The following is a 54761-nucleotide window of genomic DNA, read 5'->3' on the forward strand; positions in this document are numbered from 1 at the left end:
ATCTTCAAGATCCCGCCGGTAACCGGCGAGTGTGTTTTCAGCGGCTCCGCGTTCGGCGGCCAGCATCTCCAGGAAATTTTCCAGATCGAACCCGGTAGCCATCAGCGGCCGAACCCATCCTTTTTCACACGCACTGTGATTTCCCGCTCCCTCGGCTCCACAAAGGTCGCAAGCGCATAGAGCGTGCCATAGCCGATCGCACCCAAAATTATCAGCGCAAGCAAGAGGCGGGTAATTGTCGGCACAAGGGTCTCCAAATGGGCGAATCACACGCCTGGAATGGTTCCCCAAGCGCGGACGTGTTGCAAGTAAGGAGCTTGCGGGAAATTCTGATGTTTCCGCTCCGTCCCCCGTGCCTTTTTTTACGAATATGCTAAAACGCGGCCATGAAGAAACATGACAACATGCAGATGCCGGAAAAAGGCGCTGATGCGGGGAGTGCTGACGCTGTCGATCTGGAGCATTTGGTCTCGGCCCTCGGGACACGCTCGATCGTTCTTGTCGGCATTATGGGATGCGGTAAATCGACCGTAGGCAAGCGTCTTGCTTCCAGGCTCGGCCTGGAGTTCGTCGATGCGGACAGCGAGATCGAACGGGCGGCCAATATGACGGTTTCCGAGATTTTCGCTGAACATGGCGAGCCCTATTTCCGCAGCGGCGAGGAGCGGGTGATCGCCCGGCTTCTTCAGGAAGGGCCGCAGGTTCTGGCAACCGGTGGCGGTGCCTTCATGAGCGAAACGACCCGGGATGAGATCAACGCGAATGGCTTGTCGATCTGGCTGAAGGTGGATTTCGAGACGGTGATGGCGCGGGTGCGCCGGCGCTCAACCCGGCCGCTGTTACGCAATCCGGATCCAGAAGGCACCATGCGCAAGCTGATGGCCGACCGGGAGCCGGTTTATGCCAAGGCCAAGCTCACCGTGACTTCCAAGGATGTGCCGCATGAGGCCGTCGTGGATGAAATTGTTTTGACCCTTGCGGATCATCTGTTTGGACCCGGTCAATCCAACGTGTCCTGAAGACAGCCCAAAGAAAGTGGAAGTGAGATTTATGGCAAGCTTGGATGCTGCGGAAAACACCGAAAAACCAGCTTCAGAAACCGTTCGGGTCGATCTTGGAACGCGCAGTTATGACATCCGCATCGGCCGGAACGTGCTGGAAAAGGCTGGCGAAGAAATTGCTGCAGTTTTGCCGGGTGCGCGCGTCGCGGTTGTCGTGGACGAAAATGTCGCCAAGTTGCACCTTGGGACTTTTGAAGACAGTCTGGACCGGGCTGGAGTTCACTGCACAGCGATTACGGTTCCGCCAGGAGAGTCGACTAAGTGTTTCCGTGAATTCGAACGTTTGTGCGATGAAATTCTCAATGCACGGCTAGAGCGCAACGACGTGGTGGTTGCGCTTGGCGGCGGTGTGATCGGTGATCTAACCGGTTTTGCAGCGTCCGCCGTGCGCCGGGGCATGGCCTTTATTCAAGTGCCGACCTCGTTGCTGGCGCAGGTGGACAGCTCGGTCGGTGGGAAAACCGGGATCAATTCGCGTCATGGCAAGAACCTGATTGGCGCGTTCTACCAGCCGGCGCTTGTTCTGGCTGATACCGCGATCCTAGATACACTGCCTCCGCGCGATTTCCGGGCCGGCTATGCAGAGGTCGCCAAATACGGATTGCTCGGCGATGCGGCGTTTTTCGCCTGGCTGGAGGAAAACTGGCAGGGCATCTTTGATGGCGGGCCGGAGCGGGATGAGGCGGTTGCCCGATCTTGTCAGGCAAAAGCTGATGTTGTGGCAGCTGACGAATTGGAAGGTGGCCGCCGGGCTCTGCTCAATCTCGGTCATACCTTCGGACATGCGCTGGAAGGAGCTGTGTCCTATGAAACCGAACGCCTGGTTCATGGCGAAGGGGTTTCCATTGGCATGATGCTGGCTCATGAGTTTTCCGAAAAACTCGGACTGATTGGTCCGGAAACTGTTGCGCGTGTCGAAAAGCACCTGACTGATGTGGGTTTGCCAATCAGGATCACCGATATTCCGGGCCAATTGCCGAATGTCGATGTGTTTATGGATCTGATTGCCCAGGACAAGAAGGTGAGTCGGGGGGCGTTGACCCTTATTTTGACCAAAGGCATCGGTGAAGCCTTTGTCGAAAAGGGTGTTGATCCCTATCTGGTGTCAGAGTTCTTGAAGGACAAATTGGACTGATGACCGAAACTGCGCTCTGGCTGGCAATCGCCGCGATCTTTCTACTTCTGTTTTTGTCGGGCTTTTTTTCCGGATCGGAAACGGCTCTGACCGCAGCTTCGCGTGCCCGGGTGCACCAGCTTGAAAAAAGCGGCGATTGGCGCGCGCGCCTTGCAAGCCGGTTGATCGCCTCGCGTGAACGGCTGATTGGCGCGCTTCTGCTCGGCAACAATCTGGTCAACATCCTAGCCTCGGCCTTGGCAACCAGTGTGTTCCTGAGCCTGTTTGGCGAAGCCGGTGTTGCCATCGCCACCTTGGTCATGACAGCCCTTGTGCTTATCTTTGCGGAGGTCCTGCCGAAAACATGGGCGATCTCCAATCCGGAGCGCTTTGCGCTGGCTGTTTCCCCGATCGTGCGGTTTGTCGTTGCCATTTTCAGCCCGGTTGTCGCCGGTGTTGAATGGATTGTCCGGCACTTGCTGAAGTTGGTCGGCGTGAACATCGGAGACGGTGCCCTGATTCTGTCAGCGCATGATGAGCTGCGTGGAGCCGTTGATCTTCAGCACATGGAAGGCGGCCTTGAAAAAGGTGAGCGCGACCGCCTCGGCGGTCTGCTTGATCTTGCCGATCTGGAAGTCTCCGACGTCATGGTTCACCGCACCAATATGGTGGCCCTCAACGCCGACGAAGAGCCGGAAAAACTGGTGGAAGCCGCGCTTGCTTCACCCTATACGCGCTTGCCGTTGTGGCGCGGAGAAAGCGACAACTTTGTCGGGGTTCTTCATGCCAAAGATTTGCTTCGCGCGCTTAATTCTGCGCGTGGCGATTCTTCTAAGATCAATATTCTGGATATTGCGGCGCCGGCCTGGTTCGTACCTGACACCACCAGCCTCCAGGACCAGCTCAATGCGTTCTTGCGCCATAAATCCCACTTTGCACTGGTCGTGGATGAGTATGGCGAAGTGATGGGTTTGGTGACCCTGGAAGATATCTTGGAAGAAATCGTCGGTGAGATCGCCGATGAACACGATGTCGAACTGGAAGGCTTGCGCCCACAGGCCGACGGTTCCGTGATCGTCGATGGCTCCGTGCCGATCCGCGATCTCAACCGCGCGGCCGACTGGAGCCTGCCGGATGATGAGGCAACGACGATTGCGGGCCTTGTGATCCATGAAGCCCGGATGATCCCCGAAGAACGTCAGATCTTCACCTTCCACGGCTTCCGCTTCACGGTGCTGCGCCGGGAGAAAAACCGGATTACACGGCTGCGCATCATGCCGCTCGGGCAAATGCGTCCGTCCGGTGCAGCCATGCAATCAGTTGCGACATAGTCACGGATTGAAGTCGGAACCGATGCGGTTTTCGAGCAAACTTATGTTCGGACTTCAATCGCCAACGCGTGAACGGTGCTGGCAAGCTCGTCCGCCAAAACTTCGTTGATCGCCCGGTGCTGGTTGACCCGGCTCAAATCCTGCAATTTATCGGCGGCGATTTGCACACGAAAGTGGGTTTCGCCGCCTTCGCGCCAGCCGCCATGGCCACGGTGATTTTCTGATTCGTCGATGACATTCAGAAAACTAGGGGCAAATGCGGCTGTCAGCTTGTTTGTAATGGTCTGTTGCATAGTCATTCCGGGACTGTGGAGATGTGCAATTCAAAGTTCAAGTCTATGCGCGCACGGTTCGGACTGATATTGTGTCTGGCTGTTTGATCTCCGGAGCTTAGATTCGCGTCACAAAGGTTCTGGACTTCTCCAAATTACAACCGCCTAAGGCTTGTCCGCAGGCTTCAAGATCTCATAATCGGCCGTATGAAACTGGATTCAAAAATTTTCGACAGTATCCGCGTCAAACCTGGCAAGGAGAAAAAGGAGCGGATGCAGGAAGACCGCCACCCGGTGTGTGAACATCCGGGTTGCAATCGGCCAGGTGTGCACAAGGCACCAAAAGGGCGGGATCGCGAAGGGCAGTATTTCCGGTTCTGCGTCGATCATGTGCGCGAATACAATAAGACATACAATTACTTCACGGGTATGCAGGATGATGACGTCCGCAGCTACCAGAAGGACAGTCTGACAGGCCACCGACCGACCTGGAAAATGGGGGTCAACAAGCAGGCCGCTGAGGGGCCGGACGGGTTTGACGCTAGGGCATCGATGCGCGGCAATGCGCAACGCCGGAACGAACAAGTGCGACGGCCGCGGCAAAGAAAGCTTTTGACGCTTGAAAAACGGTCGCTTGATGTGCTCAATCTGCCGTATACAGCGGGTGGCGATGAGATCAAAGCGCGCTATAAAGAGCTCGTGAAATTGAACCACCCGGATGCCAATGGCGGAGACCGCTCTTCTGAGGACCGTCTACGGGAAATCATTCAGGCCTATAATGTCCTGAAGAAGGCCGGATTTCTTTAAGCTTACAGGGCCCTGCAAGCTTTTTCCAAATGACCCATCCCGGACAACGGGATTGCGGAGGACTGATGACTGAGACGACGACCGCGGCAATGGCGATGCCGGACACTGAAATTTCCGTTGAAGAAGTATTTGGCTTCAAGTCGGACCTGAAAGTACCGGCCTTTTCTACGCCGTCAGAGCATGTGCCTGAGCCGGATCCTGATTATTTGTTCGACCGGGCAACGACCCTGGCGATCCTGGCTGGCTTTGCTCACAATCGCCGTGTGATGGTCACCGGCTATCACGGTACCGGTAAATCGACCCACATTGAGCAGGTCGCATCCCGCCTCAATTGGCCGTGTATCCGTGTCAACCTCGACAGCCACATCTCCCGTATCGACCTTGTCGGTAAGGACGCCATCGTTTTGAAGGATGGTCAGCAGGTCACCGAGTTCAAGGACGGCATTCTGCCTTGGGCGTACCAGCACAATGTCGCGCTGGTGTTCGACGAATACGATGCTGGCCGTCCGGACGTGATGTTCGTGATCCAGCGGATCCTGGAATCTTCCGGCCGCTTGACGCTGCTTGATCAGAGCCGGGTTATCCGCCCGCACGCCGCCTTCCGCCTGTTTGCGACGGCCAACACAGTTGGTCTCGGCGATACGTCTGGCCTTTACCACGGCACACAGCAGATCAACCAGGCACAGATGGACCGCTGGTCGATCGTCACCACGCTGAACTATCTGCCGCATGACAATGAAGTCGATATTGTTTTGTCGAAGGCCAAACACTTCCAGACGGACGAAGGCCGGAACACCGTTTCCAAGATGGTCCGCCTGGCCGACATGACCCGGAATGCGTTCATCAACGGAGATCTCTCCACCGTGATGAGTCCGCGGACCGTGATCACCTGGGCTGAAAACTCGGAAATCTTCGGCGACGTCGGCTTTGCCTTCCGCCTGACCTTCCTGAACAAATGTGATGATATGGAACAGTCCCTTGTGGCTGAGTTCTATCAGCGCTGCTTCGGTGAAGATCTGCCGGAATCCGCCGTCAACGTCGTAATGAGCTGAGGACCCTATGGCGCCACGGCCAGGTAGCAATTCTCTTCCGGGCAACAAGCCCGCCCCGACCACGGAGCCTCTAAAGCAATCCGTTGCCGGAACCATGCGGGCAATTTCCGGGGAAGCGGAGCTGGAGGTCATTTTCTCTGGCGACCGGCCAGGCCTGTCCGGCCTGTCGGCCCGCTTGCCTGAACCGTCCCGTAAACTGAGTGCCCATGAAGTGGCGGTCACGCGCGGGTTGTCGGATGCAATGGCGCTGAAAATTGCCTGTCACGACAAGGCTGTTCACGCCAAAAACATGCCGCAGGGTCCGGACGCCCGGGCCATTTTTGAGACTGTAGAGCAGGCGCGCTGTGAGGCGGTTGGGGCCCGGCGTATGCAAGGGGTTGCTGACAATCTGGCCGTCATGCTGGACGACAAGTTCCGCAAGGCCGGTGCACCGGATATTGCCAGCCGGGAAGAAGCGCCGCTTCAAGACGCGCTCTCGCTGATTGTCCGCGAACGCCTGACCGGTGCAAAACCACCGGCCAGCGCGACCAAGCTTGTCGATCAATGGCGGGACTGGGTGGAAGAAAAGGCCGGCGCTGAGCTGGATAGCCTCGAAGCTGAGGTGGAAGATCAGAACAGCTTTGCCTCCCGCTTACGCGATGTGTTGAAGTCGCTCGATATGGCCGATGAACTCGGCGATCACGACGATGACATGGATCCCGAGCAGAACGAGGATCAGGGCAACAACGACGAAGCCGAAACCGGCGAAGACACCGAAGACGACAGCGGTGAGCAGGAAGCGGCTCCACAGGAAATGGAACTGTCTGGCGAAGAGCAGGACAGTGGCGAAACGGAAGCCTCTGAAGCTGATTTCGACGAGCTGGTCGATCAGGACATGGCCGAAGATTCCGAAGAAGCTGGCGAAAGCGAGCGACAGGATCATCCGTTCTCCAACAGGCCGCCGGAATCCGATTACCGGGTATTCACCACACAGTTCGATGAGACGATTACCGCCGAGGAGCTGTGCGATACGGCTGAGCTCGATCGTTTGCGGGGTTTCCTCGATAAGCAGCTGACGCATTTGCAAGGGGCCGTGGCCCGGCTTGCCAACCGTCTGCAACGCAAACTGATGGCCCAGCAGAACCGGGCCTGGGATTTCGATCTTGAAGAAGGTCTTCTGGATACCGCGCGCCTGACACGGGCTGTGACCGATCCGATGGCGCCTCTGGCCTTCAAACAGGAGCGGGACACAAACTTCCGGGACACCGTCGTCACGCTTCTTCTGGACAACTCCGGCTCCATGCGCGGCCGCCCGATCACGGTGGCGGCCACCTGTGCCGACATTCTTGCGCGGACGCTGGAACGGTGTGGCGTGAAAGTCGAAATTCTCGGCTTTACCACAAAGGCTTGGAAAGGCGGTCAATCGCGGGAAAGCTGGATCGGGGCAGGCAAGCCGCCGACACCGGGCCGTTTGAACGACCTGCGCCACATTATCTATAAGTCTGCAGATGCTCCTTGGCGTCGTGCCCGCCGCAATCTGGGCCTGATGATGCGTGAGGGCCTCTTGAAGGAAAACATCGACGGCGAAGCCTTGTTGTGGGCGCATGACCGGTTGATGGCCCGGCCCGAACAGCGCCGGATCCTGATGATGATTTCCGATGGTGCGCCGGTTGACGACACCACTTTGTCTGTCAATCCGGGCAATTACCTGGAGCGGCATCTGCGCTACGTGATCGAAGATATCGAGACCCGGTCACCGGTCGAACTGATTGCGATCGGTATCGGCCATGATGTCACGCGCTATTATCGGCGGGCTGTGACCATCGTCGATGCGGAAGAGCTGGCTGGTGCGATGACCGATCAGCTCGCCGACCTTTTTGATGATGAGGTTCAACAGGCCGCTCAGCATGGCCGGGGGCGCCGGCGCCGGGCCGGTCAACGGTAGGTTGGCTGCGGGAACGTGATGGCTAGTTTGCCTATTCATTTGAGAACCGTTGCAGCATTTTTGGCCGCAACGGTTTTTTTCATAACTACACCGGTTTTAGCTCTCGAATTCTTGACGGATGGAGAGCCGGTCAAGGTCAGAACACGGCCGATCGAGACATTTCATATCGGTCATCCGGACCGGGAGTTTGGTGCGCTTACATTCTTAGGCGGATTTGAAATCCTGGCGTCTGACCGCAAGACCGGCGGACTATCTGGTGTCATCAGTCTGAATGGCGGCAATGAGCTGCTGGCGGTCACCGACAATGGCCATTGGGTTGCAGCCACTGTTGAGCAGACGGACACCGGAGCGCCAAAAGGACTATCCGATCTTCGCTTTGCCCCGCTTCTAGGGGCAGATGGCAAGACACTTCGCGCGCGCTGGGGGCATGATACCGAGGCGCTGACCTTGGCGCCATCCGGGCTCTATGTGTCTGCGGAGCGCAATCATGCGATTTATCACTACGCTTGGCCCTTGCTGTCGGGTAAGGCAAAAATGCTGGGGCAAGTGGCCGTGCCACGCGATCTGGGATCTCTGCCGCGCAACACCGGGATCGAAGCCTTGGCGGTCGGCCCGTCAGGCAGTGCTCTCGAGGGAAAACTGATTGCCATCAGCGAGACTTCGCCCAGCGATGCCCATGATCTGTCCGGTTTTATCTTGGGTCCTGAAAAGACGGCTCGTTTTTCCGTAAAGCGGCATGACCGGTTCGACGTCACCGATGCGGCCTTCTTGCCAAACGGTGATCTGCTCTTGATGGAGCGCCGGTTCAACATGAAGGATCTGATCGGCCTGCGCCTGCGCCGCATTGAAGGTTCGGCCATAAAACCGGGCGCAGTGCTGGATGGTGAGTATCTTCTGGATGCTGATTTCAATTACCAGATCGACAACATGGAAGCGCTCGCCGTCCATCAGAATGCGGCTGGAGACACAATTCTGACCTTGCTATCGGACGACAACAGATCGTTGTTGCAGAGGACCTTGCTTCTGCGTTTTCGCTTGAGCAGGTAAAATATCCAACGAAGTGGCGTTGGTGGGCTTGAGATACTATCTTAGGTTTAATCAGCCTGGGGTAACACTATCATGCAACCAAGCATCATCAGAACCAAAGACAGGCCAGAACTGGCGCAGATCACTGCCGAATGGCGATGGAATGCGTTTATGCAAGGTAGCATCTACACACGCGCGGACGCTGTGGACTTTGATGTTCAAAGTGCAAGCAGTGAAGATCTCATACCGACAGTTTTGGTGCTGCTGGAAGAGCAAACGCCTGCTGGGATGGTCACCCTTTGTTTGAATGACGTTGAACACAGGCCGGACCTTAATCCTTGGCTGGCCGGATTGTATGTGGAGCCGGAATTCCGGGGAAAAGGATATGGATCCCGTCTCGTCGAGGAACTGGAGGCTCTGGCCCGAAGCGCGGGAGAAAACCGGCTCTACCTTTATACGCCAAACGCTGAAGGGTTTTACATGAAGGCCGGGTGGGAAACGTTTGAGACCTTTGAAGAGCAGAAACGGTTGAATTCCATAATGCGGAAGGATTTAAATCCTTGAACAAAAAAGGCGCCGGAGCGGCGCCTTGATATTATTTCTCAGAGATTTGAGCCTTTACGCAGTCGAGCCGTTCGGCTGGGGCTGAAACAGGCTCAGAACGATCCGGTACGGCGCCAGCAGCGCAACAGCGACCAGCATTTTCACCAGGAAATCACCAACTGCGAGTGAGATCCACAGTGGAACCTGAATGGCGTCTGCGACACCAAGGAACGGCACTGGGAACGCCAGCGAGCCGTCGTCCATACCGAAACTGAAATCGACGAAGGCAAAGGCCGCCGCAAAGGCGATGCCGAAGAACAGCAACGTGTCGATCATGGAGCCGATCAGCGAAGACGCAATCGGTGCTTTCCACCAAGTCAATTGGCGCAGGCGGTCAAAGATCGTCACATCCAGAAGCTGAGCCACCAGGAAAGCGGTGCCGGAGGCAACCAGAATCCGCGGCGTCGTAAAGGCTTCATCCAGCGTCCAGAACACCATCGGAACCGCAATAGCAAGCACAAAGCCGGTCAAAACGACTTTGCGCGCCGCCGAGGGTCCAAAGCGCCGGTTGGTCAAATCGGTCACCAAGAAGGCGATCGGATAGGTGAACGCGCCCCAGGTTAAAAGGTCGGCCAGATTAATCCCGCCGAGCACATACTCGACCGGAAACTGGACGAGAAAGTTCGAGGCCACAACGACAATCGCCATCGCGAAGACCGCGATGGCGAGATCGGCCACGGAGAAACTCCGGGTATTTTCCATTTTTGACCCCTTAAGGGTTAAGCTGCAGCAGCTTCTGCCTGCTTGCGCTTGATGCTGACTTTGATCTTGCGTGCGCCGTCAGACAGTTCAGCGTCGGATGCTTTCAGCAGGTATGCGTCCAGGCCACCGCGGTGCTCGACGGAGCGCAGTGCGTGTGCGGAGACTTTCAGCTTGAAAGTTTCGCCCAGTGTGTCGCTCATCAAAGAGACGTTGCACAGGTTCGGCAGGAACCGGCGGCGGGACTTGTTGTTTGCGTGAGAGACATTGTTGCCGGTCATCACGTCTTTACCGGAGAGTTCGCAACGGCGAGCCATCATATCACCTTTTGTTTTTGTGGCTGGGCCGTTACAAGAACCCAGCAAGACCAACCGGAAGCGGCGCGGACCTGAGGCCCGGCGACATCGTCTCCGGCAATTCTCGGAAAAAGTTGCCCCGCTATAAAGGCAGTGCGCGTCAACGTCAAGACATCTCCACGCCTTTGGCACGATTCAGTGCTTTTATTCCGATTTTGCGCTGGCGTTAACCAGTGAGTTACCAAGATTTAGAAGAATTGTCCCGGTTCGTGGGGCTGATTTTCATGTTACTATTAACCCTGCGGAACATCCTTGGCGCGGGGGCGCGAACGCTGCCGGTGAGTGCAGCGCGGAGGTTTAAAGTGTTTGGTATAAAGTCAATTGGACGGATTGCTGTACTGCCATTTCTGGCTGGCGCGCTGTTAATTTCGCCTGCTGAGGCGAAAAAGAACCATGTGGGCGGTGTCTATTCCATTTCGATCGCCGGGTTCAAGGTTGCCAAGGGGACGCTCTCTTTGGTGATGCAGGGCAATGCCTATTCCGCCAAGGTCAGCATGGCACCGGCGGGGATCGGAACACTTTTTTCAACCGGCAAGGGCGGTGCGGAAGCGTCCGGCTGGCTGGTGGGCTCTAAGGTCGTGCCGTCCAGGTACCGCATGGCGTCTCATGCCGCGAACCTGGATTTTTACGTCAACCTGAAACAGGGATCCGGCAACATACGCCGTATGGAAGTTGCGCCGAAATTCAAGCCGAATGCGGAACGGATCAAGGTCACCAAACGCCATCGCCGCAATGCCATGGACCCGCTCAGCGCCGCGTTGATGCCGGTGCGCAGAGCCAAAGACAGCCTTGGGCCAAAGGCGTGTTCGCGCAAATTGCCGATCTTCGATGGCTGGACGCGGTTTGATATCAAACTATCTTATCAGGGCATCAAAGAAGTTTCTGGCCGTGGCTATGACGGTCCGGTGGTTGTTTGTAAGGCCCGCTGGGTGCCGGTGGCCGGTCACCGGCCGTCGAAAGCGTCAGTAAAATATATGGCGAAGGCCCCAATGGAAGTCTGGATCGCGCCGATGGGCCGCAACAATGTTTTGATCCCCTACCGGATTTCGATTGCGACCAAAAGCGGACGCCTGCTGGTTGAAGCTTCCAAACTGAATATCGATGGCAGCGGCAGCGACCAGGCAGCCCGATAACGCTCGAGGCGGCTTAAGAGAACTCGTTTACGCGTGGCCATCGGAATTGGCGTTTTGCATGCCGGTTATGACCGCCAAATTCCTCCAAAAGTCACGATGGGTCAGCAGAGCAACACTTGCGCCCCTTCGCGTCTCTTGATACAGCCCTTCCCGATATGCCGCCGGGACGCACTTGTTCCAGGTACTTCTTTCCGGATCCGATGATACGCTCGGGTCCGTCATGTTTCAGGTTAGCGAGTACATGCACAGCTATTTGGAATTCGAAAAGCCCGTCGCCGACATTGAAGGCAAGATCCAGGAGCTGCGTGCTTTGGCCGCAGAAGATGGGGAAGTCGTCCATGTCGAAAGTGAAATTGACCGGCTGAAAGCGAAATCCGCCCAGACGCTGCAGGATATTTACGGCAAGCTGACGCCTTGGCAGAAAACGCTGGTGGCACGCCATCCGGACCGGCCGCATGCGATCGAATATATCACCGGTCTTGTTGAAGATTTCACGCCGCTCGCTGGTGACCGGAATTTCGCCGAAGACCATGCGCTCATTGCCGGTATCGGCCGGTTCCGTGGTCAATCTGTTGCGCTGCTCGGCCAGGAAAAGGGCCACGACACCGAAACGCGATTGAAGCACAATTTCGGCATGGTGCGTCCGGAAGGCTACCGCAAGGCTGTTCGTGTCATGGAAATGGCTGAACGTTTTGGTTTGCCGTTGATCAGCTTTGTCGACACGTCTGGCGCATATCCGGGACGGGGTGCAGAAGAGCGTGGTCAGTCCGAAGCGATTGCCCGCTCCACGGATGCCGGTCTTGGCCTTGGAACTCCCTCGGTCGCGGTTGTGATCGGTGAAGGCGGCTCCGGCGGCGCGATCGCCATCGCCACGGCCAATAAGGTCCTGATGATGGAACACGCGATTTATTCGGTGATTTCACCGGAAGGAGCGGCATCCATCTTGTGGCGCGACAGCGCGAAAGCTCAGGACGCGGCCACAGCCCTCAAAATCACGGCGCAGGATCTGAAACAGCTCGGCGTGATCGATGGTATTGTCGATGAGCCGGTTGGCGGTGCGCACCGCGCTCGCGAAATCGTCATCGACACTGCAGGGGCCGCGATTGAAGCAGAGTTGAAACAACTGTCCGGCCTCAGCTCAGATCAGTTGCGCAAGCAGCGTCGCGAAAAATTCATCGCGATCGGCCGCACGCTCTCTTAAAGCGGGAAAACAGCAAACTATTCACGAAAGGCCGCCGGAAGGCGGCTTTTTGCCATTGTGTGGCCAGAATTTGCCGTCAATCAGGCATTGCTGCGATGGGATTACGATTTGCTGTGCTTATCACCGGAATGTGGTTCGCTGCGGTTCAGACAATACAGTAACTTATCGTCAACCATCCTTGCCTAGCTTTGGCGTGGGGGCGAGATGGGCGTTTTTGAGCCGATGGCTGTGAAGCCGTTGGATCAGAGATCCGATCAGTTTGGGACAGTCATATGATTTTCGGGCGTTTCCCGTCTTCGGCGGACAGCCAGCGTATTGCAGACACCACCGGCTCCAAGCGCACACCCTTGCGTATTGCTGCAGCTTTAATGACGGCTGGTTTCCTGGCGGGGTGTCAGGCCGATGAATTTGCCTCCGGTCCAAACCGGCACAAGGCTCCGGTCAACGCTTCGATCAAGCGCAAGATGACCGATCTCAACATGTCCTCGACATCGCCGATCATGATCCGGATCTTCAAGGAAGAATCGGAATTGGAAGTTTGGAAAAAGACACGCACCGGCAAGTTCAAACTTCTGGAAGAATTCGAGATCTGTAAATGGTCTGGCAAGCTTGGACCGAAATTCAAGGAAGGCGACCGGCAGGCACCGGAAGGGTTTTATGAGATCACCCCGTCCCTGATGAACCCAAAATCCAGCTATCACCTTGCTTTTAATCTCGGCTATCCGAACAAGTACGACCGCTCACACAATCGCACCGGATCACACCTGATGGTCCATGGCGCGTGTTCCTCGCGCGGCTGTTACGCGATGACCGATGCGCAGGTGACAGACATTTATGCGCTCGCCCGCGACAGTTTCAAAGGTGGTCAACGCACGTTCCAGGTTCAGGCCTTTCCGTTCCGGATGACGGCGGAAAACATGGCGCGTCACCGGAATAATGAGCACATCGACTTCTGGCGGATGCTGAAGACGGGTTACGACCACTTTGAGGTGACCAATACGCCGCCGAAGATTTCTGTCTGCGAGAAAAAGTATGTTTTTGATGCGACCACACTGGTCGATGGCGTTCCATTCCGTGCCAGCTCAAAATGTCCAGCCTATGAAGTGAACCCGCGTATTGCCATGGCCGTTCAGGCTAAGCAGAACCGGGATGACGAAAAGTTTCAAAAGCTTGCCGCACGAATGGATGCCAAGGAAGAACTTAAAAAACGCTGGGAAGCACGCCAGAAGACATTTGCTAATGCCATTTCCACCGGCGAGGCTGATGCTCCGCAAACTGCGGCAACCGAAACTGCTGCAGCCCCTGCCACGCCCGCTCCTGTAACGGTAAGTCCGGCAGAAAAGCAGCCAGTCGAAACGGCCTATGCAGCTAAGGAAAGTTCGCCGGGCCGGTCAGCAACCGGGTTCTTCAAACGCTGGATACCGTTTGGCTCAAAAGCCGCGGAAGCTGGTGTTGGTCCGATTTCAACCGAGGTGGTTCCCGCGGCCAAGCCGTGATCGCATAAGGCTAGAGCATCCTGCGTTCAGGTGAACGCAGACAAAGTGCTCTACCACTTTAAAATCGATCAGCTTCTGGCTGTTCAAGCGATTCCACCTGAACAGACGCTGATCTAGGCGGTCAATTTGGGTAGTCCCACTGAAATACCTTCCCGGAGAACCTCCGGGTCATAGGCTTTGCGAGCAAAGACCTCGCGCACCATCGGCTCAAAGGTTTCGATCGGTTCGCTTTGATAGCCGGGGTCGAAGGATGCTTGGTCCCAGCGCTCACAAAAGTCGGCACATGCCTGATAGTGGATGTGATCCTTGAACTGGTCGCGCGCGTTTTCATCCCAATTGTAGTGTTTTGCGTAGTAGAGCATCTGGAAGATGCCATGGTGCTCGACCACCCAGGCAACTTCATCTCGGACAAAGGGCCGGAGAACCTCGGCAGAGAATCTGTCATGGTTCTGCGGAGCCAATCCATCACCAATGTCATGGAGCAGAGCACCAACCACCCAGTCGATATCCGCACCTTCCCGGAGTGCTCGGGTTGCGGATTGCAGGCCATGCTCCATGCGGGTGATCTTGTAACCCGTCATGGTGTCCTCACCCTGGCGCTTCAGTTCCGCCAAGATCCGCTCGGCAGTCAGCGCATGAAACGGCTTTTCGGCCTCGGCCAAAAGGTCATAGTCTGCCTTGGTGCCATCTTTCATTTGAGTGAAGGAAACGGTTTTCATGGCCTCATCTCTCCGCTGTTTTAGCGGTATAATGAGCTGGTGTTGCTGTGTCTGTCTATATCGATTGCGACATTGGAAAGTGTGTTCCGCGCCACGCTCGAGGTGGCGCGAAACAGTTTGAGGCTGTTATTGGCGTTGTGGTCTTGGCGTTTCAGGCAAAACCGGCTCTAGCGCCAATCCAATCGCGAGCAAGTGCCGGTCTGAAAATGCGGGGCCATCCAGCTCTAGTCCCACCGGCAGGCCGTCTTTTGTCAGTCCGATTGGCAGCGACAGGCCCGGAATTCCCGCATTCGAACCAGGATCGGTGTTCCGGATGAATGTTTGAAAAGTCGGAACTTCTTCGCCGTTCAACGTCACAGTCATGTCGGAGCCTTGAATGGGCTGTGCTGGAAGTGGCGTTGTCGGGAACGCAATCGCGTCCAACTTGTTGGCAGCGAAGAGTTCTGCATAGGCGGCCTGTAGCTGAGGGCGCAGGTCGTTGATTGATGTTTCATAAATCTCGTTTGGAATGGCCTGGTCTCCAAGAATGAGATTGTCGAACACAAATTTTACATCCGGACTTGCGACCTGGGCGGCGACGTCTTCAAGGGACTGGCCAGTGTTGTTGTCTTTTAGAAACTCTGCAAGGTCACGCTTCACCTCCCAAAGGGCGATTGGAAACCCAATCTTGCCGGCAAGATCGGCGATTGTCGTCGTATCGACCGGAACCAGCGCTACGCCTTCCGCCTCCATCACAGCGAATGCCGCCTTCATCAAACGATCTGTTTCTGGGTCGACGTTCTCATTGAAGGTCGCGGGAACGCCTATGCGAATGGTTTTCAGATCAGCCGCAGTTAGCGCTGCGCCGGTTCCGGTAATAATACCGTCAATCAAGACCAAGTCTTCGACAGACCGCGCCAATGGGCCGGCTGTGTCGCGGGTCTTCGAAATCGGTATGATTCCCCCCTGCAGATACCGCCCGCTGCTGGGGCGCAGGCCGGCGACGCCGTTGAGAGCTGCCGGAATGCGCACCGATCCTCCAGTGTCGGTTCCAAGTCCTGCTGGTGCTAGGTGCCCGCCGACAGCGGCTCCTGTGCCACCGCTGGAACCACCGGCAAAGCGGCTCGAATCGTACGCATTGGCGACCGCCCCAAACGCGGCATTGTTGGAGGTGATTCCGAAGGCCAGTTCATGCAGATTTGTTTTGCCAAGAAGGATTGCACCGGCCTCTTTCAGTTTGGCCAGAACTTGGGCGTCTGAGGATGGAACCCAGTCTTTTAACGCAGGTGTGCCGCCGGTCGCGGGTAGTCCTTCAGCTGCAATGTTGTCCTTCACCACAATCGGGACACCATGCAGTGGGCCAAGCTCCGCGCCATCTTTTTGGAGGGTGTCTGCGGCTTTTGCTGCTGCACGTGCGCCGTCTGGATCGAAGGTGATGTAAGCCTTGCCGGCGTCATTACCGGTGCGGTCTATCAGAGCTTCAACCAGTTCCAGGGATGTCATATTGCCGTCAGCGATGGCTTTTGCGGCCTCAGACGCCGTGAGCTCGGTTAGATCCGAGGCGGACAGCGCTGGACCGGCGGAGAGTAGAAAAGCGAGTAGGCTCGCCTGAAAGTACCGTTTCATGGAAGGTCCCTTTGGTCATTGTTTTTGGGAGTTTCATGAAACAGCAGCGATTGTGCGGCCACATCCTCAGGATTGAGGAGGCGCTGCGGTGAATTCGCCGTGCGGGTCAATTCAGCCGAATGCCGTTGATCTCGGCAGCAAGTGTTGCCCGGCCAACTATGCCGGATTTTTGGAACACATTTCCGAGATGCGTTCGGACTGTTGTTACCGATATCCCGAGGCTTTCAGCGATCTCGGCATCCCGGTGACCGCAAACAGCCAGCCGGACAACATCGGTCTCCCGCGCAGTTAGACCAAATCGAGCGGCCCAATCCTCAATCCGCCGGTTGGGATCGGCGGCGTTCAACTGCCGTTCGAAAGCGCGGATCGAGCGTAGCGCATTGGCATAGGCTTGGCCGATTGCCTCCAGGATTTCGATGTCCCGCCGGTCAAAAGTATCCCGGTTCCGGCTGCGCCAGATGCGGATGTCGCCGATATGTGCGGCCCCCTCATGGGCATGGAAATTCATGCCGTGACAGAGCCCATCGCGGGCGAGAAAGTCATTAAAGAACTCGGTTTTGGCGAGCTCTTCCTGGGCGAGGATCTCATTGACATGAGTTGCACGGCGGCGACGGCGCAGATTTTGGGTAATCGGGTCGCGGTACTGGTAGTAGCTCTCGTATGCGGCGAGATTGGCCGAGTTCATGTTGATCGAAACGCGCCCGGTGTCAGAAGCTGTCTCCGCACTCCAGACATAGGAGGCGAAATAGTCGGCCTTTAACAGATCCAAAAGCCGCTCGCCGACGCGGCTCCGCAGCTCCGGACCATCGCCAATCCGGGTCAGATCCTGCATGATCTGAACCAGCACAGCAGTTTCGCGGGACGAAAGGGTCGTCAGCATGGCTCCTCCAACGGGAAGAGTATAGCCCGGCGCAGCGCGGCGGGCCAACCCTCTCCGGCTGACGGAGTAACCTGGCTTACTTCGGCATCAAGGCCCAGTAGTCAAAATCGAGAATGACACCGTCTTCGTAGTTGCCCTCAGCATCTTTGAGTGGGAAATCGGCGCAAGCCCGGTTTTTGGTCGCGACGAGGCGCAAGCGGAGGGCCGCGACATCAGAGCGGCCGTCAATCTCGGCCTTGTCCAGCACTTCAGACCAGGCATAAACGGTATCACCGGCAAAGAGCGGTGCAACATGCCGCCCGCCGTTGATCCCGGCGACGTGGAAAGCATTGGCGAGGCCATTAAAGGACAGCGCCCGGGCGAGCGAAATCACATGGCCGCCGTAAATCAAGCGCTTGCCGAAGCGGCTGGCCGATTCCGTATGCAGGTTAAAATGCACCTTCGCTGTGTTCTGATAGAGACGCGTCGCCATCTGATGTTCGGCCTCTTCCACGGTCATGCCATCGACGTGGTCGACCTTTTCGCCGATCTCATAATCGTCAAAACGGAACGGCGACCCGGACAGATCATTGTCCCAGTGGGCTGTATCGAGCAGCGGCACCGCATTGCCAAGCGCCTGTGGATCAATCGCCGCCGGTAGATCCGGGACCAGAGCATCCGGCGGCGGGCTGGCGATATCGCGTTTCTTCACCATGACCCAACGGACATAATCGAGCACTTCGGTGCCATCGTCCGAATAACCCGTGGAGCGGACATAAACGACGCCGGTCTTGCCGTTGGAGTTTTCTTTTTTGCCGATGACTTCAGAGACGGTCGACAGCGTGTCGCCTGGATAAACGGGCGCGAGGAACCGGCCGCCGGCATATCCGAGATTGGCGACAGCGTTCAGAGAAATGTCCGGCACGGTCTTGCCGAACACCACATGGAACGTCAGCAGATCATCGGCCGGAGCATGGGCATACCCAAGAGACTTGGCAAAGGCATCAGAAGACTGAACGGCAAAACGGGAGCCGTAAAGGGCGGTATAAAGCGCCTGGTCGCCGGCTGTGACCGTGCGCGGTGTCGCGTGTTTGATCACCTGGCCGATCTGGAAATCTTCAAAAAAATTGCCCGCGTTCGTCTTGCTCACCGATGCCTCCCAATTCATTTGCGTTGGCCGGATTAAAGCCTCTTGCGGTGCACAATGGCAAGCACGACCTTGTGCGAACGCCGTGGCGGCAGGTGTGGCTTGTTCCAAGCAGCGTCTTGTGGTTCCGGAATTTGTGAATTGTCCTAGTTCTAGGACAGTGTTTCAAAAGGAACTGTTTCTGGAGCAAAGGACGTCGATGTAATGGACCGCTACGAGATCTCCTGTGATTGCAAGGCCGTCACAATCGCGCTGGAGGGCGTGCCAAAGGTTCGGGGCCATTGTCATTGCAACGCCTGCCGAAGGTTGCTCGATGTTCCATATCATTCCGTCACAGCCTGGAACCCGGATCAGGTCGAGGTCGTCAAGGGCGATGACAATCTGATCTCTTTTCAGCATCCGGACCTGAAGATGAAAAAGATCTTTTGCGCCGACTGCGGTGAAGTCCTTTACAACACCAATGCTGTCGACTGGCGGGTCGTTTCACAAAGGCTGATCGCTAAGAACTTCGGTGGTACCGTTCCGGGCGCACTGACCTCTCAAAGTCACTTCTTTTATGCTTCCAGGATCATCGACGTCGATGACGACCTGCCGAAAAAGGAATGAGATGGCCTAACAAACCTTAGACCGCGACTCTCGGTCTGCCGTTTGCCTCGACCGCGATCTCGGCTTCGATGAACATGGTGCGCCCTTCAACTTCCGCTGTGCGAACATCGCGGTGAGCCGAAACCTGGATGCCAATTGCCCCGGCTTTTTTCACAGCATTGAAGGCATCTTCCCAAAGCGCTGTTTCAAGCCGGTCCAAGGCAGCGTCCGCATCTTCGAAATCCTCAGGGCCCGCCTCCAGGTGCACCCGGTAATATCCATCGGATGGCGAGGTGATTGTTCCGCTGCGGCGTAAAGTGATGCGGCCGACGACGGCACCTATGGCATTGGCAACACCGGCATGCTTCGGGAGCAGCATCCGGCATCCCAGGCGTTCACCGACGGCCGGGTAATAAGTTGGAGCGGAGGCGCCCAGTCCAACGACATCGACATTGAGGCGGGCCTGCAGTGCGATGAAACCGGAGTGGCCGGAAAGACCGGCCTGCAAAAGTTCGTGACGCGCCAGCGCATGGGGGCTTTCTTCGAATCGCTCGCCTTCTTCTGTAAAAGCTGCTTCGAGCAATGTGTCCACGGTTTGCCGGGTGAGCTGGTCAATGATGATCTGCGCCAAGGCTTCTGCGCTGGGCGCTAGAACTTCGCCATCTCCACGCCTGCGCCGGGCTAGGCTCGTAAGGGCAAGGTGTGCTGCCGCGCCATCCCAGGCATTGAGCAGCCCGAGAACATGGGCTGCATCCGAGGGAGTTATTCCGGAGACTTGCACCAGTCCGCGATCGATCAGGCGTGTCAGCGCACTGCTTTCCATCCGTTTTTGGACAACCATCGAAACCGGGCGGACACCGCTGCCAATGCGCTCCATCAGTTGCGCTTCCAGTGGCTGAAGACCATGCCCGGCCATTGCGCCGCCAACACGGCGGACAAACCGTCCGTCATGATCGCCCGGGGTCTCGGACCGGGCCTGCTGTTCCAGAACCGGCAGGACACTGTCGGGGTCAAGGCTTGCCATCAGCGAGACGGGCAGCACACGCTTTGGCCCAAGGCGCACACCGCCGCTCAGCCCCTTGTCGAGAAGGTGAACCTGGCTATCTCCGCCGAGACCGCTGGTGCGCATGGCAACGGCCTCGACCATTGTCCGGAAAGATCCGACCTGCGCACCATCCGGGTCGATTGCCGGGCGCCCGTTGCGAACAAGGGCAATATCCGTGGTGGTGCCGCCAATGTCGGAAACCAGGGCGGTATCGGCGCCTGTCAACCAATGGGCCCCAACCACGGAAGCGGCTGGCCCGCTCAAGATGGTTTCGATCGGCCGCAGCTGGGCCTCGCTCGCGGTCATCAGCGCTCCATCGCCGCGCACGACCATCAGAGGGGCCGTTACGCTCAAGTCCAAAAGAGCGTCTTGTGCACGGCCGATCAGACGGTCGATCATGCCGACAAGGCGGGCATTGAGCACGGCGGTTAGCGCCCGTTTCGGGCCATTGAGCTTGGCCGACAGCGTATGTGACGTGGTGACCGGCAGGCCCGCAATCTCCGCCACCTTTTCTGCCACAGCGATCTCGTGCGCCGGATTTCTTGTTGCAAAACGGGCGGCAACGGCAATGGCTGTCACGCCGGGGTCCAGGGTGTTCAGAAAGGCATCCAGCGCCTCAGCATCAAGGGGCGCGGCCTCTGTGCCGGCGTGGTTGTGACCGCCACGAAGCAGCAGCACCGGATCGTTCTTCAAGGCCTTGCTCAATCCGGCGCGTTCAAGGTCATTTTCCGCAAACCCGATGGCAATCAGCGCCACCCGCGCGCCCTGATCTTCAACCAGCGCATTGGTCGCCAGCGTCGTCGACAGGGACGCCAATCCGACCGAGGCGGGATCGATTTCCGCTTGTGCCAAGGCCGACTGGACAGCCTCTTTGATGCCGTCTGCCAGATCGTGCCGGGTGGTAAGGGCCTTGGCCGAGGCGACAACCTCTTCTTCGCCGCGCAGGATGACCGCGTCCGTGTAGGTGCCCCCTGTGTCGACCCCGAGGTTGAATGTCATGTCCCGTCCTTTTGCTTTGACCGGCCGCTCTTCTGATCAGCGTTCCGATGGATACTTTTTTGAAAGGGCTGTCAAACAATTTCAGCGGTGCAGCATGAGGCGAGGGATTCGCAGGCGGGGGCATTTTAAGAGTTGCGCAGCGGACGGATTTTTATGTGGATTCCAGTCGGTTTTTCGTCGGTTCGGACGACTGGATCCCCGCATAAAGCGGGGATGACCGCCGAGAGGACTTTCCGGCGGTGTCACCCCAACCCTGTCCGGATAAGTCGGGTAGATCTTGTATTTCTTGACGAATTTCTATGCTTTTCCCGGATATCTGGTTCTTCAGACATCAAACTCCCGCCACCGGTTGTTCCCTTCTCCGTCTTTGAGGTGGAGAGAGGCGCAAGATGCAGGTCCGTTCGAGTAAAGGCTCTCCAGGCTAAACCGGACAGCAATGAGCTTGATCCGGTAATCCAAAGCAGGAGTGAGGGCCGGTATCACTGCGATGAACGGGCGATCGGCAACGGACTGCGGTCCAGCGCCAAGTGCGCCGCAAGGTCTCCCTCCGGCGTTCGGTCAAAAAACTCTCCTGAAAGTCACAGGAGTGGCGGAGCGCGGAAGGCTTTCACCTTGCGCTACTTGTTCAAAGTGATTCTTCGGCAAAAGCGCACCGCGCTCCGCCCAGGCTGTTTCTCATGGCAATGGTGGATCCGACTGCCGGACAGGCGCTTGAATGTCGCCATCCCCGCAACGCGCCCTCCGGAGCCGCACCGCTCCACCCGGGATTACGGTTCCCAGGATCATTACCACCGGACCTGCCAAGACACATACGTTACATGTGCCTCCCAGCCCACGCCCGACCTGTTCCCTTCCAAAGGACGGTCCCCCGGAAAGCCCGGTGAACAGGCACGGGAGAAGTATACGGGCAGTGGGGAGGGGCGTGGATAAGATTTATTGTGGTGTCAGGAGGGGCAACTAACTTCGGTTGTCATCCCCGCCTGCGTGCGGGGATCTATTGGTTCCTGAAATGTTTGGGATTGGATGGAGAGTGGCAGTCCGGGTTTGAACAGCAAATCACCTACGGCGGATGGTGAGCTGTGGATTGGATCCCCGCACAAGACGGGGATGACCAAAGTGGGAAAGGCGGGGCCTTGACTACAACCGCGGTCGTCACCTTGGACTTGTCCGGGCGGTCTCCCATTTCCAGCGCAAAAAAGGAAAAGGCGTAGCCTGACTGCTCCGACTGACGTCATCCCCGCCTTGTGCGGGGATCTATCTTGCTTGCCGATGGCCTGCGTCTATCGGTTTAGATCCTCATAAAGATCCCGCCACTCGGGATTGTCTGCCTCAACCGACCGTATTTTCCATGCCCGCGGCCATCGTTTTAGCCGTTTTTCCCGGCGGATCGCCTCTTCGGGCGTTTCATAGGTTTCATAATAAACCAACCTGGTCACGTCATAGCGGCGTGTGAAGCTGTCCGCTTGTTTTTCGCGATGTTCATGGATGCGGCGTGCGAGGTTGTTGGTAACCCCGGTGTAAAACGTCCCGTTCTTGCGGCTTGCCAACAGGTAGACATAAAACGCCATAAGATATTGTGAGCGCGATTGGACCCCCGCACAAGGCGGGGATGACCGCTGCGGGGAAGGCGATGGCCTTATCACAGCCACAGTCATCAGCCCCTGAATTTGTCCTGACGACAACCATTTTCCAGCACCAAAGGGAAAGGCACAGTCTCACCGGTCTGACCGGTGTCATCCCCGCTTTATGCGGGGATCCATTGGTGCCGTTTGCACTCGATCAGCAGGTTTTCGGTGGTTGCGTGGGGTCTGAACAAAAACATGCTCGCAAAGTGGTAACCGTTGCAGCCAGATTATCGTAATCGACCCACTCGAAATATCGCTGAAGAACGTTGAATGAGACTGTTTTTTGGTCACCAAATTTTTCATTCAGCGCATTAGTTGGAACTGCACAAAAAACCCACTGGCTTGCATCCCAATGATTGGCATCGATTTCAGGATTGTTGTGCATCGCAAATATGTAAACGTTGCATAGCCGCTCTGGGGTATCCAAGACGACGGTTAGGTTGTCTTCCTCAAAATACTGTTTTTGTTTTTTTATGTTGTAACTCAAAGTTTTGGATGGTCCCCAAACTTGTCTTTTGGCTGCTTGTTTTACTTGTATCGTGACTGGTCCCGAGACTATATCCGCATAACCCCAACCACCAGCGTGTTCGTACCGATTACCTAACGCCTCTAGAACAATTAGTTCGGCGACTTCGCCTCTGTGGGTATTGTCAATTAAGTCGCCGTTGCGCATCAGTGCGAAGAGTTTGTCTTTTAAATCTTCAGGAGTAATCATTAGTTGACCTTTTCTGAAGTCGATAGATCGAAATTGTATGTCGTCCGGTCACTAGGATAGGGTGATTTCCTGCGTTTCGGGAAAGGGTAAACAGCATGAGCAATAAAACAAAAAACCCGGATCTTTCGACCCGGGCTTTTTAATCACAAACTCAAAAACGCTTAGGCGCTTTCTTTGTTGGCGGCGCGTTCGGCGCGTTTGCGCTCGTGCGGGTCCAGAAGCGCCTTGCGCAGGCGGATGCTGTCCGGGGTCACTTCCACCAGCTCATCGTCGGCGATGTAGGAAAGCGCGGCTTCCAGGGTCAGTTTGATCGGTGTGGTGAGCTTCACCGCGTCGTCCTTGCCGGCAGAGCGGATGTTGGTCAGCTGCTTGCCCTTCAGAACGTTGACTTCCAGATCATTGCCGCGGGTGTGTTCGCCGACAATCATGCCCGGATACACCTTGGTGCCCGGATCGATCATCATCGGGCCGCGGTCTTCCAGGTTGAAGAGGGCGTAAGCAACGGCTTCGCCGGTGCCGTTTGACAAAAGCACGCCAGTGTGGCGGCCCTGGATCGGGCCCTTGTAACCTTCATAGCCGTGGAACAGGCGGTTGAAGATGGCAGAGCCACGGGTGTCGGACATCAATTCGGCCTGATAGCCAATGAGGCCGCGGGTCGGGGCGTTGAACACCAAGCGGGTGCGGCCGCCGCCGGACGGCTTCATTTCCAGAAGGTCCGCTTTACGTTCCTGCAGCTTCTGAACAACGGCGCCGGAGAACTCTTCGTCCACGTCGATGATGACTTCTTCGATCGGCTCCAACCGGTTGCCGTTTTCGTCCTGTTGGAAAACAACCTGCGGACGGCCGACGCCCAGCTCGAAACCTTCGCGGCGCATGTTTTCAATCAGGATGGCCAGCAGAAGTTCGCCGCGGCCAGAGACCGTGAAGGCGTCCGGCTCGTCGGTTTCTTCGACTTTCAAGGCAACGTTGCCTTCGGCTTCTTTCATCAGGCGCTCGCGGATGACGCGGGACTGAACTTTGGAGCCTTCGGTGCCGGCGAGCGGGCTGTCGTTGACGCGGAAGGTCATGGAGAGCGTCGGCGGATCGATCGGCTGGGCCTGCAGGGCGTCGTCGACATCCGGCGAACAAATTGTGTCGGCAACGGTCGCCTTGGTCAGGCCTGCAATGGAGACGATGTCACCGGCTTCCCCTTGGTCGATCGGCTGGCGCTCAAGACCGCGGAACGCGAGAACCTTGGAAATCCGTCCGGCTTCGATCTGCTTGCCGTCGCGGGACAGCGCTTTTACCGCCATGTTCGGGGTTGCGGTGCCGGAGACAATGCGGCCTGTCAGAATACGGCCGAGGAACGGGTCGGACTGAATGGTGGTTGCCAGCAGCTTGAAGGAACCCGGCTCAGACTTCGGCGCTTCGACCTTGTCCAGAACCATCTCAAAGAGCGGCTCCATGTTGTCCTGAGGACCTTCTGGCTCCAGAGCCATCCATCCCTGTTTGGCGGACCCGTAAAGAACCGGGAAGTCGAGCTGCTCTTCGTTGGCATCCAGAGAAGCAAAGAGGTCGAAGACTTCATCCAGCACTTCATCGGCGCGTTGTTCCGGCTTGTCGATCTTGTTGATCGCAACAATCGGCTTCAGGCCAAGTTTCAACGCCTTGCCAAGCACGAATTTGGTCTGCGGCATCGGGCCTTCGGCAGCATCGACCAGGAGGATCACACCATCAACCATGTGCAGGATACGCTCGACCTCACCGCCGAAATCGGCGTGGCCCGGAGTGTCCACAATATTGATGCGGGTGTCTTTCCACTCTAGCGAGGTGACCTTGGCAAGAATGGTAATGCCGCGCTCACGCTCGATGTCGTTGCTGTCCATCATCCGTTCTTCGGTGCGCTGGTTGTCGCGGAACGCACCGGATTGCTTCAATAGAACGTCAATGAGTGAGGTTTTGCCGTGGTCAACGTGTGCGATGATGGCAATATTTCGCAAGTTCATGAGTTGGGCTCCAAAAGACATGAAGCGGGCCCGTTAGGAGCCCGCAGCACGTCTGGATAATAATTTCCGGGATCGGCTCATTTGCCGAATTTGGCGCCTTATATACGCGCAGTGCGACAATTGTGCAATGCAGTGGCAGTTCTGCTCATTGACAGAAGTGCGGTCGCACCCTAGTTAGTAAGGTATCCTTATTAAATTGCTGCTATCTGGTGGGTTATGACCTTACCTCCCCCCAATGTGGGCGTGACAATGTTGATCGTTGATTTGGCGCGGATGCTCCGCCGCCGCTTTGAGGCTGCCTTGTCGGATGTCGAGACGGGACTGACCGTCGGAGAAGCACGGACGCTGTTTTATGTCTGGCGGATGCCAGGCCAGCGGCAGGCTGTGCTGGCTGATGCCATGTATGTCGAGCCGATGACCCTGGTCGGTTATCTGGACTCTCTGGAAAAGGCGGGGTTGATCAAACGCTGCCCGGATCCATCAGACAAACGCGCGAAGTTGATTGAATTGACGCCAGAGGCTGACCCGCTTCTGGAGAGCATCAGTGTCGCCCTGGAAGGTGTGCGCACCAAGGCGCTGGAAGGTGTAACCGGTGAAGACCGGGCAACTCTGGAACACCTTCTTCAAAACATGAAAGACAGCCTGTTCCTGCAATCGGCCAACGGGAAGGGCAAATGACGGAACAAGCGTCCATGATGAGTGCGCGCAGGACCGCGCTTTTGGGCGCCGGCCTGGTGGCTGTCGGGCCGATATCGATGGCGCTTTACACGCCAGCGATGCCAACGCTCGTGGAGGTGTTCGGCACGTCCGATGCCGCCGTCAAACTCACACTGACGTCCTATTTTGCGGGCTTTGCGGCCACACAGTTGATTTGTGGCCCGCTCACCGATGCTTTTGGCCGCAAGCCTGTAACCATCCTGTTCCTCGGCATCTATCTGGTATCGAGTGTGCTTGCGACTTTCAGCCCAACAGTGGAATTCATGGTTTTTGCCCGCGCGCTTCAGGGTGTCGGTGCGGCGATCGGTATTTCCGTGTCGCGAGCGCTTGTCCGCGATCAGTTCACGGGGCAGGATTCGGCGCGGATCATGAACACGATTGCCATGATGCTGGCACTTGGGCCGGCGCTGTCGCCAACCATCGGTGGTTTTGTGCTCGAGCTCTTCGGTTGGCGGGAAGTTTTCTGGTGCATGGTGATCTATGGCCTGGCCTTGATGGCAGCTGTTACGGTTTTTCAGGTGGAAACCAACCGGTATCCGGGCAAACACCACCTCAATCCGCGGCAGCTCGGGATCAATTACTTGGCTCTCATTAAAGATCCTCGGTTTTTGGCGCCGGCACTTTTGATTGGCTGCGGTCTTGGCAATATTTATGCATTGGCAACGGTCTTACCGTTTGTCCTGATTTATAAAGTTGGTTTGACGCCGTCCGAGTTTGGCCTGACCATGATTTTGCAGTCCGGGTCGTTCATTTTGGGGACGGTGATTACCGGACGATTGTTGAAGGTAACTGATGCGCATCGGCTGGTGCCCTTCGGCCTGGTGATGCTGATTGTCGCGTCCTGCGTCATGTGTTTTCTGACACTCACACAGCCGCTTTCCATCACCACCGTGATGGCCCCAGTAGCGCTGTTTGTGTTTTCGCTGGCCTTTGTGCTGCCAGCCAGTTTCACCGAATCCATGGCGCCCTTTCCGCATATTGCAGGCGCTGCGGCCTCTATGCTTGGATTCCTGCAATTTGGCGGCGGGGTGGCCGCGAGCCTGATCATCGCTCTGGTAGGTGATCCGGTCTTGGGGCTTGCCTTGGTGCTCCCGGCTATGCCGGTTCTCGGTGTCGTGAGTTATCTGGTGCTCAAAAGCCAAAGTTCTCAGCATGCGGCAGCTGAATAGCGCCTCAAATTGTTCCAGTTCCGGCCTGGTGCTGCCGCTGCTTGACCTTGGCTATTGAAGCGGGCATTCAGGCAGTCCTGAGTTATCAAGGAACTGAGAATGGCCAAGGCCGCCAGCTACGCTCTGCCAACACGCCGTGCCCATGTCATGGGTATTTTGAATGTCACGCCGGATTCTTTTTCTGATGGTGGCCGATTCAGCGCGGCCGATGTTGCGCTTGAGCATGCCAAATCCATGATCGCAGAAGGCGCGGATCTTCTGGATGTCGGGGCAGAGAGCACCCGTCCCGGGTCGACACCGGTCGAGCTGGATGAAGAATGGGCGCGCCTTGCGCCAATCCTCGAGCCAGTTATCGATTTGGGCATTCCCGTATCCATTGATACGTATAAGGCAGAAATTGCCCGGCGGGCTGGATCCGCTGGGGCTGCATTGGTCAACGACGTTTGGGGCTTACAAAAAGATCCGGCGATGGCCGATACGGTTGCAGAGCTTGGTCTTCCTGTGGTGATGATGCACAACCGGGATGAGGCGGACGCCGAGATAGATATCCTCGCCGACATCGACCGGTTTTTCGAAACCTCAATGTCTTTGGCCGATCGGGCCGGTATTGCGCGGGATAAACAAATCCTCGATCCGGGTTTTGGTTTCGGCAAAACCATCGATCAGAATTTTGTCATCCTGAACCGGCTTGAAACCTTGAAGAAACACGGACTACCGATCTTGGCGGGCGCCTCGCGGAAACGCATGATTGGGGCGGTTCTTGGTGTCGAAACGGATGAGAGGCTGTATGGCTCGATGGCCGTGCATATGACGGCGATCCAAAATGGTGCAAGCATCATTCGGGTTCACGATGTGCGTCCACACGCCGATTGTGTGCGTATGCTGGACGCAACACGTTTGGAACGGAACCCAGCCTAGTATGACATCTGAAGACATGATTTCAGCTCCCGCTAATGCCAAAACTCCGACGCGATGTGCCTTGGGACTTGGATCCAACATTGGCGACACGTTTGCGCAAATTGAAAAAGCCCTGGAGCTTTTAAATGCAAGCGATGGGATCACTGTTGTCGCGCGCTCGTCTGACTACCAGACGCCGCCATGGGGACCGGTTCCGCAAGATGATTTCAGGAATATCTGTGTTTTGGTTGATACGGTTTTGTCGCCGCACGCGCTGCTGAAACGGTGTTTGTCGATTGAAACCGAACTGGGGCGGGTCCGGGAGATCCGCTGGGGTCCACGTACCATTGATGTTGATGTGCTGATTTACGGGCTGGAGACCGTCAATGACCCAGATTTGGAACTTCCGCATCCGCGAATGAGTGAACGGGCCTTTGTCTTAATCCCGCTTGCCGAGATCTGGCCGGATGCGCCGCTTGGCGCGGGAGTGACAGCAGCAGAAGCTTTGAAAACCTGTCCTGATCAAGACGGTGTTGTCAAAATCGATGGCTGACCGCATCTGCAAGTAGATGCAAATCCACTTTGTTTTTCGCGCCGGAGCATTAGATGCCACAGGCTCTGATTGTGTCTCAGCGGTCACAGCTGTAAATAATTATTAAGAATTTGGAACAGATGCCTTTTGGAGGCTTGCTTAGCGCGGTTGGTTGATTAGTGTGGCATGGAAACCACGTGGATCGAACAGGGGGGCACTGATGATCCGTGTAATATATGCGGTCGGATCAACCTGTCTGGGCCTTCTGATGGCATCCGCCGTGCAAGCGGCTGACCTGTCCGGAAACACTGGTCCGCGCCATGAAGTCCGTGGCGGGGTCATGTATCACGACACGATGAACCGGGAATCTGGCGTTGATCTCAACGTCGAGTATTTGAGCCGGTTTGCTGCCTTCGATCTTTTTGTCCCTGTTGTTCAGTGGCGGGCCACGTTTCGTCCGCATGTCGGCGGCAGCCTGAATACGGCGGGCCATACCAGCTTTGTTTACGGCGGCTACAGCCTAACTTTAGATCTAACGGACCGCATATTCGTCGAAGGTAGCTTCGGCGGCATGGTCCACAATGGTGTGCATGTCAGTGCGGACAGAAGCCGCCTGAGCCTTGGCTGTAATGTCATGTTCCGCGAGAGTGCGTCTGTAGGCTTTCGGATCAACGACCAAATCAACGTGTCCGCCATGGTCGAGCACGGCTCAAATGCGGGCATGTGCGAAGCCAACAACGGCATCACCAATGCTGGTGTCCGGGTAGGTTATACGTTCTGATTTGATAGAGCCAAAACTCAAGAAACAGTTTTCTGATCAGGCAAGCTTTGCAAAGCTCTCCATATGAAACCGCGCATGATCCGGTGCCTGGGCGACGTCCTTGCCGATTGGACAAGCGTGGCGGGCGAGGCAACCGGCCCAGCAGGCCGCGTCCGGAGTATCTCTTAGATAGGCTAGGCAGCGCGGGACGTCGTAGCCGTCTTTCAAAGAAATGGCATTCACGGGACATGCACTGATGCAAGGTTTTTCCTGGCAGGCGCCGCAAGGTCCTGGCGAGCCCAATTTTTCAGAAGTTTCGAAGTGGATTGGCGAAACAAACGCAGCCCGCAGTCCCGCCCAGGGACCGTATTTCGCGTGTGCCAAAAGACCAAACGGGCTTTGTGTAAACCCGCCGCACTTCAGAGCCCAGCGTTGAATGGGATAATAAGGCGGCCCGTCGAAAACAAAGAGCGGCGTTAAGCCAAATTCACCTGCAAGGTTGGTGAGAACCCGGCGGGTAAACCGGTCCATAGGATCGGATTTTCCGTCGGTAGCTTCAGAGGTCTGGCGGTAGCTTTGCCAGAAAGATTGACCGGCGCTGCCGATCATGAGGACCGTGCGGGCCGGTTTTCCATTTTTTGGTGCTGGCACCTGGTCGTCTTCATCCGGGTGGAAGCCGCCAAAGGACAAAAATCCCGCTGCGACCAGCTTCTTGGAAAAGCGGGTTGCAGCGGGAAGATCCATGATTTAGCCGAGCTGGTTGCGCTTGGCGAGCGTGCGCAGACGCAGCGCGTTCAGCTTGATGAAGCCGGCGGCATCTTTCTGATCGTAAGCCCCCTGGTCGTCTTCGAAGGTGACCAGTTCTTCAGAGTAGAGGGAATACGGCGAAGCGCGGCCAACAACGATGACGTTGCCTTTGTAGAGTTTCAGCGTGACGGTGCCGGTGACATGCTCCTGGCTCTTGTCGATCAAGGCCTGCAGCATTTCGCGCTCCGGAGAGAACCAGAAGCCGTTGTAGATCAGCTCTGCATAGCGCGGCATCAACTCATCTTTCAGGTGGCCGGCGCCACGGTCGAGCGTGATCGATTCCATCGCCCGGTGCGCCTGAAGAAGGATGGTGCCGCCCGGTGTTTCATAGATACCGCGGCTCTTCATGCCGACAAACCGGTTTTCGACCATGTCGAGGCGGCCAATGCCATTGTCGCGGCCATAGTCGTTGAGCTTGGCAAACAAGGTTGCCGGAGACAATTTTTCGCCGTTCAGGGAAACCGCATCGCCTTTTTCAAAGCCGATTTCGATTTCGGTGACCACATCCGGGGCCTTGGTCGGGTCGACGGTGCGCTGGAAGACATATTCCGGCGCTTCCTCGTTCGGGTCTTCCAGAACTTTACCTTCTGACGACGAGTGCAGCATGTTGGCGTCGACCGAGAACGGGGCTTCGCCAAGCTTGTCTTTTGGAACCGGGATCTGGTTCTTTTCTGCGAAATCCAGAAGGTCGGTCCGCGACTTGAACGACCAGTCACGCCAAGGTGCGATCACCTTGATGTCCGGGTTTAGCGCATAGGCCGACAGTTCGAAGCGAACCTGGTCGTTGCCTTTGCCGGTGGCGCCATGGGCAATGGCGTCGGCGCCGGTTTCTTCCGCAATTTCGATGAGACGCTTGGAAATCAGCGGACGGGCGATAGACGTGCCGAGCAGGTAAACGCCTTCATAGACCGCATTGGCGCGGAACATTGGGAACACGAAATCCTTGATGAACTCTTCGCGCAGGTCATCAATGTAGATTTCCTTGATACCGAGCATTTCGGCCTTTTTGCGCGCCGGTTCCAGTTCCTCACCCTGGCCGAGATCGGCCGTAAAAGTCACCACTTCGCAGCCGAATTCGGTCTGCAGCCATTTCAGGATGATGGACGTGTCGAGGCCGCCGGAATAGGCCAGCACGACTTTCTTGATATCACCATGCGCCATTTAGGGAAGGTCCAGTTCGTGTGTTTTAGCGGAAGAGCCGCATCGTTGAAAATTTGCGGCAATTTAGCCGGTTCTTTGGGTCGCGCAAGCCCCCGAAACGGTCAATTTTGCGGCTTTTTGGCATGAGATGAGGATCGGGCAACAGATTGTCCAAAATTGATAAAGAGACTTGCTTTTGGATCTTTGGCGTCTGAGGGTGTTCTGAAACGTTAATTCATCGGTTTCGGGTGCCGACGCGGAGGGGCAATGGGCCTGATTGATTTCAAACTGGACAGCTATGATTACCTGACTTTTTTTATCGGGGTTCTGGCGGTCATCGCGTTTTTCTATGTGATGATCACGCTCGGTGGTCTTCCGGGAAAACTCGCGGAAAAGCGCAAGCACCCACATGCGGATTCCGTCAAGTTGGGTGGCTGGATCGGGCTGTTCACTGTGTTTCCTTGGATCCATGCGCTGATGTGGGCCTATCACGACAGTCTGACCATCGATATACGGAAACTGCCGAAGGGGGCCGAAATCACGCCGGAACCTGACGGTGACACAGGGCTGGCGGCCAGTGCATCTGTTCAAGCCGAAGGGGTGTCTGAAGCGACAGAAACTCAAAAAAATGCTGGTGAACCAGGAGGCGCTGCATGACCATCGCGCTTCTTATTGTCGCCGTTTATGCGATCGTCTGCTGGGTCGTCTTTTACAAATACAAACTTTTGAAATTTAACATTGTCTGGGGCGTGGTGACGTTCTGGGTCGGTTTCCATGTCTTGTTTTTGCTGGTGGTTTTCCTGCGCTTTTTTGCCCCTTACACCATCGATGGGCATGTGATCCGCCAAACGGTTCAGATTGCGCCGCGCTTGCCGCATCCAACAATGCTCCAGGAAGTTTATGTTGCCCAGAACCAGCCGGTGAAAAAGGGCGACAAGCTCTATCAGTTCGAGACGACGCTTTATGCAGCGCAGCTTGCAGAAGCCGAGGCCAATCTCGTTGGCGCGCAGCAAAACGCACAAATACTGCAAGAGGATATTGCGCAGGCCCAGGATGCTCAGGCAGAGGCGGAAGCCAATGAGAGCTATGCGGCGGAGCAAGTCACCCGGTATACTAACCTCGTGCCACGTGGCGGTGCCAAACAGGAAACATTGGACAAGTGGACTGCGCAGCTGGCGGCCGCAAAGGCCCAGGTCGCGGAGGCGGCCGCCAATGTGAAAAAGGCGCAATTGGCGGCTGATGCGCAAGTGGACGGAGTCAACGCACAAGTCGCTGCCGCGCAAGCCCAGGTGGATCAGGCGCAGTATTATCTGGACCAGACGACCATTTATGCGCCGGAAGATGGCAAGATTATCAGCCAGCAAGCGCGGCCGGGTCTCGTCGTTGGTGGTTTCCGGATTGGGTCGATCGCGGCGTTCGTCGCCGATGCCGATCCCTATTTCTTGGCGACTTTCTATCAAGAGCATTTGAAATTCGTTGAGCCGGACCAGCCGGTCGAGGTCGCGCTGGATATTTATCCCGGTCAGGTGTTCACCGGTAAAGTGAAAGCCATCTGGGAAGGCACAGGGCAAGGCCAGATTAAGCCGAGCGGAAATGTGCCGAATTTCCTTTTCATGAGCCCACAAGGCCGGTTCGCGGTGGAAATTATCTTGGATGACGATCCGGCCTTGAAGCGGTTCCCAGGAGGAGCGCATGGCGCAGCTGCGATCTATACGGGTGGCGGCGGCGAATGGGTGTCGGTGTTGCGCCGGGTAAATATGCGCCTTTATGCCTGGGTCAATTTCATCATTCCGTTCGATGTGTAGGTAATGCTGGTGAACTTGTTTCGACATTTTCGAAGATTTGCCGGGTTGGCGTGCATGCTGATCCTGTCCGGCTGCATGGTCGGTCCGGATTTCGAGCGTCCGGAAGCACCGGTCCTCGACAGCTGGAGCAAAGGTGCCAATCTGCCGGTCGATCATCGGACCGGCTTCACCAGCCGGAGTGCCGTCTCCGTGCCATGGTGGCATGTATTTAAGGATGAAACGCTGAATGGCCTGATTTCAGAAGCCTATCAGCAGAATGTGGAACTGCAGGCAGCGGGAGTTCGGGTCTATCAGGCCCGCGCGCAGCTCGGAATTGCCCGGGGGGAGCTCTTCCCGCAGGTTCAGGAGATCAAGGGAAATTCGGAAAACATCCGCTTCAGCACACGTGATCCGTTCATTCGGGATTTAGAGCGTGTTGGGCTGGTCGATAGTCATATCTCCCGGGTGTCGGTCGGTTTCGATGCGGTTTGGGAGATCGATGTCTGGGGCAAGATCCGGCGTGATGTTCAATCGGCAAATGCGAACCTGGGGGCCAATCTGGCTTCTTACGACGATGCCTTGGTGACGCTGACCGGCGACATCGCAGCCACCTATGTCACCATTCGCGAATTGCAGCAGCTGATTGGCTCCAGCCGGAAAAATGCGGCCTTACAAAAGAAATCTTTGAACCTGACCCGTTTGCGCCTGGAAAACGGCGCCGCGACCAAGCTCGACGTGGATGAGGCCACGGTTCTTTACAACAACACATTGGCGGCCATTCCGGGCTATGAGGCCGAGCTGGCGCAAGCTTTTAATGCGATGAGCGTTCTCTTGAGCGAAGCGCCCGGCAAAATGAAGACGCGCCTGTCCAACAAGTCCGGGTTCCCGCGTGTGCCGGCGGAAGTTGCGGTTGGTGTGCCGGCAGACATGCTGCGCCGGCGGCCGGACATCCGGCAGGCGGAATACATCGCAGCGGCTCAATCGGCTCAGATCGGCGTTGCCAAAGCGGATCTCTTTCCCGCCTTTACAATCGCCGGGGCGATCGGGGTTCGGGCCGACGACTTTTCAAATCTGTTTTCCGGCGGTTCGACAACCGGCTTCATCAATCCCGGGTTTTCCTGGAATTTTTTGAATTATGGCCGGATCAAAAACAATGTCCGGGTGCAAGATGCCAAGTTCCAGGAAGCCTTGCTGAACTACGAAAACACGGTTCTGTCCGCTTATGCCGAGGTGGAGAATGCGCTGATAGCGTTTTTGCGGTCCAAACAGCAGGCGGTTTATTTGCGCAGAAGCCTTCGTGCGGCGCGCAGTTCCGTTGGCGAAGTTGAGGCGCAATATGAAGACGGCACGGCGTCTTACAATCGCGTGGTGGATGCGCAGAAAAATTTGTTGGTTGCCGAAGAACGGCTGATTGCGGCAGAAGCCAATGTGCTGACCAATTTGATCGCGGTCTATAAGGGGCTCGGCGGCGGCTGGGTACCGGAAAATGTCGACGGGCTGATTTCCGACAAGACCCGCCAACAAATGGCGGACCGCACCCGCTGGGGACAGCTTTTGGATAAGCCTGTGGAAGACAAGGGGAAAAGTTAGAGCTTGGGGGCATAACACATGCCCTCAAATGTGTGCTCTGCCTCTGCGTTGGAAACCTAAAGTGCGGATCTTTGGCCTCAAGAACCTTGATACCCGTTCAATTGTAAACGTCTGCATCAACAGTTTTCTCAAGTGCAGAATTGATCCGTTGAAGTGTTGCCGGAGAAACCGATTTTCTGCTCGCCATTAGGTAAACTGGATTGTCGAAGACTTTGTATGGATTTGCCGTAAGTTGAGATCTGACTCCAAGACCTTCTGCAATAGCAAATGCCACAGACTGGTCAGCGACAAGGGCATCTATCCTGCTGGACAGAAGCATTTGTATGCCATGTGTGCTGCTCGGAATATCTACCAGATGTCCAGAAGATTTATGGGCGACCTCAAAGGCTGCAAACTCTTCGCCGCGATAGGTGCCTGAGGAGTTGCCGATGACCAAATTGCTGCGGGCGAGGTCCTTTAATTCTGCGATTTGAATGGCGTTTGCGCGATTGCTTAGCGTGATCAGCCGTATCCGTTCGTGCCGGTAGGGTGCAGTGAAATTCGCAAATTCGCGCCGCTCAGGCGTGATAGAAGCGAATGCAACAAAATCGAGCTTTCCCTCGGCCAGCATCAAGATACCGCGTTTCCAGGGTACGACCACGAATTTGAACTCGCATCCGGCTGTTTCCATAACAGTCTGGATTATGTCGATATCCAGGCCTTTGAAGCTGCCATCTTCGCTTCTTTCAGAGAATGGTGGAAACTGATCCGAGACAAGCACAGTCAGCGGGCGTTCGCAGCCGACTTCCGCTGCGTGCACGTTTATGGAAATGCCGAAACAACAAAGTATTAGAAAAAGATGGGTGACGACTTCTTGCGTTGACGCTCTCATCTCAATTGCCGTTCAAATACATTGATTTGGGAAGTTTTGTGGCAATCCTATAGGGAAGTCAACGGCGGCTTTGGTTTAACAATAACGTTGTTCTGATTACTCTGGATCCTAAAAGAACTTGGGATCGACATGTTTTGCCAAGGCGGAGCCTTCAGGCGACTTTGTTGCCGGTTGCCTGTTCGGTCTTTCCATATTGCGCCAGGAACAGATCCACACTCTCGTTTATGATCTTGTCCATTTCGTCCCGTTCAGCAACACGGTTTGCATAAATATTGGGAAAGAAACTGCGGGACTTGATCAGACCAAGAAACTGCTCTGCCGCGACATTTGGATCGTTTACGGAAAGTCGGCCCTCTGCTGTCGCCCGTTCCATGAACTCGGCAAACACGGTCAACTTGGTCATGCGGGCGTTCATATCGGCAGCCAACTCTGGATCGCGGATGGTTTCGCTCATGATCATGCGGGCAAGGCTCATGAAACAGGGATTGACCATCAATTCACCTTCGGCCCAGCCGAGCTCTATGAGCGCATCGCGAATTGGCTTGTCCGGATCATACGGCACTTCAAGCGCGGAATTGATTTGATCCGCGAGGCACTGGTTGATCGCTTTGAACAGTGTTTCCTTGCTTTCAAAGTGATTGTAGACGGTGCGTTTGGAAACCTGGGCGCGCTCGGAAATGCGGTCCATGCTGGCGCCCGCAAATCCCTTTTCCTGAAACTCGGCGATGGCCGCTTCGACGATTTGTTTCTTTTTCTGGTCGGATACCGACATTGTTTACCCAGCGCTTCTTATCGCTCTTTAATCCCAAAATTTGGGCCCTATGTAAACTAGGGCGTTTACAGATGCAGATCTAATCACTACACTACACAGTGTAGTTTACATCCTTCAGCCAGTCCAGGCCAGCCAAGGGAGACGCCTCCTCATGTCTGTAACTTTGAAAATTAACGGGGAAACGCGCACGCTCGACGCGGATCCCGAGAGCCCTCTGCTTTGGGCTCTGCGCGACGAGCTCGGAATGACCGGCACCAAATTCGGGTGTGGCATTGCATCCTGCGGTGCTTGCACGGTCCACTGGGACGGTATGCCGATCCGCTCTTGCCAAACCATGGTTGGTGACCTTGAGGGCGCCGAAATCACCACAATCGAAGGCGTGAACGGAAAAGCCGCCAAAGCTGTTCAGGAAGCCTGGAACGAGCTGGACGTGCCGCAATGCGGGTATTGTCAGTCCGGTCAGATAATGGCAGCCACGGCGCTTCTGACCGACACTCCAAAACCGACCGACGAAGACATCGACGCAGCCATGGACGGGAACGTCTGCCGCTGCGCGACCTACGCCCGTATCCGCAAGGCAATCCATGCCGCAGCCGACAAGATGGAGGCCTAAGCCATGTTGCATCTCCTCCAAAAACCTCTTGAAGCCCCAAAACCGAGCCGCCGGACATTCCTGAAAATGGCAGCGGGCGCAGTTGGTGGTCTGATCATCGCAGCCAAGATGCCAAACGCTGCGAAAGCCGCTGCCGATACGGGTGAATTTGTTCAGCCGTTTGTGCACATTCGGCCTGACAATACGGTTGTTGTCTTGTCCAAGCACCTCGACAAGGGGCAGGGCACGGCAAACGGTTTGGCAACGCTGGTTGCCGATGAACTCGATGCGTCGCACGAGCAAATTGTGCTGGAGCTGGCCCCATCCAACCCGCAGCTTTATGCTAACAGCCTGTTCGGCGTTCAGGGCACAGGTGGCTCCACCGCCATGCCAAATGCGTTCATGCAATACCGTCAGGCTGGTGCAGCTGCCAAGGCAATGGTTGTCTCCGCTGCTGCCAAGGAATGGGGCGTGCCGGCGGGTGAAATCACCGTTTCCGGCGGTGTTGTCTCTCACTCTTCCGGTAAATCTGCAACGCTCGGTGAGCTTGCAGGTTTGGCAGCGAACGAAGATGTTCCGGCTGAGCCGGCCCTGAAAACACCGGACCAGTGGGTCTATATTGGCAGGTCGTTTCCGCGGAAGGACGTCAAGAACAAGACGGTCGGTGCACCGAACACCTATACCATCGACTTCAATCGCGAGGGCATGCTGACAGCAACCGTTGCCCGTTCGCCGCGGTTTGGTGGTACGGTCAAGTCCTTCGATGCCACAGAGGCCAAGAAGGTTGCTGGTGTCGTCGATATTATCCAGATCCCGAATGGTGTTGCCGTGGTCGCTGAAAGCACCTGGCCGGCCATCAAGGCGCGCGGTCTCCTGGAGATCGAGTGGGACGACAGTGCGGCTGAAACCCGGTCCACCGACGCGATGATGACCGAACTCAAGGACATGACCACCAAGCCGGGCCTCAAGGTGCGCGAAGATGGCGACGTCGATGCCGCTTTGGAAGCATCCGCAAAGGTCGTGGAAATCGACTACGATTTCCCGTTCCTTGCCCATGGTGCCATGGAGCCGCTGGACATTGTCGGCGAGTTCAATGGTGAAACGGCTCAGTTCTGGTTTGGGTCGCAAATCCCGACCATCGACCACAATGTTGCCTCCACCATCCTCGGCATTCCGTTCGAGAAGGTCAGCATCAACACGTTGTGGGCTGGCGGGTCCTTTGGACGCCGGGCGCAAGGGGATGCGCATCCGGTCTCGGAGATTTCCTTCCTGTTGAAGGCCATGCGGGAAGCCGGCATGGATCCACGGCCAGTGAAGATTGTCTGGACCCGTGAAGACGATATGGGTGGTGGTTACTACCGCCCAATGTCGGCGCACAAAGTCAAAGTTGGCCTCGACGGCGATGGCAATGTCACGGCGGTGAAATACAACATTGCGGCCAAGTCCATCATCAAGGGCACGGCCTTTGAGCCGATGCTGATGCCGAATGGTGTGGATCACAACATGACCGAAGGGGCATCCGATACCACCTATTCGTTCCCGATGATGAACATGGATCAGGCCTTCCAGGAAACACCGGTGCCGGTTCTGTGGTGGCGGTCCGTGGGGCACACCCACACGGCCTATGTCATGGAAACGGTTGTCGACCGGATCGCCAAGGAAACCGGCAAGGATCCTGTGGCGTTGCGCCTTGAGCTTCTCAAGGACGATCCGCGCAAGACGAACGTGCTGAAGCTGGCTGCCGAGAAGGCTGGCTGGGACGCGCCGTTGCCGGAAGGCCGTCATCGCGGCGTCGCTGTTCACAAGTCCTTCGGGTCTTATGTGGCGGAAGTCGTCGAGATCTCCTTCCGCGAGGATGGAACGGTCAAGGTGGAAAAGGTCACAGCGGCCGTCGACTGCGGTGTGCCGGTCAATCCGGATAACATCCGTGCTCAGGTTGAAGGCGGTATTGGCTACGGCCTCGGCGCGATCCTGCGCAACCAGGTGACGCTCTCGGACGGGTATGTCGAAGAGACAAACTTTGACACCTACGAGTCCCTGCGCATTTCCGACATGCCCGAAATCGAGCTGCATATCGTTGCCTCGACCGAATCCCCGACCGGAATCGGTGAACCGGGAACACCGCCAATCGGTCCGGCTGTTGCCAATGCAATTGCGGCGGCGAAAGGTGAATGGGTCACCAGTTTGCCGCTGACCAAGGCCGGTCTGGTTTGATTTAATTCAACCAGGTTCCAAGTAATGGAGGAGGCCGCTTTTGGGCGGCCTTTTTCGTTACGACCTTGCGGTGTGTTTGTGGACCTTTGAGCCGCTGATGCAGGAGATGGAACCATGTCAGAACCTGTAAGGCGCGAGGATGCGCCAAAGCCTTTGCATATTACTCCCTCGAGTATTCAAACTTTCGAGATACCAGATTTCATCACGTTTAGAATTCTATTGTCTGGCAAACAGACGGATGGGACATTGGCGATTTTCGAAGATGATGTTCATCCTGGACAAGGCCCTGCGCGCCATATCCATCGGGACCAGGACGAGACTTTCTTTTTTCTTGAGGGCGCGTTTGATGTCGAGATCGCGGGGGAGCGCCATCATATGAAGCCGGGTGATGTCGGTTTTGTGCCTCGCGGGACTGTGCATGCTTTCAAAAATGTCGGATCCACCGTTGGAAAACTCAGATACATCTTGTCACCTGCCGGCACATTCGAGGAATTCATACCATCGATTCATGCGATCCTAACTGATGGTACGCAGAGCCAGGATGCAATCGCAGGCCTAGCCGGCAAACATGGGATGGAAATGGTCGGTCCACCACTTGAATGAGTTTGGTGGCTTTGTTCAGGGGGGTGTCAGTTGCCGCGCCTTGGTGACCTGGACGGCGTGAACGTGTTTTGTTGGCTTCAGAAAGGTTTCTCTGCAAAAGGCCGCCGTCGGGCTGCTGTTTCATTTCTAGGTAATAATGACAGTGCTGTCCTGTTAAGAATTAATAGGTTGATCTGATTTCTATTTTTCACTTTTAAATTGATATAGCGCCTATAGTAAAAATATTTATGTTAATATTGGTTGTCTTGCAGTTCAAATGCATATTCTTGATTTTATTTACTGGCAAAAAAATCTCGAAAATAGATCTAATTCTACAAATTAACTTAGTTGTAGCTCTTGCCTGCCTAGCGTTAAGCAAAGTTTTTGGTCTAGGCGAATGATCATGAAAAATACCAAACTTAGTTTCCGGCTGCCGGCGCTTATCGCGGGTTGTTCCGTTTTTGCGGCTATGGTCGTGGGGGCCTTGGCCTACTGGGTGAGCTCAACAAACATTGAGAATTTGGCAGAGACGCGTTTGACAGCGCTGGCAAAAGCGCGTTCTGGCGATTTGTCCCGTTATCTCGATTCGATCGTTCAAGATCTCGAAGTAACCGCGGATAGCCCATTCGTTAAGTCCGCAGTTGTCGAATTTGAAGAAGCCTGGAAGGGGGTTGAAGGCAATCCGCGTTCGGTATTGCAAGCTGCCTATATTCACGACAACCCGCATCCACTCGGCGAAAAAGACGCTTTGATGAGTGCTGGGGATACTGTCTACGATCAGGTCCACGAGAAGTATCATCCGTGGTTCCGCAAGATGCTGAAGACACGGGGTTACTACGATATTTTCCTTTTCTCTGATGATGGCTCTTTGATCTACACCGTCTTTAAGGAGCTGGACTACGCCACAAATCTGGTCAGTGACGAATATAAGTCGACTGACTTGGGTAACGCCTTCCGTGCGGCAAAAAACAGCGGCCCTGGTGAAATCCACTTCTTCGACTTCAAACCCTATGCCCCGAGTGCTGATGCACCAGCCAGTTTCATTTCCACGCCGCTCTATGAAGACGGCAAAAAACTGGGTGTGCTGGTCTTTCAGATGCCAATCGACAACATCAACGCCATCATGAGTGATGTTGCCGGGATGGGGGAAACTGGAGAAGCCATCCTCGTTGGTGCCGACAAGATGTTCCGCAATGATTCGGCGAAGACGCCGGACGAAAACGACATTCTGAATGCAAGCCTCGATGGCGCTGTTGTCGAAGCTGCGTTGAACGGCCAGGAAACCGTTGGCTTGTTGGAAGAGTACCGCGGCATGGAGTTTGTTGCAGCGGCTGTGCCTCTTCAGTTTCACGGCGCAAATCTGGCTGTTGTTGCTGCAGAAGGACATGACGAGATATTGCAGCCAGTTGCCGATTTGCGGAATCAAATCGCAATCATTTGCTTCGGTATCTTTTTGGTCATGACTGGGGCCGGCTGGTGGGCAGCCCGCTCCGTCGTCAAGCCGATCAAAAACCTGGTCTCCAGTGCAGTCAAGCTGGCGGGTGGTGATGTCAGCGTGAATTTCGCTGAAGCAAGCCGGTCGGATGAAATTGGAGAAATCGCAACCGCGATTGCCGGGTTCCGTGACGGGGTGGCTGAGCAAGCGCGGTTGGCGGAACTGCAAAAAGAAGAGGAACGCTCAAGGATCGAACGGCAGCAACGGGTTGACGAATTGATTGCCGGGTTCCGGTCGCAATCGACTGAAATGCTGGAAAACGTCGGCCATGCTATGGAAGAGATGAAGGCAAACGCAACCTCAATGATGGCCACCGCTACTGACGCTGCTGGGGAAGTAAACAGTGCAGCCACTGAGACAACCCAAGCTTCGGGCAATGTGCAGCTTGTGGCGGCAGCCACGGAAGAACTGTCGTCGTCGATCTCCGAAATTGGGGAGCGGGTCGAAGAAACCTCTAAGGTGATCGAAACGGCCACACGGCAAACTCACGAAAGCACCGATAAGATGGAGAAACTCTCCACCGGGTCAGCGCGCATTGGTGAGGTGATTGTCTTGATCCAGGCAATCGCAGAGCAAACAAACCTGCTCGCGCTAAATGCGACGATTGAGGCCGCCCGGGCTGGTGAAGCCGGCAAGGGATTTGCGGTTGTTGCCGCTGAGGTCAAGGAACTGGCGACGCAGACATCTAAGGCAACCGAGGAAATCTCCTCACAGATAGCCGATATTCAGGCTGCGACCGAAGAAGCTGTGGCTTCGATCGAGGAAATCTCCAGCGTCATGGTGCAGGCAAACGAAAACACCACGTCAATTGCCGCAGCGGTGCAGGAGCAGGACGCTGCAACCGGCGAAATCAGCCGAAGTGCAGCTGAGGCGTCTGCGGGTACATCGGCAGCCAGTGACAATATGGCCAACGTCAGTGGCGCTGTTGAAACAACGTCTCAATCTGCTGGCGCTGTTGATCAGGCTGCGCTGGACGCAAGTGCCAAGTTGGCGGACTTAAACAGCGCTGTTGCCACGTTCCTTGAGGAAGTGACTGCGGCTTAACGCCAGTTTGCGGATCATGCCGGTTGGCTCAATGTGGCGCTGGCGATCGACTATCCAGGCAAAAAGGGCCGCCTAAAGGCGGCCCTCACTTTTGTGCCAACAGCTGTTTATTAAGCTGTCCCTCTGACGGGGCGGTCGTTGGTGATGTTAAAAATCATACCATCAAGAAGTTCAGTCAGATCGGGGCGGGCCGCTGGGCCGTTGGAGATGTCGACTAGCATCAAGGTGCCATTCGGGCGGATCGCAAACGTGCCGGGCTCCGCGAAAATGTCTGTTGTTTCGGCCTCTGAAAGTGGCTGGGATACGTAGAGACCGAGTGAGCGCATTTGCTGTTCGGTCATCCCATATGCCAGATCAAATTCCCAATTGAACTCTTCCTTGTCTGCCTTGGCTTTGTTCTGAGTGTCCGCCGAGACGACAATCACGTCGAGAACTTTGGTCCAGTCGGTCAAAACAGCATTCAACTTGTTCAAAAAGCGTTTGCAACGCGGGCAATGGCGGCCCCGATAGACAAATAACATTGTCCAGCGGTCCTTCGCCTGCCCAATGGAAACCTTGGATCCATCCAGGAGTTCAAAGCTGGTTTCGTCTATTGGTTCACCGACCCTGGGTTTTGTAGCGCTCATGTCACTTTCTCAAACATCTGAAATTGAGGAATTTAACAAATCAATTATCAAATAATTACAAATATGTCAGCCGAAAAGCTGCTGTAAAGCGAACAACTTAAATTGAATTGAGGTTAGGACGTTTCAATCTGATCGAAGTTCTGGTTTCAAACTTGATTTTCGCCAATCCCGAACCGCTGCCGGTAGGCGTTCGGTGCGAGCCCGGTTAGTCGCTGAAAAACCTTCCGGAATGCGGCCGGATCGGAATAACCGACCTCCCAGGTGATCTGATCGACGGTTTTTCCGGTCAGTTCCAATATCTCGCGTGCCTTCGAAATCCGGACGTTTTGAACATATTCCGTTGGCTTGAGCCCCGTTGCTTTTGAAAACCGGCGCAGGAATGTACGGCCTCCCATTCCGGCAAGGTCAGCCAAATCAGTTAGGTTGTGTGGTTCGGCGACGTGCGCGTGAATGTGGTGCTGAACCTGGAGCACTGACTCGTCGCCATGATGGAACTTCGGGATGAATTGACGAAAAGGCCGTTGTAACTGGCGCGGTGGATCGATCAGGAGAAAGCGGGCCGTTGCCAGCATCGCACTGGGACCCATCAAGCGCTCAACCAGGGTCAAGCCAAGATCGGTCCATGCGAGAATGCCGCCCGCTGTGATTATATCGCCGTCATCTAAAACCATGTGCTGGTCCGCAACATCGATCTGCGGGAATTTCGAAGACAGCGCCTGCGCAAAAGCCCAATGGGTGGTGACCGTACGGCCATCAATCAGGCCGCTTTCAGCCAGCACAAATGCACCTGCGCAAACCGAACAGATGCGGCTGCCCCTGCCGTGCTGGTCTTTCAGCCATTTTCCAGCCTCTGGCATTGACTGCATCTTTTCCGGCATGGCGATGCTCGGCGGGACGATCACATAGTCCAATTGATGCTGGGGTCCTGGGTGGCTGTCCCAGATGCATGTCACGCTGGCTTCCGTCTCATCTTCTTGCGGAACCCAGTGCGTCACGCGGATCCAGGGTTTTGGATCGTCGCCGACCCACTCGCTGGCAATGCGAAACAAGTCGGTAAGGCCGTGCACTGCGGCCAGCTGGCTTTCCGGATACATCAGCAAGGCAATTTCCGCCAAACATCGATCTTGTTGATTTGTCACTTATGCCTCGAATGATGTCATTTACGCCAATTCTGATCGTATCGCTCAGCGTCTATCTCTGTCCATGTCGAAACAGTCACACGGTCAATTAGGGAGCAAGGCAATGCCAAGACAGCAACCCGAAGAGCTTTATTGAGAATACCAAAATAGAACCACGTATTCTCGATACGTAGAATATGTGAATACCAAAAAGCATAATTGGTCATATTTTCGTTAAGTAATCGGTCAATTTTGAAGAGGGTAGACAATTGGTATTCAATAGGTATTGTCGCGCTTCTCGTGACAAGGCCACGTACTCCAAGAAACGACAGAGGCCAATAACAATGAACAATCTCAAGGGACCAAATCCGAATAGGCGGCATGTGCTGCAAACCGGCGGTGCGCTTCTGGCAGTGGCTGCTGTGCCAGGCCTGACTGCAGCACACGCGCAATCGAATAAAACAGGAGACTTGAAAATGGCGACGTTCACGACAACCGATGGGACTGAAATCTTCTACAAGGATTGGGGACCCAAGGACGCTCAACCGATTGTTTTCCATCATGGCTGGCCGCTCAGTGGGGACGATTGGGACAATCAGATGCTGTTCTTTTTGATTAAAGGCTACCGTGTGATTGCCCATGATCGCCGCGGCCATGGCCGCTCGGAGCAGACAGACAAAGGTCACGACATGGACACCTATGCTTCCGATGTCGCTGAGCTCGTTCGGGAACTGGATCTGAAAAACGCGGTCCACATCGGCCATTCGACCGGTGGTGGAGAAGCGGCCCGCTATGTGGCTCGTGCGGAACCAGGCCGTGTGGCCAAGGCCGCTCTTCTGGGCGCAATTCCGCCCTTGATGGTGAAAACAGACAAAAATCCGGATGGAATTCCGCTGGAAGTGTTTGACGGACTGCGGGCAGCACTCGCCAACAACCGTGCTCAGTTCTTTTTAGATGTTCCGTCTGGTCCGTTTTATGGCTTCAACCGGGAGGGCGCGGACGTCAGTCAGGGCCTCATCCAGAACTGGTGGCGCCAGGGTATGATGGGCAGCGCGTCTGCGCACTACCAGTGTATCGCGGTGTTTTCGGAAACCGATCAGACGGAAGATCTGAAGGCTATTGATGTCCCGGTCTTGGTGCTGCACGGCGATGACGACCAAGTGGTCCCGATCGCCAATTCAGCGGATAAGGCGATCAAGCTTCTGAAAAACGGTACTCAGAAAACCTATCCGGGTCTGTCCCACGGGTTCTTTGCCACGCATCCGGACCTGGTGAATGCCGATTTGTTGGCTTTTGTCGAAAGCTAAATGTTGACCGTGGGGTTCCAATGGAGCCCCACGTCGCTTTCATAGGCCTGTACTGAGGGCTCATCGTGGAGCAAAAACAGTTGCTGTTTTCAGTGCCTTTGCTCTGACCACTTAATAGACAGCTGCCTTTTTCGCCTGCAGAGCTTCCCGGTCCTTCTTGCGCATCCGTTCGGATGCTGATTTTAGCTGGCCACAAGCAGCAAAAATATCGCGGCCGCGCGGGGTGCGGATCGGCGAGGCATAGCCGGCCCGGTTGACGATATCGGCAAACTCTTCGATCCGCTCCCAATCTGAACAGGCATACTGCGAGCCGGGCCAAGGATTGAATGGGATCAAATTGATTTTCGCCGGAATGCCTTTCAAGAGCCGCACCAATTCGAGTGCATCCTGATTACTGTCGTTGATGTCCTTCAGCATCACATATTCAAAGGTGATGCGTTTGGCGTTCGACAGGCCGGGGTAGTTGCGGCAAGCATCGAGCAGGGCTTCGATGTTCCACTTCTTGTTGATTGGAACCAGAATATCCCGGTCGTCATCGCGCACCGCATGCAGCGAAATCGCCAGCATGCAGCCGATTTCATCGCCTGTCCGGAAGATTTCCGGCACAACACCAGAGGTCGAAAGGGTGATCCGCCGCTTGGACAACGACAGCCCGTCGCCGTCCGAGGCAATCAAAAGTGCTTTTTTGACGTTTTCAAAGTTATAGAGCGGTTCGCCCATTCCCATCATGACGATGTTGGTGACCAAGCGGCCTTCCGACGGCACAATGGCCCCTTGCGGTGTTTGGGCGTCGGGGAAATCTCCGAGCCGGTCGCGGGCGATCAGGATTTGCGACAGAATCTCTTCTGGTGTCAGGTTGCGCACCAGTTTTTGCGTGCCGGTGTGGCAGAAGGTGCAGGTGAGGGTACAGCCGACTTGCGAGGAAACGCAGAGTGTGCCCCGGCCTTCTTCCGGAATATAGACGGTTTCCACTTCCACCGGCCGGCCGGCGCCGCGCGGCGGGAACTGGAACAGCCACTTGCGGGTGCCGTCGACGGAAATCTGTTCGGAAACGATTTTCGGCCGGGCGATCGTGAAAGCGTCCGCGAGTTTGGCGCGCAGATCCTTGGCGATGTTGGTCATCTCGGAAAAATCGGAGACGCCGCGCACATAAAGCCAATGCCACAGCTGGGAGGCGCGCATGCGCCACTGTTTTTGCGGTACACCAATGGTTCCGAGCGCTTCGCCGAGCTCGTCCCGGTTCAGGCCGATCAAGGTCGGTTTGCCGTCGTCCAATTGGGTATCGTCCGCAATGCCTGCGATTGTCTGCGCGTTCGGATTGTCCCGCGCGATATCAAGCGTAACCGCCATGTCGTGATCCGTTTTTTATCCGGCCACTACATACCCAAGCTCGCCGCAGCGGCTGGTTTGCCGGATCGCCTGTACCTGTCAGGGAAACTTTAAGTCACACCCAAAACCACAAAGCGCCCGGAAAATCAAGTTTTCCAGGCGCAGCGCTGGTATGCGCTCGATTTCAAAAGATGGAACGGCGTGAGCCGTTACTTGCAAGCTTGCGCGGCTGTATTGATCGCGGCTGTGACGCCGGAGAGCGAAAACTTGTAGGTCGTGCGCGTGCCGCGGCTGGATTCGCCATTCACTGTCATCTCACGGCCCGCTTTCATTGCGCCAACGAGTTGAGCTTCGGTCGCCGCGTTTTCGACCCAAGCGCCATCGTTGTTGGTGAACAACGTGAAGGCCTTGCCGTCGACATCAACCGATACGGAAGATTTATCCTTGAACGGATAACCAACCAGCAAGCTCGGCTCTGAGCTCACACCTTCCGCCGGGCGGGAGGTTACGAAAAAGAAGACGTCGCCATGGTTCCTGTCGCCAGGCAGCATGGTTGTCGGTTTTGTCAGCGCGTAACAGACTTTACCGCTGCCGCTGGTCAGCGCATAGGACGCCCAGTCCTTGTGCTGCTTCAAAAGCGTTGGGGTCTGTGCGAAAGCCGCTGCACTCGAAACGGCTAAACCTGCTAAGGCCAGTACCAGCGTTTTTGCTTTCATGATCTCCATACCGTTTGGTTTGGGGTTCCAGTTAAATTTAATTCAATTACCGACACACATATAAACGTTGCTTTAATGATAACTTAAAGCGAGTTACGAAAGGGTTGAAGCCCTTCGGCCGGTTTTGAGTGCATAACATTGTTTCTTGGCTGTCGCGGGAAAACTAGGCGACAGTGTGGCGATCTTGTTGTTCCCTCTTCCGAATTACGCCGAACCTGCTAAACAAGAAGGGTGCAGTGGAGTTCATCAACCTTTGGCGCAGACACAGTATTTTTCCGAATTGATTGTAAAAGTCGCGACAAGCCGGGACAAAACGGCATTTGTTGAGCTTTTCGATCATTTCGCGCCGCGTCTTAAGGGCTATCTGATGAAACAGGGGGCGGACGATGCGGTTGCCGAAGAAGTCACCCAGGACGTCATGGTGACACTTTGGCGCAAGGCGGAGCTGTTCGACCCGAAAAAATCTTCCGCAAGCACATGGCTGTTTCGAATTGCTCGGAACCGGCGTATTGACCGGCTGCGCCGGCAAAAAACCGCCGAACTCAATCCAGATGAACCGGCCTTGCAGCCAACCCCGCTGCCCGATGTTGCCGATGAGATGGATGCCCGCCTGCGCGAAGAACGGGTCCGGGCTGCCTTGAAAGAACTTCCCGACGAGCAGAAGGAAGTGGTTCGCCTGGCCTTTTTCATCGGCCTGTCGCACAGCGAGATTTCAGAACAGACTGGATTGCCGCTCGGAACCGTCAAGTCGCGCATCCGCCTGGCCTTCGGGCGTCTGCGTCAGTTGATCGAGGCGGACGCTTCTGTGGATGTGAACTGATCTGAACCTTTAGCGCTCATTGCCTGGGACGATCCGGCCTTTCCGGCTGATTGGGCCGCCGCTGACATGTTTCGGGCGTTCGACGGTCGGAGCGCCAGAAGATACGGCTCTGTCGGCATAGCGGCCAAGCGCGCGGTGGCGGTCATACATGACAATGGCGCCGGCCATGGCGATGTTGATGCAGAATTTCGTCGGGATTTTCACGACATGATCGCAGCGCTCCAGCATCTGCGGTGACAGGGATCCGCGTTCCGGACCAAGGACATAGGCAGCCTGCAGTGGATGGCCGAAGCTCGGCAAGTCGATGGCATCGTCCGTGAGCTCGATGCCAACCAGCTGGCAACCGCGCGGCAAATCCATGGTGTCGACGCTGTCCCAGTCGAAAGTTGGCAAATGCCCAGGGCTTTTGGAGGTGTCAGACTTTGGTGCCCTGCGGATTTTTTGTTCGGCATCGACTGTGAAGAAAAAACTGGCGCCAAATGCATGGGCGGACCGCATCAGGGTTCCAAGATTCATCCGTTTCGACAGGCCTTCGGCGCCAACAGCGAAATATCCGCGCATTTTCATTCCGTTCTTCATTCATGTGCGTGTTGCGGCGTCTCATAGCCGAATGCAGCAGCGGAGTGAACCGTAAGATCCATTTTGGGGTGACGTTACGTCGCCAAAAATTCAGACTTTTGCGCATGTTTCGCATGCGCCCAACCCCTGCTAAGCATACGTAACACTGCTTAAGTTCCAGCGATGAGAGAGCGCCCGTGAAAGCTTGTATCTGCCCGTCTTATGGACCGCCGTCGAACCTTGTCATTGAAGACCTGCCTGATCCGGTGGCTTCGGCCGGTGAGGTCGTGGTTACGGTCAAAGCTTGCGCGCTCAACTTTTTCGATACGCTGATCATTCAGGGCAAATACCAGTTCAAGGCAGAACCACCGTTCTCGCCGAGCGCTGAATTTGCAGGGATTGTTGACTCGGTCGGAGACGGTGTCACGGATTTTGCCGTTGGCGACCGGGTGATGGGGTATATGGTTTATGGTGCGGCCCGGGAAAAGGTCGCGATTGACCAGGGATCACTGGTCAAAATGCCGGAAGGGATTTCCTTTGAGATTGCAGCGGGTCTGACCGTGACCTACGGCACGACCCTGCATGCTTTCCGCGACCGGGCGGACTTGAAGGCCGGCGAAACCGTTGCTGTGCTCGGCGCGTCCGGTGGGGTCGGCCAGGCGGCCGTTGAGATCGCCTCGGTCATGGGTGCTAAAGTGATCGCCTGTGCATCATCGGAAGACAAGCTGGCCTTTGCCAAATCCCTCGGTGCCGACGAGCTGATTGATTATTCGAAAACGCCGCTTAAGGATGCGTTGAAGGAAAAAACCGGCGGGGCCGGCGTTGATGTTGTTTATGACCCGGTGGGCGGTGATCTCGCTGAGCAAGCAATCCGGGCGACTGCCTGGGAAGGCCGCTTTCTGGTGATTGGTTTTGCTTCCGGCGATATCCCGAAAATCCCGCTTAATCTGACCCTTTTGAAAGGCTGCGATATCCGGGGTGTTTTCTGGGGGGCGGCGATCAAAAAAGATCCCGCAGGCCACCAGAAAAACATGGAGCAGCTGCTGACCTGGGTGCAGGAAGGTAAGTTGAAGCCACACATTCATGCGGTTTATCCGCTGGAGGATATCGGCACTGCTCTGGATGAGATTGCTGCGCGCAAGGTCTTTGGTAAGGTGATCCTGACGCCATAAGCTTGGCAGCCTCGCATTAAGGCCTATGCTCTGGCAGTGTTGGAGGAGGCCTTGGCGAGGCGACATGGATCTATTCGATAAAAACGGCCAGCCGGTCGCATATATCCGGGACGGCTATCTTCATTATTGGGATGGCGCGCCAGCAGCCTATGTCCAGAACGATGCTGTTTATTCGTTGAAAGGGAACCTTGTCAGTTACCTGGTCAATGGCTGGATCATCGATTGCTCAGGTCATGCGGTTGTGTTTTCAGAGGATGCTGCCGGCGGGCCGATGAAACCAGGGCGGGGCATGACACCGTTAAAGCCGTTCGCGCCGCTGCAGCCAATCGCCCCGCTGATGACACTGCCCGCTTTAAGGCCGCTGCAAACCATGAACTGGTCACGCTTCTCCCTTAAAGAATTGCTGAACCACTGATTTTGCGTTTGAAATTTTAGGCAGACTGCGCTTGTTTCAATCTCTTGCCGTTTTTCTGACGAACTCGCACAGATGAGCCCGATCACCCTACGCATGTCCAGGTGGTTTCATTTCCTGCCGCTGACACTTGAGAAAGCCACATAGAATGCTCTCCCAGAATGAAACGCCTGTAACAGCGAATGCGCCTGATCTTTCAACCGGTGCTGCCTGGATGAGTGGCAAACTCATGCCGGTTTCCGAGGCGGCGCTGCCGGTCACCGATTGGGGGCTGATTCATTCCGACATCACCTATGATGTGGTGCCGGTGCTGGATGGAGCGTTTTTCCGGTTGCCGCTGTATCTCGCCCGGTTCCGGCAGTCGATGGCCGAACTGCGGCTTGATCCGGGCTTGAGCGATCAGGACATTGAAGCGGTGCTTCATGAACTGGTCGGCGCAACGGGTTTGAAAAAAGCCTATGTCGCGATGGTGACGTCCAGAGGTGTCAATATGGTGCCTGGCTCCCGTGATCCGCGGGATTGCCGCAATCACTTCTTTGCCTGGTGTGTGCCCTATATCCATGTCATCCGGCCGGAAATTGCCGAAAAAGGCGCGCATCTTCATGTCGCCAACACGGTGTGCCGGATACCGCCGGAAAGCGTCAATCCGAAGGTTAAAAACTACCATTGGGGCGATTTCACCAAGGGTTTGTTCGAGGCAAAAGACGTCGGGGCGGAGAGCGTGATCCTGCTGGATGCCGCCGGTAATGTCACGGAAGGGCCTGGTTTCAATGTTTTTGCGGTTAAGGACAACAGGCTGGTGACGGCCGACACGGGCGTTCTGGAAGGTATCAGCCGTCAGACTGTCTTGGATATCGCCCAAGAAATGGGATTGGCCGTTGAGATCCGGCCCTTGCCGTTCAGCGAGTTTTTGGAAAGTGATGAGGTCTTCATCACCACTTCTGGCGGCGGAGTAGCCCCGGTCAGCCGTGTGGATGACCGGATCTTTTCAAACGATGCGCCGGGCCCTGTAACCACTGCACTCCACAAAGCCTATTTTGAGTGGACCGCGCGGCCGGAAAACCGCACGGAAATCCGGTATCCGGGCTAATCGTTCTAACGTTGATCAACACTCTCGCTGGAACATGGCCGCAACGATGGCTTCGGGAGCATCTTCCTGAACAAGATGGCCTGCGTCCGGGATGACCTTGATTTTCCCGCCTGTCAGCAGGCTGGCAAGTTTTTCGCCCCGGTCCAGCGGGATCCATTCGTCCTTTTCACCCCATAACAGGGTCACTGGGCAATCAAGGGTGGCATAGCGGCTTTCAATTTCGTCCGTGTATTTTTGGTCCATCTGCGCGATCTGCCGGTAAAATGCCGGTTGTCCTGCATCACCAAGCCAGGGTGCCATATAGGTCTGCAGGGCGTCTTCAGTCAGTTGGCGATGGGCAGCGCTTTGCAGATAGGAGCGCAAGAGCGCCTCATGGGCATAGCCAGGCAGGCCGGCAAAGGCCGCTTCATATTGACGGACGTGGGCCACAAACGGGGATCCCCAGGGCGCGACGGCGACCGGATCGAAAATCGTCATCCGTTTGTATCTGAGATTGTTGAGGTAATAGGCGCGCAGCACCGTTGCGCCGCCAAAATCGTGGCACAGCAACTCCGGCCGCTCTAGTCCCCAATGATTGAACAGGGCGGCAAGCAGACCGTTCTGGACAGCCAGCGACACGTCCTGACCCTCTCGCTGCTCCGACTGGCCGTATCCGATCAGGTCGAAAAAGTAGACGGTCCAGCGCTCGGCTAGGAGTGGGGCGATCTTGCGCCAGACCTGGGAGGAAAACGGGGTGCCATGCACAAGCACCAGAGGCGGCCCACTGCCAAGGCGGCCCCAGGCAACGGCATTTCCATTGTGCGTATAACGGTCGGACAAAGTCAGCATGGCTTTTCTCGATGTAATGGAATATCTCAGAATAACGGTTACAGTATCATCTGCCTTTTGTAACCTTAAAAAATAGAATAGAGGTTACATATGTGGGCTGAGGAGAATTTTATTGCAGGGCATCCCGCCCTTGATTTTCTCAACACAGTCAGTGATGTGGGCAAATCGCGCACAGAAAACCGGTTGCAATCACCGACCGATCTTGCCGAATGGGTTGCGGCATGTGGTGCGGCAAACCGGTTTCCGGTGGATCGGTCACCCACCGATAAAGATGTCCAAGATGTGGTCCGGTTTCGGGAGGCTGCTTATGAGGCCTTGTGCGCCCGGCTGGGCAGCACCGCAAAATCCGAGCCGGCCTACAAGGTGCTGGAGGCGTATTTAAAAGCCGCTTTGCAGCGGGCCTCTCTCAATCTGGCAGAAACTCCGGCCGTATGGACGGCGTCACGGGATGCCAAGAACTGCTTCACTGACAGTTTTGCTCTGTTGGTTCACGACTTGCTGCAGTCGCCGGAGCTGCACCGCCTGCGTCAATGCGAGCGATGCACCTGGTTCTTCTTGAACACGGGGCGTGGCCGGGGGCGCCGCTGGTGCAATATGGCAACCTGCGGCAACCGGGCAAAGGTCGAAGCTCACCGACAACGTGCCCGGCAATCGGTCAATCAACAGTAGACTGTGGGGCCTTCTTACGCCTCGAACACGGCAATCACCGGTGCGTGGTCGGAAGGTTTTTCCCAACCGCGGGCGGCGCGCAAAACTTCGGTGCTCTTGATATGAGGGGCGGCGGGTTCGGACACCCAGATATGGTCTAGACGGCGGCCCTTGTCCGCAGCCGACCAGTCTTTCGCCCGGTAGCTCCACCATGTGTAGAGCTTTTCTTCCAGCGGCGTGAACTGGCGCATGGCATCCAGCCAGCCTCCGGTCTCGCGCACGTCTTCGAAGAGCTCGGTTTCAATCGGTGTGTGTGAAACCACTTTCAAGAGTTTCTTGTGCGACCAGACATCGTGTTCATAGGGCGCAACATTGAGATCGCCGACCAAGACGGCCGGTTTGGCGGTCTCCGCGCCCTGCAGCCACTCCTTCATCTCGGCCATGAAATCCAGCTTATGGCCGAACTTGTCGTTTTTCTCGCGGTCCGGCTCGTCACCGCCAGCTGGAACATAGAAGTTATGCACCCGCAGGCTGGAGCCGTTGAAGGCCACGTCGACGGCCACGTGCCGGCTGTCGCCGACATTGCAGAAATCGCGTTTTTCAATGTTGCTCAAGGGGAGTTTCGAGAGGGTTGCAACGCCGTGGTAACCCTTCTGACCATTGATCGCCATGTGCTCAAAACCTGCTGCCCGGAAGGCTTTTTCCGGAAAATTGGCGTCCGGACATTTGGTTTCCTGCAGGCAGATGACGTCCGGTGCAATTTCTTCGATCAGCTGTTCGACGATCGGCATGCGCAGGCGCACGGAGTTGATGTTCCAGGTGACGAGTTTCAGCCGGTCTGTCATGAGGTTCCTTGAAGGTTTATGCAAGGTCGAGATGAAATTCTACAAGCGGGTTAGCCTGCAGACGCCGGATCGTCAATAATTGCGGGGGTGCGGTCAACCCGATTTCATCACTGTCTGAATTCTCCTCAAAGGAGGACAGGTTTCGCCGGCACCAATCTCAAAAAAAATCATCCACATGAGAATGCCACAATTCCGGTCTTCTCGTCTTTGAACCGCCTTATTCCGCAGTTACCGGAGTGCCCAGCCGGTGGATTACGTGTTTTTGCGGAGAAATTCTGAAATTGTCCATCTTCCGTTAGGAACTTCTTCGCATTTTAACGGCTAGAGAAAGCTTTTCTTTACCTTGTCGAGGTGGCTGTGCTGGAACTGGTCAAAACGTTTTGTTCGCTGATTGGTTTTATGGTTTTAAGCGGCTGTTCCGCTTACGATTTCCCCGATCCGACACCTGAGGACTTTGCCGTCCACGGTATTGATATCTCCCGATGGCAAGGCGATATCGATTGGCATCAGGCGCGCAAATCTGGAGTGGCCTTTGCCTGGATCAAGGCAACGGAGGGCGGCGATCACGTCGATCCACGTTTTGTCGACAACTGGATTGACGCTCGAAAAGCCGGGGTCCCGCGCGGTGCTTATCACTTCTATTACTTCTGCCGGCCGGTGGAAGAGCAGATTTCATGGGTCAAGGAAATCGTTCCTCAAGACCCGCAGGCTTTGCCACTGGTTCTGGATATGGAGTGGAATGCGCACTCCAAGACCTGTCAAAAACGGCCTGGCCGGACCAAAATCCTTCGGGATATGAAAGTCTTCCTGGATGAAATGGAACGGCACTACGGCAAACGGCCGGTGATCTATTCTTCCGTTGATTTTCACCGGGACCGTCTCGTTGGCGCTTTGAAAGGCGAACACTTTTGGCTGCGTTCAGTCGCAAGCTATCCGAACAACATTTATGACCAGCGCGACGACTGGG

The 54761-nt window shown here is 55.8% G+C and carries 55 protein-coding genes (2 of these 55 cut by a window edge); 31 read left to right on the plus strand and 24 right to left on the minus strand.

The annotated features are described in order from the left end of the window. Positions 1-102 carry the 5' end (the start) of a site-specific tyrosine recombinase XerD gene (xerD, locus tag ACOOFE_RS00575; RefSeq protein WP_420413188.1) on the minus strand. The gene continues 819 nt to the left of window position 1, outside the view, so the window shows 102 of its 921 coding nt (coding positions 1-102); it begins with the start codon at positions 100-102; its stop codon lies beyond the left edge, outside the window. After that, positions 102-245: a hypothetical protein gene (locus ACOOFE_RS00580; RefSeq protein ID WP_420413189.1), complete on the minus strand. Its 144-nt coding sequence runs from the start codon at positions 243-245 to the stop codon at positions 102-104. Before ACOOFE_RS00580 ends, xerD begins: the two co-directional genes overlap by 1 nt. 165 nt (positions 246-410) lie before the next feature. Between ACOOFE_RS00580 and ACOOFE_RS00585 the strand changes: the two genes are divergently transcribed. The 3 genes from ACOOFE_RS00585 to ACOOFE_RS00595 are packed head-to-tail and all read left to right on the plus strand — an operon-like array spanning position 411 to position 3506. Then, positions 411-1019, plus strand: a complete 609-nt coding sequence (locus tag ACOOFE_RS00585) for a shikimate kinase (protein ID WP_420415652.1) — start codon at positions 411-413, stop codon at positions 1017-1019. A gap of 31 nt (positions 1020-1050) precedes the next feature. Beyond that, positions 1051-2196 (plus strand): 3-dehydroquinate synthase, encoded by a 1146-nt coding sequence (gene aroB / locus ACOOFE_RS00590; RefSeq protein ID WP_420413190.1) that lies wholly within the window; start codon positions 1051-1053, stop codon positions 2194-2196. After that, complete coding sequence (locus ACOOFE_RS00595; protein ID WP_420413191.1) at positions 2196-3506, plus strand: HlyC/CorC family transporter; 1311 nt, start codon at positions 2196-2198, stop codon at positions 3504-3506. Before aroB ends, ACOOFE_RS00595 begins: the two co-directional genes overlap by 1 nt. A gap of 41 nt (positions 3507-3547) precedes the next feature. On the opposite strand, the gene ACOOFE_RS00600 is transcribed toward ACOOFE_RS00595, so the two are convergent. Continuing rightward, positions 3548-3799 carry a BolA family protein gene (locus ACOOFE_RS00600; protein WP_420413192.1) on the minus strand — a complete coding sequence of 84 codons (252 nt, stop codon included), beginning with the start codon at positions 3797-3799 and terminating at the stop codon, positions 3548-3550. A gap of 186 nt (positions 3800-3985) precedes the next feature. On the opposite strand from ACOOFE_RS00600, the gene ACOOFE_RS00605 reads away from it, so the two are divergent. From ACOOFE_RS00605 to ACOOFE_RS00625, 5 genes are all read left to right on the plus strand, one after another. Next, the gene (locus ACOOFE_RS00605) at positions 3986-4585 is read left to right on the plus strand and encodes a J domain-containing protein (RefSeq protein WP_141184634.1); all 600 of its coding nucleotides are present in this window, start codon (positions 3986-3988) and stop codon (positions 4583-4585) included. Between the two features lie 65 nt (positions 4586-4650). After that, on the plus strand, positions 4651-5637 hold the full coding sequence (cobS, locus tag ACOOFE_RS00610) for a cobaltochelatase subunit CobS (protein ID WP_141184635.1): 987 nt from the start codon (positions 4651-4653) through the stop codon (positions 5635-5637). Positions 5638-5644: 7 nt separating this feature from the next. Next, complete coding sequence (gene cobT / locus ACOOFE_RS00615; protein ID WP_420413193.1) at positions 5645-7561, plus strand: cobaltochelatase subunit CobT; 1917 nt, start codon at positions 5645-5647, stop codon at positions 7559-7561. Positions 7562-7579: 18 nt separating this feature from the next. After that, positions 7580-8608, plus strand: a complete 1029-nt coding sequence (locus tag ACOOFE_RS00620; protein WP_420413194.1) for an esterase-like activity of phytase family protein — start codon at positions 7580-7582, stop codon at positions 8606-8608. A gap of 72 nt (positions 8609-8680) precedes the next feature. Next, positions 8681-9151: a GNAT family N-acetyltransferase gene (locus ACOOFE_RS00625; RefSeq protein WP_420413195.1), complete on the plus strand. Its 471-nt coding sequence runs from the start codon at positions 8681-8683 to the stop codon at positions 9149-9151. Between the two features lie 54 nt (positions 9152-9205). Here the strand turns inward: ACOOFE_RS00625 and ACOOFE_RS00630 are convergent, their stop codons facing one another. Both ACOOFE_RS00630 and rpmB read right to left on the minus strand, forming a co-directional pair. Then, positions 9206-9892 (minus strand): queuosine precursor transporter, encoded by a 687-nt coding sequence (locus ACOOFE_RS00630; protein WP_420413196.1) that lies wholly within the window; start codon positions 9890-9892, stop codon positions 9206-9208. Between the two features lie 17 nt (positions 9893-9909). Further along, positions 9910-10206, minus strand: coding sequence for a 50S ribosomal protein L28 (gene rpmB / locus ACOOFE_RS00635; protein WP_420415653.1), 297 nt, complete (start codon positions 10204-10206; stop codon positions 9910-9912). A 341-nt stretch (positions 10207-10547) separates the two neighbouring features. On the opposite strand from rpmB, the gene ACOOFE_RS00640 reads away from it, so the two are divergent. From ACOOFE_RS00640 to ACOOFE_RS00650, 3 genes are all read left to right on the plus strand, one after another. Then, entirely contained in the window at positions 10548-11378 is an 831-nt protein-coding gene (locus ACOOFE_RS00640; RefSeq protein WP_420413197.1) for a DUF3108 domain-containing protein, read from the plus strand. A 241-nt stretch (positions 11379-11619) separates the two neighbouring features. After that, positions 11620-12579 (plus strand): acetyl-CoA carboxylase carboxyltransferase subunit alpha, encoded by a 960-nt coding sequence (locus ACOOFE_RS00645; protein ID WP_420415654.1) that lies wholly within the window; start codon positions 11620-11622, stop codon positions 12577-12579. 272 nt (positions 12580-12851) lie between these two features. Continuing rightward, positions 12852-14075: a L,D-transpeptidase family protein gene (locus ACOOFE_RS00650; RefSeq protein ID WP_420413198.1), complete on the plus strand. Its 1224-nt coding sequence runs from the start codon at positions 12852-12854 to the stop codon at positions 14073-14075. Positions 14076-14188: 113 nt separating this feature from the next. Here the strand turns inward: ACOOFE_RS00650 and ACOOFE_RS00655 are convergent, their stop codons facing one another. From ACOOFE_RS00655 to ACOOFE_RS00670, 4 genes are all read right to left on the minus strand, one after another. Then, the gene (locus ACOOFE_RS00655; protein WP_420413199.1) at positions 14189-14794 is read right to left on the minus strand and encodes an HD domain-containing protein; all 606 of its coding nucleotides are present in this window, start codon (positions 14792-14794) and stop codon (positions 14189-14191) included. A gap of 126 nt (positions 14795-14920) precedes the next feature. Beyond that, positions 14921-16399 carry an indoleacetamide hydrolase gene (gene iaaH, locus ACOOFE_RS00660; RefSeq protein WP_420413200.1) on the minus strand — a complete coding sequence of 493 codons (1479 nt, stop codon included), beginning with the start codon at positions 16397-16399 and terminating at the stop codon, positions 14921-14923. A 106-nt stretch (positions 16400-16505) separates the two neighbouring features. Beyond that, entirely contained in the window at positions 16506-17279 is a 774-nt protein-coding gene (locus tag ACOOFE_RS00665; protein ID WP_420413201.1) for a helix-turn-helix transcriptional regulator, read from the minus strand. 76 nt (positions 17280-17355) lie between these two features. Next, complete coding sequence (locus tag ACOOFE_RS00670; RefSeq protein ID WP_420413202.1) at positions 17356-18408, minus strand: MaoC family dehydratase; 1053 nt, start codon at positions 18406-18408, stop codon at positions 17356-17358. Between the two features lie 201 nt (positions 18409-18609). On the opposite strand from ACOOFE_RS00670, the gene ACOOFE_RS00675 reads away from it, so the two are divergent. Next, positions 18610-19011, plus strand: a complete 402-nt coding sequence (locus tag ACOOFE_RS00675; RefSeq protein WP_420413203.1) for a GFA family protein — start codon at positions 18610-18612, stop codon at positions 19009-19011. Between the two features lie 16 nt (positions 19012-19027). On the opposite strand, the gene ACOOFE_RS00680 is transcribed toward ACOOFE_RS00675, so the two are convergent. The 4 genes from ACOOFE_RS00680 to typA all read right to left on the minus strand — a co-directional run bounded on the left by ACOOFE_RS00680 (position 19028) and on the right by typA (position 25359). After that, positions 19028-21034 (minus strand): hydantoinase/oxoprolinase N-terminal domain-containing protein, encoded by a 2007-nt coding sequence (locus tag ACOOFE_RS00680; RefSeq protein ID WP_420413204.1) that lies wholly within the window; start codon positions 21032-21034, stop codon positions 19028-19030. 1280 nt (positions 21035-22314) lie between these two features. Further along, entirely contained in the window at positions 22315-22602 is a 288-nt protein-coding gene (locus tag ACOOFE_RS00685) for a GIY-YIG nuclease family protein (RefSeq protein WP_420413205.1), read from the minus strand. Positions 22603-22813: 211 nt separating this feature from the next. Then, positions 22814-23374 (minus strand): hypothetical protein, encoded by a 561-nt coding sequence (locus ACOOFE_RS00690; protein ID WP_420413206.1) that lies wholly within the window; start codon positions 23372-23374, stop codon positions 22814-22816. A 161-nt stretch (positions 23375-23535) separates the two neighbouring features. After that, on the minus strand, positions 23536-25359 hold the full coding sequence (typA, locus tag ACOOFE_RS00695; protein ID WP_420413207.1) for a translational GTPase TypA: 1824 nt from the start codon (positions 25357-25359) through the stop codon (positions 23536-23538). A gap of 249 nt (positions 25360-25608) precedes the next feature. Here typA and ACOOFE_RS00700 point away from each other — a divergent pair, with 249 nt between their 5' ends. The 5 genes from ACOOFE_RS00700 (at position 25609) to ACOOFE_RS00720 (ending at position 29455) form a co-directional block, all read left to right on the plus strand. Beyond that, complete coding sequence (locus ACOOFE_RS00700; RefSeq protein WP_420413208.1) at positions 25609-26037, plus strand: MarR family winged helix-turn-helix transcriptional regulator; 429 nt, start codon at positions 25609-25611, stop codon at positions 26035-26037. Then, entirely contained in the window at positions 26034-27245 is a 1212-nt protein-coding gene (locus ACOOFE_RS00705) for a multidrug effflux MFS transporter (RefSeq protein WP_420413209.1), read from the plus strand. The genes ACOOFE_RS00700 and ACOOFE_RS00705 overlap by 4 nt, the downstream gene beginning before the upstream one ends. Positions 27246-27344: 99 nt before the next feature. Continuing rightward, complete coding sequence (folP, locus tag ACOOFE_RS00710; RefSeq protein WP_420413210.1) at positions 27345-28163, plus strand: dihydropteroate synthase; 819 nt, start codon at positions 27345-27347, stop codon at positions 28161-28163. Between the two features lies 1 nt (position 28164). Beyond that, positions 28165-28695, plus strand: coding sequence for a 2-amino-4-hydroxy-6-hydroxymethyldihydropteridine diphosphokinase (gene folK / locus ACOOFE_RS00715; protein WP_420413211.1), 531 nt, complete (start codon positions 28165-28167; stop codon positions 28693-28695). Between the two features lie 199 nt (positions 28696-28894). Then, a complete protein-coding gene (locus ACOOFE_RS00720; protein WP_420413212.1) occupies positions 28895-29455 on the plus strand; it encodes an acyloxyacyl hydrolase in 561 nt (186 codons plus the stop codon). Between the two features lie 36 nt (positions 29456-29491). Here ACOOFE_RS00720 and ACOOFE_RS00725 read toward each other — a convergent pair whose 3' ends face one another. Both ACOOFE_RS00725 and ACOOFE_RS00730 read right to left on the minus strand, forming a co-directional pair. Continuing rightward, positions 29492-30178: a hypothetical protein gene (locus ACOOFE_RS00725; protein ID WP_420413213.1), complete on the minus strand. Its 687-nt coding sequence runs from the start codon at positions 30176-30178 to the stop codon at positions 29492-29494. A gap of 3 nt (positions 30179-30181) precedes the next feature. After that, the gene (locus ACOOFE_RS00730) at positions 30182-31402 is read right to left on the minus strand and encodes an argininosuccinate synthase (RefSeq protein WP_420413214.1); all 1221 of its coding nucleotides are present in this window, start codon (positions 31400-31402) and stop codon (positions 30182-30184) included. A 246-nt stretch (positions 31403-31648) separates the two neighbouring features. On the opposite strand from ACOOFE_RS00730, the gene ACOOFE_RS00735 reads away from it, so the two are divergent. Genes ACOOFE_RS00735 through ACOOFE_RS00745 form a run of 3 tightly spaced genes read left to right on the plus strand, consistent with a single transcriptional unit; the run spans position 31649 to position 34755 of the window. Beyond that, positions 31649-32038 (plus strand): DUF3302 domain-containing protein, encoded by a 390-nt coding sequence (locus ACOOFE_RS00735; protein WP_420413215.1) that lies wholly within the window; start codon positions 31649-31651, stop codon positions 32036-32038. Next, positions 32035-33186, plus strand: a complete 1152-nt coding sequence (locus tag ACOOFE_RS00740; protein WP_420413216.1) for an HlyD family secretion protein — start codon at positions 32035-32037, stop codon at positions 33184-33186. Before ACOOFE_RS00735 ends, ACOOFE_RS00740 begins: the two co-directional genes overlap by 4 nt. A gap of 54 nt (positions 33187-33240) precedes the next feature. Further along, positions 33241-34755 (plus strand): efflux transporter outer membrane subunit, encoded by a 1515-nt coding sequence (locus ACOOFE_RS00745; protein ID WP_420413217.1) that lies wholly within the window; start codon positions 33241-33243, stop codon positions 34753-34755. A 97-nt stretch (positions 34756-34852) separates the two neighbouring features. On the opposite strand, the gene ACOOFE_RS00750 is transcribed toward ACOOFE_RS00745, so the two are convergent. Both ACOOFE_RS00750 and ACOOFE_RS00755 read right to left on the minus strand, forming a co-directional pair. Beyond that, positions 34853-35626, minus strand: coding sequence for a substrate-binding periplasmic protein (locus tag ACOOFE_RS00750; RefSeq protein ID WP_420413218.1), 774 nt, complete (start codon positions 35624-35626; stop codon positions 34853-34855). A gap of 151 nt (positions 35627-35777) precedes the next feature. After that, the gene (locus tag ACOOFE_RS00755) at positions 35778-36398 is read right to left on the minus strand and encodes a TetR/AcrR family transcriptional regulator (RefSeq protein ID WP_420413219.1); all 621 of its coding nucleotides are present in this window, start codon (positions 36396-36398) and stop codon (positions 35778-35780) included. Positions 36399-36549: 151 nt separating this feature from the next. On the opposite strand from ACOOFE_RS00755, the gene ACOOFE_RS00760 reads away from it, so the two are divergent. The 4 genes from ACOOFE_RS00760 to ACOOFE_RS00775 all read left to right on the plus strand — a co-directional run bounded on the left by ACOOFE_RS00760 (position 36550) and on the right by ACOOFE_RS00775 (position 42325). Next, positions 36550-37011, plus strand: coding sequence for a (2Fe-2S)-binding protein (locus tag ACOOFE_RS00760; protein ID WP_040451073.1), 462 nt, complete (start codon positions 36550-36552; stop codon positions 37009-37011). A 3-nt stretch (positions 37012-37014) separates the two neighbouring features. Then, positions 37015-39204 (plus strand): molybdopterin cofactor-binding domain-containing protein, encoded by a 2190-nt coding sequence (locus tag ACOOFE_RS00765; RefSeq protein WP_420413220.1) that lies wholly within the window; start codon positions 37015-37017, stop codon positions 39202-39204. Positions 39205-39318: 114 nt separating this feature from the next. Then, on the plus strand, positions 39319-39807 hold the full coding sequence (locus ACOOFE_RS00770; protein WP_420413221.1) for a cupin domain-containing protein: 489 nt from the start codon (positions 39319-39321) through the stop codon (positions 39805-39807). Positions 39808-40189: 382 nt separating this feature from the next. Next, complete coding sequence (locus ACOOFE_RS00775) at positions 40190-42325, plus strand: methyl-accepting chemotaxis protein (RefSeq protein ID WP_420413222.1); 2136 nt, start codon at positions 40190-40192, stop codon at positions 42323-42325. Positions 42326-42435: 110 nt separating this feature from the next. Here the strand turns inward: ACOOFE_RS00775 and ACOOFE_RS00780 are convergent, their stop codons facing one another. Together ACOOFE_RS00780 and ACOOFE_RS00785 are read right to left on the minus strand one after the other, a co-directional pair. Further along, complete coding sequence (locus tag ACOOFE_RS00780; protein ID WP_420413223.1) at positions 42436-42951, minus strand: redoxin domain-containing protein; 516 nt, start codon at positions 42949-42951, stop codon at positions 42436-42438. A 146-nt stretch (positions 42952-43097) separates the two neighbouring features. Beyond that, a complete protein-coding gene (locus tag ACOOFE_RS00785) occupies positions 43098-44090 on the minus strand; it encodes a GlxA family transcriptional regulator (RefSeq protein WP_420413224.1) in 993 nt (330 codons plus the stop codon). Positions 44091-44413: 323 nt separating this feature from the next. Between ACOOFE_RS00785 and ACOOFE_RS00790 the strand changes: the two genes are divergently transcribed. After that, positions 44414-45376, plus strand: a complete 963-nt coding sequence (locus tag ACOOFE_RS00790) for an alpha/beta fold hydrolase (RefSeq protein WP_420413225.1) — start codon at positions 44414-44416, stop codon at positions 45374-45376. Between the two features lie 111 nt (positions 45377-45487). On the opposite strand, the gene rlmN is transcribed toward ACOOFE_RS00790, so the two are convergent. Together rlmN and ACOOFE_RS00800 are read right to left on the minus strand one after the other, a co-directional pair. Next, on the minus strand, positions 45488-46726 hold the full coding sequence (gene rlmN / locus ACOOFE_RS00795) for a 23S rRNA (adenine(2503)-C(2))-methyltransferase RlmN (RefSeq protein WP_420413226.1): 1239 nt from the start codon (positions 46724-46726) through the stop codon (positions 45488-45490). A gap of 188 nt (positions 46727-46914) precedes the next feature. Continuing rightward, positions 46915-47421, minus strand: coding sequence for an invasion associated locus B family protein (locus tag ACOOFE_RS00800; protein WP_420413227.1), 507 nt, complete (start codon positions 47419-47421; stop codon positions 46915-46917). 253 nt (positions 47422-47674) lie between these two features. Here ACOOFE_RS00800 and ACOOFE_RS00805 point away from each other — a divergent pair, with 253 nt between their 5' ends. After that, positions 47675-48241: a sigma-70 family RNA polymerase sigma factor gene (locus ACOOFE_RS00805; protein WP_420413228.1), complete on the plus strand. Its 567-nt coding sequence runs from the start codon at positions 47675-47677 to the stop codon at positions 48239-48241. A 9-nt stretch (positions 48242-48250) separates the two neighbouring features. Here the strand turns inward: ACOOFE_RS00805 and ACOOFE_RS00810 are convergent, their stop codons facing one another. Then, a complete protein-coding gene (locus tag ACOOFE_RS00810; RefSeq protein ID WP_141184665.1) occupies positions 48251-48802 on the minus strand; it encodes an RNA methyltransferase in 552 nt (183 codons plus the stop codon). A gap of 194 nt (positions 48803-48996) precedes the next feature. On the opposite strand from ACOOFE_RS00810, the gene ACOOFE_RS00815 reads away from it, so the two are divergent. The 3 genes from ACOOFE_RS00815 (at position 48997) to ACOOFE_RS00825 (ending at position 51473) form a co-directional block, all read left to right on the plus strand. Beyond that, entirely contained in the window at positions 48997-49971 is a 975-nt protein-coding gene (locus ACOOFE_RS00815; RefSeq protein ID WP_420413229.1) for an NADPH:quinone oxidoreductase family protein, read from the plus strand. A 64-nt stretch (positions 49972-50035) separates the two neighbouring features. Further along, positions 50036-50386: a 4-fold beta flower protein gene (locus tag ACOOFE_RS00820; RefSeq protein ID WP_420413230.1), complete on the plus strand. Its 351-nt coding sequence runs from the start codon at positions 50036-50038 to the stop codon at positions 50384-50386. 145 nt (positions 50387-50531) lie between these two features. Further along, positions 50532-51473 (plus strand): aminotransferase class IV, encoded by a 942-nt coding sequence (locus tag ACOOFE_RS00825; protein WP_420413231.1) that lies wholly within the window; start codon positions 50532-50534, stop codon positions 51471-51473. Between the two features lie 15 nt (positions 51474-51488). On the opposite strand, the gene ACOOFE_RS00830 is transcribed toward ACOOFE_RS00825, so the two are convergent. Beyond that, complete coding sequence (locus ACOOFE_RS00830; RefSeq protein ID WP_420413232.1) at positions 51489-52301, minus strand: alpha/beta fold hydrolase; 813 nt, start codon at positions 52299-52301, stop codon at positions 51489-51491. Positions 52302-52391: 90 nt separating this feature from the next. Here ACOOFE_RS00830 and ACOOFE_RS00835 point away from each other — a divergent pair, with 90 nt between their 5' ends. Next, positions 52392-52970 (plus strand): CGNR zinc finger domain-containing protein, encoded by a 579-nt coding sequence (locus ACOOFE_RS00835; RefSeq protein WP_420413233.1) that lies wholly within the window; start codon positions 52392-52394, stop codon positions 52968-52970. A 14-nt stretch (positions 52971-52984) separates the two neighbouring features. Here ACOOFE_RS00835 and xth read toward each other — a convergent pair whose 3' ends face one another. Continuing rightward, positions 52985-53794 (minus strand): exodeoxyribonuclease III, encoded by an 810-nt coding sequence (gene xth / locus ACOOFE_RS00840; protein ID WP_420413234.1) that lies wholly within the window; start codon positions 53792-53794, stop codon positions 52985-52987. 399 nt (positions 53795-54193) lie between these two features. Between xth and ACOOFE_RS00845 the strand changes: the two genes are divergently transcribed. After that, positions 54194-54761, plus strand: partial view of a GH25 family lysozyme gene (locus ACOOFE_RS00845; protein ID WP_420415655.1) — the 5' portion only. 122 nt of this gene lie beyond the right edge of the window; the window shows 568 of its 690 coding nt (coding positions 1-568); its start codon is at positions 54194-54196; its stop codon lies off the right edge, out of view.

This window comes from Roseibium sp., from assembly GCF_965216085.1.
GTDB lineage: Bacteria > Pseudomonadota > Alphaproteobacteria > Rhizobiales > Stappiaceae > Roseibium.

What these genes read in the sequence shown, in the direction of transcription:
- ACOOFE_RS00650 (WP_420413198.1), top strand. Translation starts at nt 12,852, where the DNA reads ATGATTTTCGGGCGTTTCCCGTCTTCGGCGGACAGCCAGCGTATTGCA.
- ACOOFE_RS00750 (WP_420413218.1), bottom strand. Translation starts at nt 35,626, where the DNA reads ATGAGAGCGTCAACGCAAGAAGTCGTCACCCATCTTTTTCTAATACTT.
- iaaH (WP_420413200.1), bottom strand. Translation starts at nt 16,399, where the DNA reads ATGAAACGGTACTTTCAGGCGAGCCTACTCGCTTTTCTACTCTCCGCC.
- xth (WP_420413234.1), bottom strand. Translation starts at nt 53,794, where the DNA reads ATGACAGACCGGCTGAAACTCGTCACCTGGAACATCAACTCCGTGCGC.
- ACOOFE_RS00690 (WP_420413206.1), bottom strand. Translation starts at nt 23,374, where the DNA reads ATGATTACTCCTGAAGATTTAAAAGACAAACTCTTCGCACTGATGCGC.
- ACOOFE_RS00755 (WP_420413219.1), bottom strand. Translation starts at nt 36,398, where the DNA reads ATGTCGGTATCCGACCAGAAAAAGAAACAAATCGTCGAAGCGGCCATC.
- ACOOFE_RS00735 (WP_420413215.1), top strand. Translation starts at nt 31,649, where the DNA reads ATGGGCCTGATTGATTTCAAACTGGACAGCTATGATTACCTGACTTTT.
- ACOOFE_RS00775 (WP_420413222.1), top strand. Translation starts at nt 40,190, where the DNA reads ATGAAAAATACCAAACTTAGTTTCCGGCTGCCGGCGCTTATCGCGGGT.
- folK (WP_420413211.1), top strand. Translation starts at nt 28,165, where the DNA reads ATGACATCTGAAGACATGATTTCAGCTCCCGCTAATGCCAAAACTCCG.
- ACOOFE_RS00645 (WP_420415654.1), top strand. Translation starts at nt 11,620, where the DNA reads ATGCACAGCTATTTGGAATTCGAAAAGCCCGTCGCCGACATTGAAGGC.
- ACOOFE_RS00680 (WP_420413204.1), bottom strand. Translation starts at nt 21,034, where the DNA reads ATGACATTCAACCTCGGGGTCGACACAGGGGGCACCTACACGGACGCG.
- ACOOFE_RS00630 (WP_420413196.1), bottom strand. Translation starts at nt 9,892, where the DNA reads ATGGAAAATACCCGGAGTTTCTCCGTGGCCGATCTCGCCATCGCGGTC.
- ACOOFE_RS00760 (WP_040451073.1), top strand. Translation starts at nt 36,550, where the DNA reads ATGTCTGTAACTTTGAAAATTAACGGGGAAACGCGCACGCTCGACGCG.
- ACOOFE_RS00835 (WP_420413233.1), top strand. Translation starts at nt 52,392, where the DNA reads ATGTGGGCTGAGGAGAATTTTATTGCAGGGCATCCCGCCCTTGATTTT.
- rpmB (WP_420415653.1), bottom strand. Translation starts at nt 10,206, where the DNA reads ATGGCTCGCCGTTGCGAACTCTCCGGTAAAGACGTGATGACCGGCAAC.
- typA (WP_420413207.1), bottom strand. Translation starts at nt 25,359, where the DNA reads ATGAACTTGCGAAATATTGCCATCATCGCACACGTTGACCACGGCAAA.
- cobS (WP_141184635.1), top strand. Translation starts at nt 4,651, where the DNA reads ATGACTGAGACGACGACCGCGGCAATGGCGATGCCGGACACTGAAATT.
- ACOOFE_RS00825 (WP_420413231.1), top strand. Translation starts at nt 50,532, where the DNA reads ATGCTCTCCCAGAATGAAACGCCTGTAACAGCGAATGCGCCTGATCTT.
- folP (WP_420413210.1), top strand. Translation starts at nt 27,345, where the DNA reads ATGGCCAAGGCCGCCAGCTACGCTCTGCCAACACGCCGTGCCCATGTC.
- ACOOFE_RS00810 (WP_141184665.1), bottom strand. Translation starts at nt 48,802, where the DNA reads ATGCGCGGATATTTCGCTGTTGGCGCCGAAGGCCTGTCGAAACGGATG.
- ACOOFE_RS00700 (WP_420413208.1), top strand. Translation starts at nt 25,609, where the DNA reads ATGTTGATCGTTGATTTGGCGCGGATGCTCCGCCGCCGCTTTGAGGCT.
- ACOOFE_RS00585 (WP_420415652.1), top strand. Translation starts at nt 411, where the DNA reads ATGCCGGAAAAAGGCGCTGATGCGGGGAGTGCTGACGCTGTCGATCTG.
- ACOOFE_RS00745 (WP_420413217.1), top strand. Translation starts at nt 33,241, where the DNA reads ATGCTGATCCTGTCCGGCTGCATGGTCGGTCCGGATTTCGAGCGTCCG.
- ACOOFE_RS00605 (WP_141184634.1), top strand. Translation starts at nt 3,986, where the DNA reads ATGAAACTGGATTCAAAAATTTTCGACAGTATCCGCGTCAAACCTGGC.
- ACOOFE_RS00830 (WP_420413232.1), bottom strand. Translation starts at nt 52,301, where the DNA reads ATGCTGACTTTGTCCGACCGTTATACGCACAATGGAAATGCCGTTGCC.
- ACOOFE_RS00780 (WP_420413223.1), bottom strand. Translation starts at nt 42,951, where the DNA reads ATGAGCGCTACAAAACCCAGGGTCGGTGAACCAATAGACGAAACCAGC.
- ACOOFE_RS00685 (WP_420413205.1), bottom strand. Translation starts at nt 22,602, where the DNA reads ATGGCGTTTTATGTCTACCTGTTGGCAAGCCGCAAGAACGGGACGTTT.
- ACOOFE_RS00665 (WP_420413201.1), bottom strand. Translation starts at nt 17,279, where the DNA reads ATGCTGACGACCCTTTCGTCCCGCGAAACTGCTGTGCTGGTTCAGATC.
- ACOOFE_RS00790 (WP_420413225.1), top strand. Translation starts at nt 44,414, where the DNA reads ATGAACAATCTCAAGGGACCAAATCCGAATAGGCGGCATGTGCTGCAA.
- ACOOFE_RS00595 (WP_420413191.1), top strand. Translation starts at nt 2,196, where the DNA reads ATGACCGAAACTGCGCTCTGGCTGGCAATCGCCGCGATCTTTCTACTT.
- ACOOFE_RS00740 (WP_420413216.1), top strand. Translation starts at nt 32,035, where the DNA reads ATGACCATCGCGCTTCTTATTGTCGCCGTTTATGCGATCGTCTGCTGG.
- aroB (WP_420413190.1), top strand. Translation starts at nt 1,051, where the DNA reads ATGGCAAGCTTGGATGCTGCGGAAAACACCGAAAAACCAGCTTCAGAA.
- ACOOFE_RS00820 (WP_420413230.1), top strand. Translation starts at nt 50,036, where the DNA reads ATGGATCTATTCGATAAAAACGGCCAGCCGGTCGCATATATCCGGGAC.
- ACOOFE_RS00600 (WP_420413192.1), bottom strand. Translation starts at nt 3,799, where the DNA reads ATGCAACAGACCATTACAAACAAGCTGACAGCCGCATTTGCCCCTAGT.
- ACOOFE_RS00765 (WP_420413220.1), top strand. Translation starts at nt 37,015, where the DNA reads ATGTTGCATCTCCTCCAAAAACCTCTTGAAGCCCCAAAACCGAGCCGC.
- ACOOFE_RS00730 (WP_420413214.1), bottom strand. Translation starts at nt 31,402, where the DNA reads ATGGCGCATGGTGATATCAAGAAAGTCGTGCTGGCCTATTCCGGCGGC.
- cobT (WP_420413193.1), top strand. Translation starts at nt 5,645, where the DNA reads ATGGCGCCACGGCCAGGTAGCAATTCTCTTCCGGGCAACAAGCCCGCC.
- ACOOFE_RS00675 (WP_420413203.1), top strand. Translation starts at nt 18,610, where the DNA reads ATGGACCGCTACGAGATCTCCTGTGATTGCAAGGCCGTCACAATCGCG.
- ACOOFE_RS00770 (WP_420413221.1), top strand. Translation starts at nt 39,319, where the DNA reads ATGTCAGAACCTGTAAGGCGCGAGGATGCGCCAAAGCCTTTGCATATT.
- ACOOFE_RS00705 (WP_420413209.1), top strand. Translation starts at nt 26,034, where the DNA reads ATGACGGAACAAGCGTCCATGATGAGTGCGCGCAGGACCGCGCTTTTG.
- ACOOFE_RS00725 (WP_420413213.1), bottom strand. Translation starts at nt 30,178, where the DNA reads ATGGATCTTCCCGCTGCAACCCGCTTTTCCAAGAAGCTGGTCGCAGCG.
- ACOOFE_RS00720 (WP_420413212.1), top strand. Translation starts at nt 28,895, where the DNA reads ATGATCCGTGTAATATATGCGGTCGGATCAACCTGTCTGGGCCTTCTG.
- ACOOFE_RS00620 (WP_420413194.1), top strand. Translation starts at nt 7,580, where the DNA reads ATGGCTAGTTTGCCTATTCATTTGAGAACCGTTGCAGCATTTTTGGCC.
- rlmN (WP_420413226.1), bottom strand. Translation starts at nt 46,726, where the DNA reads ATGGCGGTTACGCTTGATATCGCGCGGGACAATCCGAACGCGCAGACA.
- ACOOFE_RS00655 (WP_420413199.1), bottom strand. Translation starts at nt 14,794, where the DNA reads ATGAAAACCGTTTCCTTCACTCAAATGAAAGATGGCACCAAGGCAGAC.
- ACOOFE_RS00625 (WP_420413195.1), top strand. Translation starts at nt 8,681, where the DNA reads ATGCAACCAAGCATCATCAGAACCAAAGACAGGCCAGAACTGGCGCAG.
- ACOOFE_RS00800 (WP_420413227.1), bottom strand. Translation starts at nt 47,421, where the DNA reads ATGAAAGCAAAAACGCTGGTACTGGCCTTAGCAGGTTTAGCCGTTTCG.